The sequence below is a fragment of the Polaromonas sp. genome (genome assembly GCF_035638815.1).
Taxonomy (GTDB): domain Bacteria; phylum Pseudomonadota; class Gammaproteobacteria; order Burkholderiales; family Burkholderiaceae_C; genus Polaromonas.
In genome coordinates this window covers 1-45,707 of the sequence record NZ_DASQZG010000022.1, presented here as the reverse complement: position 1 = coordinate 45,707, position 45,707 = coordinate 1, and the positions used below count along the sequence as shown (strand labels likewise).

The 45,707-nt window shown below is 59.7% G+C and carries 41 protein-coding genes and 1 other RNA gene; 14 read left to right on the top strand and 28 right to left on the bottom strand.

Features of this window, described 5'->3' with window-relative positions:
• Together VE934_RS14965 and rodA are read right to left on the bottom strand one after the other, a co-directional pair.
• Positions 1 to 186, bottom strand: a 186-nt coding sequence (locus VE934_RS14965; RefSeq protein WP_324888892.1) for an NAD(P)-binding domain-containing protein, incomplete at its 3' end; no start/stop codon positions are given.
• Positions 187 to 190: 4 nt separating this feature from the next.
• Positions 191 to 1,345, bottom strand: coding sequence for a rod shape-determining protein RodA (gene rodA / locus VE934_RS14960; protein ID WP_324888890.1), 1,155 nt, complete (start codon positions 1,343 to 1,345; stop codon positions 191 to 193).
• A gap of 151 nt (positions 1,346 to 1,496) precedes the next feature.
• Between rodA and VE934_RS14955 the strand changes: the two genes are divergently transcribed.
• The 8 genes from VE934_RS14955 to ruvC are packed head-to-tail and all read left to right on the top strand — an operon-like array spanning position 1,497 to position 8,910.
• Positions 1,497 to 2,081, top strand: a complete 585-nt coding sequence (locus tag VE934_RS14955; RefSeq protein ID WP_324888888.1) for a YqiA/YcfP family alpha/beta fold hydrolase — start codon at positions 1,497 to 1,499, stop codon at positions 2,079 to 2,081.
• A gap of 56 nt (positions 2,082 to 2,137) precedes the next feature.
• Entirely contained in the window at positions 2,138 to 4,207 is a 2,070-nt protein-coding gene (locus VE934_RS14950) for a ribonuclease catalytic domain-containing protein (RefSeq protein WP_324888885.1), read from the top strand.
• A 34-nt stretch (positions 4,208 to 4,241) separates the two neighbouring features.
• Positions 4,242 to 5,090: an energy transducer TonB gene (locus VE934_RS14945; protein ID WP_324888883.1), complete on the top strand. Its 849-nt coding sequence runs from the start codon at positions 4,242 to 4,244 to the stop codon at positions 5,088 to 5,090.
• Between the two features lie 11 nt (positions 5,091 to 5,101).
• Complete coding sequence (gene aroE, locus VE934_RS14940) at positions 5,102 to 5,941, top strand: shikimate dehydrogenase (protein ID WP_324888881.1); 840 nt, start codon at positions 5,102 to 5,104, stop codon at positions 5,939 to 5,941.
• Positions 5,938 to 6,687, top strand: coding sequence for a transglycosylase domain-containing protein (locus VE934_RS14935; protein WP_324888879.1), 750 nt, complete (start codon positions 5,938 to 5,940; stop codon positions 6,685 to 6,687). Before aroE ends, VE934_RS14935 begins: the two co-directional genes overlap by 4 nt.
• Before the next feature lie 40 nt (positions 6,688 to 6,727).
• A complete protein-coding gene (locus VE934_RS14930) occupies positions 6,728 to 7,339 on the top strand; it encodes a lysophospholipid acyltransferase family protein (protein ID WP_324888878.1) in 612 nt (203 codons plus the stop codon).
• Positions 7,339 to 8,319, top strand: a complete 981-nt coding sequence (locus VE934_RS14925; RefSeq protein ID WP_324888876.1) for a phosphatidate cytidylyltransferase — start codon at positions 7,339 to 7,341, stop codon at positions 8,317 to 8,319. The genes VE934_RS14930 and VE934_RS14925 overlap by 1 nt, the downstream gene beginning before the upstream one ends.
• A 42-nt stretch (positions 8,320 to 8,361) precedes the next feature.
• The gene (gene ruvC / locus VE934_RS14920; RefSeq protein ID WP_324888874.1) at positions 8,362 to 8,910 is read left to right on the top strand and encodes a crossover junction endodeoxyribonuclease RuvC; all 549 of its coding nucleotides are present in this window, start codon (positions 8,362 to 8,364) and stop codon (positions 8,908 to 8,910) included.
• A 27-nt stretch (positions 8,911 to 8,937) separates the two neighbouring features.
• On the opposite strand, the gene VE934_RS14915 is transcribed toward ruvC, so the two are convergent.
• From VE934_RS14915 to VE934_RS14810, 21 genes are all read right to left on the bottom strand, one after another.
• Positions 8,938 to 9,111 (bottom strand): hypothetical protein, encoded by a 174-nt coding sequence (locus VE934_RS14915; RefSeq protein ID WP_324888872.1) that lies wholly within the window; start codon positions 9,109 to 9,111, stop codon positions 8,938 to 8,940.
• A gap of 15 nt (positions 9,112 to 9,126) precedes the next feature.
• Positions 9,127 to 10,050 carry a UDP-3-O-acyl-N-acetylglucosamine deacetylase gene (gene lpxC / locus VE934_RS14910; RefSeq protein WP_324888870.1) on the bottom strand — a complete coding sequence of 308 codons (924 nt, stop codon included), beginning with the start codon at positions 10,048 to 10,050 and terminating at the stop codon, positions 9,127 to 9,129.
• A gap of 579 nt (positions 10,051 to 10,629) precedes the next feature.
• A complete protein-coding gene (gene ftsZ, locus VE934_RS14905) occupies positions 10,630 to 11,862 on the bottom strand; it encodes a cell division protein FtsZ (RefSeq protein WP_324888868.1) in 1,233 nt (410 codons plus the stop codon).
• 141 nt (positions 11,863 to 12,003) lie between these two features.
• The gene (ftsA, locus tag VE934_RS14900; RefSeq protein WP_324888866.1) at positions 12,004 to 13,233 is read right to left on the bottom strand and encodes a cell division protein FtsA; all 1,230 of its coding nucleotides are present in this window, start codon (positions 13,231 to 13,233) and stop codon (positions 12,004 to 12,006) included.
• Positions 13,234 to 13,237: 4 nt separating this feature from the next.
• On the bottom strand, positions 13,238 to 14,029 hold the full coding sequence (locus tag VE934_RS14895; protein ID WP_324888864.1) for a cell division protein FtsQ/DivIB: 792 nt from the start codon (positions 14,027 to 14,029) through the stop codon (positions 13,238 to 13,240).
• Complete coding sequence (locus VE934_RS14890; protein ID WP_324888862.1) at positions 14,026 to 15,003, bottom strand: D-alanine--D-alanine ligase; 978 nt, start codon at positions 15,001 to 15,003, stop codon at positions 14,026 to 14,028. The genes VE934_RS14895 and VE934_RS14890 overlap by 4 nt, the downstream gene beginning before the upstream one ends.
• A complete protein-coding gene (gene murC, locus VE934_RS14885) occupies positions 15,000 to 16,433 on the bottom strand; it encodes a UDP-N-acetylmuramate--L-alanine ligase (protein WP_324888860.1) in 1,434 nt (477 codons plus the stop codon). Before murC ends, VE934_RS14890 begins: the two co-directional genes overlap by 4 nt.
• Entirely contained in the window at positions 16,430 to 17,485 is a 1,056-nt protein-coding gene (murG, locus tag VE934_RS14880) for an undecaprenyldiphospho-muramoylpentapeptide beta-N-acetylglucosaminyltransferase (RefSeq protein ID WP_324888899.1), read from the bottom strand. The genes murC and murG overlap by 4 nt, the downstream gene beginning before the upstream one ends.
• A 17-nt stretch (positions 17,486 to 17,502) precedes the next feature.
• Positions 17,503 to 18,759, bottom strand: coding sequence for a putative lipid II flippase FtsW (gene ftsW / locus VE934_RS14875; protein WP_324888857.1), 1,257 nt, complete (start codon positions 18,757 to 18,759; stop codon positions 17,503 to 17,505).
• The gene (murD, locus tag VE934_RS14870) at positions 18,756 to 20,687 is read right to left on the bottom strand and encodes a UDP-N-acetylmuramoyl-L-alanine--D-glutamate ligase (RefSeq protein WP_324888855.1); all 1,932 of its coding nucleotides are present in this window, start codon (positions 20,685 to 20,687) and stop codon (positions 18,756 to 18,758) included. The genes ftsW and murD overlap by 4 nt, the downstream gene beginning before the upstream one ends.
• Complete coding sequence (gene mraY / locus VE934_RS14865) at positions 20,684 to 21,862, bottom strand: phospho-N-acetylmuramoyl-pentapeptide-transferase (RefSeq protein ID WP_324888853.1); 1,179 nt, start codon at positions 21,860 to 21,862, stop codon at positions 20,684 to 20,686. The genes murD and mraY overlap by 4 nt, the downstream gene beginning before the upstream one ends.
• 60 nt (positions 21,863 to 21,922) lie before the next feature.
• On the bottom strand, positions 21,923 to 23,308 hold the full coding sequence (locus VE934_RS14860) for a UDP-N-acetylmuramoyl-tripeptide--D-alanyl-D-alanine ligase (RefSeq protein WP_324888851.1): 1,386 nt from the start codon (positions 23,306 to 23,308) through the stop codon (positions 21,923 to 21,925).
• Positions 23,305 to 24,801, bottom strand: coding sequence for a UDP-N-acetylmuramoyl-L-alanyl-D-glutamate--2,6-diaminopimelate ligase (locus VE934_RS14855; protein ID WP_324888850.1), 1,497 nt, complete (start codon positions 24,799 to 24,801; stop codon positions 23,305 to 23,307). The genes VE934_RS14860 and VE934_RS14855 overlap by 4 nt, the downstream gene beginning before the upstream one ends.
• Complete coding sequence (locus VE934_RS14850; protein ID WP_324888848.1) at positions 24,801 to 26,534, bottom strand: penicillin-binding protein 2; 1,734 nt, start codon at positions 26,532 to 26,534, stop codon at positions 24,801 to 24,803. Before VE934_RS14850 ends, VE934_RS14855 begins: the two co-directional genes overlap by 1 nt.
• A complete protein-coding gene (gene ftsL / locus VE934_RS14845; RefSeq protein ID WP_324888846.1) occupies positions 26,527 to 26,820 on the bottom strand; it encodes a cell division protein FtsL in 294 nt (97 codons plus the stop codon). Before ftsL ends, VE934_RS14850 begins: the two co-directional genes overlap by 8 nt.
• Entirely contained in the window at positions 26,817 to 27,770 is a 954-nt protein-coding gene (gene rsmH / locus VE934_RS14840; protein ID WP_414693856.1) for a 16S rRNA (cytosine(1402)-N(4))-methyltransferase RsmH, read from the bottom strand. Before rsmH ends, ftsL begins: the two co-directional genes overlap by 4 nt.
• Before the next feature lie 9 nt (positions 27,771 to 27,779).
• The gene (mraZ, locus tag VE934_RS14835; protein ID WP_324888897.1) at positions 27,780 to 28,208 is read right to left on the bottom strand and encodes a division/cell wall cluster transcriptional repressor MraZ; all 429 of its coding nucleotides are present in this window, start codon (positions 28,206 to 28,208) and stop codon (positions 27,780 to 27,782) included.
• 379 nt (positions 28,209 to 28,587) lie between these two features.
• Positions 28,588 to 30,453 (bottom strand): STAS domain-containing protein, encoded by a 1,866-nt coding sequence (locus VE934_RS14830; RefSeq protein WP_324888842.1) that lies wholly within the window; start codon positions 30,451 to 30,453, stop codon positions 28,588 to 28,590.
• 34 nt (positions 30,454 to 30,487) lie between these two features.
• Positions 30,488 to 31,585 (bottom strand): RNA polymerase-binding protein DksA, encoded by a 1,098-nt coding sequence (dksA, locus tag VE934_RS18185; protein WP_414693855.1) that lies wholly within the window; start codon positions 31,583 to 31,585, stop codon positions 30,488 to 30,490.
• A gap of 306 nt (positions 31,586 to 31,891) precedes the next feature.
• Entirely contained in the window at positions 31,892 to 32,947 is a 1,056-nt protein-coding gene (locus tag VE934_RS14815; protein WP_324888840.1) for a GTP-binding protein, read from the bottom strand.
• A 193-nt stretch (positions 32,948 to 33,140) separates the two neighbouring features.
• Positions 33,141 to 34,322: a class I SAM-dependent rRNA methyltransferase gene (locus VE934_RS14810; protein ID WP_324888838.1), complete on the bottom strand. Its 1,182-nt coding sequence runs from the start codon at positions 34,320 to 34,322 to the stop codon at positions 33,141 to 33,143.
• A 98-nt stretch (positions 34,323 to 34,420) separates the two neighbouring features.
• Here VE934_RS14810 and VE934_RS14805 point away from each other — a divergent pair, with 98 nt between their 5' ends.
• Positions 34,421 to 36,160: a sensor domain-containing diguanylate cyclase gene (locus tag VE934_RS14805; protein ID WP_324888836.1), complete on the top strand. Its 1,740-nt coding sequence runs from the start codon at positions 34,421 to 34,423 to the stop codon at positions 36,158 to 36,160.
• A 12-nt stretch (positions 36,161 to 36,172) separates the two neighbouring features.
• On the opposite strand, the gene VE934_RS14800 is transcribed toward VE934_RS14805, so the two are convergent.
• From VE934_RS14800 to dapF, 3 genes are read right to left on the bottom strand one after another with little or no spacing between them, the layout of a single operon-like run.
• Positions 36,173 to 37,141, bottom strand: coding sequence for a tyrosine recombinase XerC (locus VE934_RS14800; RefSeq protein WP_324888834.1), 969 nt, complete (start codon positions 37,139 to 37,141; stop codon positions 36,173 to 36,175).
• The gene (locus VE934_RS14795; RefSeq protein WP_324888832.1) at positions 37,141 to 37,842 is read right to left on the bottom strand and encodes a DUF484 family protein; all 702 of its coding nucleotides are present in this window, start codon (positions 37,840 to 37,842) and stop codon (positions 37,141 to 37,143) included. Before VE934_RS14795 ends, VE934_RS14800 begins: the two co-directional genes overlap by 1 nt.
• A gap of 49 nt (positions 37,843 to 37,891) precedes the next feature.
• Complete coding sequence (dapF, locus tag VE934_RS14790) at positions 37,892 to 38,779, bottom strand: diaminopimelate epimerase (protein ID WP_324888830.1); 888 nt, start codon at positions 38,777 to 38,779, stop codon at positions 37,892 to 37,894.
• A gap of 238 nt (positions 38,780 to 39,017) precedes the next feature.
• On the opposite strand from dapF, the gene VE934_RS14785 reads away from it, so the two are divergent.
• Positions 39,018 to 40,307 carry a lytic murein transglycosylase gene (locus tag VE934_RS14785; protein ID WP_324888828.1) on the top strand — a complete coding sequence of 430 codons (1,290 nt, stop codon included), beginning with the start codon at positions 39,018 to 39,020 and terminating at the stop codon, positions 40,305 to 40,307.
• A 37-nt stretch (positions 40,308 to 40,344) separates the two neighbouring features.
• Here VE934_RS14785 and VE934_RS14780 read toward each other — a convergent pair whose 3' ends face one another.
• Positions 40,345 to 40,896 (bottom strand): YdeI/OmpD-associated family protein, encoded by a 552-nt coding sequence (locus tag VE934_RS14780; RefSeq protein WP_324888826.1) that lies wholly within the window; start codon positions 40,894 to 40,896, stop codon positions 40,345 to 40,347.
• Between the two features lie 106 nt (positions 40,897 to 41,002).
• Between VE934_RS14780 and VE934_RS14775 the strand changes: the two genes are divergently transcribed.
• From VE934_RS14775 to VE934_RS14760, 4 genes are all read left to right on the top strand, one after another.
• Positions 41,003 to 42,682: an MBL fold metallo-hydrolase gene (locus VE934_RS14775; protein WP_324888824.1), complete on the top strand. Its 1,680-nt coding sequence runs from the start codon at positions 41,003 to 41,005 to the stop codon at positions 42,680 to 42,682.
• Between the two features lie 72 nt (positions 42,683 to 42,754).
• Positions 42,755 to 43,561: a hypothetical protein gene (locus tag VE934_RS14770; protein ID WP_324888822.1), complete on the top strand. Its 807-nt coding sequence runs from the start codon at positions 42,755 to 42,757 to the stop codon at positions 43,559 to 43,561.
• Between the two features lie 151 nt (positions 43,562 to 43,712).
• A complete protein-coding gene (locus VE934_RS14765) occupies positions 43,713 to 44,561 on the top strand; it encodes a basic amino acid ABC transporter substrate-binding protein (protein WP_324888820.1) in 849 nt (282 codons plus the stop codon).
• Between the two features lie 21 nt (positions 44,562 to 44,582).
• Positions 44,583 to 45,335 (top strand): amino acid ABC transporter permease, encoded by a 753-nt coding sequence (locus VE934_RS14760; RefSeq protein ID WP_324888818.1) that lies wholly within the window; start codon positions 44,583 to 44,585, stop codon positions 45,333 to 45,335.
• Between the two features lie 20 nt (positions 45,336 to 45,355).
• On the opposite strand, the gene rnpB is transcribed toward VE934_RS14760, so the two are convergent.
• Positions 45,356 to 45,683: RNase P RNA component class A (gene rnpB, locus VE934_RS14755), an RNA gene on the bottom strand.
• Between the last annotated feature and the right edge of the window lie 24 nt (positions 45,684 to 45,707).

Sequence of the window (45,707 nt, the reverse complement as noted above, 5' to 3'; positions counted from 1 at the left end):
GACTGCTACTGAATTGATAGCTAGCTGCGCAGGTGTTTGCTGGGCTACAGCCCCAAAAGGCTCAAGGAGCTGGATGCGGGCGGGATCTGTATCGCAAACATGCACGGGCCAGCCACAGTCCCGCAGACGCATTGCCATGGCGCCGCCCATGTTGCCGACGCCGATGATGCCGACCGGGTATGTCATCGCTTCAGGTTTGGACCAGCCGCTTGGCTTTGGAAATAGACATGAGAATGCCGACCGCTAGGCCCAGCGTCACCATGGCCGTTCCGCCATAGCTGATGAACGGCAAGGGCACGCCCACCACCGGCAAAATGCCGCTGACCATGCCCATGTTGACAAAGGCATAGGTGAAGAAAATCATGGTGATGGCGCCTGCCAGCAGGCGCGAAAACAGAGTGGGCGCATCCAGGGCAATGGCCAGCCCGCGCAAAATCAGGAAGACGAAGGCGGCAATCAGAACCAAGTTACCCACCAGTCCAAACTCTTCTGAATACGCTGCAAAAATGAAGTCGGTGGTGCGCTCGGGAATAAATTCGAGATGGGTTTGGGTGCCCTGCATGAAGCCCTTGCCAGTCAAGCCGCCGGAGCCGATGGCGATCATGCCCTGAATGATGTGAAATCCCTTGCCCAGCGGGTCCCGCGTTGGGTCCAGCAGCGTGCAAATGCGCTGCTGCTGATATGCGTGCAAAACCGGCCAGCGCACGCCGTCCGCACACAGCTGCGGTTCAAACCAGATCAGCAGAAAAATGCCCACCAAGCCCAGGACAACCGGCGGCACGATGAGTTTCCAGCTCAGCCCCGCAAAAAATATCACAGCCAGACCCGCCGCCAGCACCAGCAGCGAGGTGCCCAGGTCAGGCTGGCGCATGATCAAACCCACCGGCGCAATCAGCAGCATGCCGGCCACCAGAAAATCCAGAGGACGCAACTGGCCTTCGCGCTTTTGAAACCACCAGGCGAGCATCAAGGGCATCGCAATTTTCAGAATCTCGCTGGGCTGGATGACGATGCCGACGTTGACCCAGCGCCTCGCACCTTTTTTGGTGATGCCAAAGATCGCCACCGCCACCAGCAGACCTACGCCCACGATATACATGGGCACCGCAAAGGCCATCAGCCGCTGCGGGGGAATCTGCGCCACCACAAACATGATGGCGCCCGCAATCAGCATGTTGCGACCATGGTCGGCAAAACGGCTGCCGTGGTCGAATCCGGAGGAATACATGATGAGCAGGCCTGCACAGGCGAGCAGAAAAACAGCAAACGCAAGTGGGCCGTCAAATCCCTGAAACATCGGGGCAGCGCGCTGAAAAATGGAAGGTTTGTCGAAAACGGCAGACATGGCAAGGATTATCGGCCAGCGGTGAAGCCCCCGTGGTCGAAAACGTTTGCTACTTAATTAATAGCAAACTTTTACCGCCATTAAAGGGGCAGGGCCCGATTTAGTCAGAATATTCGTCATGCATGCGTCACACAGCGCTTAGGATAGCCCCATGCCCACCACCCACCTCCTTTACCTCCACGGTTTTCGCTCGTCGCCCCAATCCGCCAAAGCCCAGAAAATGGCCGCCGAAGTGGCCTTGAAACATCCTGAAGTGACTTGGTGGTGCCCACAGCTGCCGCCCTCTCCCCAAGCTGCCATGCAGATGGTGATGGGCGGCATCGCAAGCTGGCCGCGCGACACGATGGCGGTTGTGGGTTCGTCGCTGGGGGGTTTTTACGCGACACATGTAGCCGAAACCTTCGCCTGCAAAGCCGTGCTGCTGAACCCCGCCGTGCACCCGGCCCGCGATCTCGCCAAATACATTGGCGAACAAACCTCGTGGCATGACCCCGGTGACCGCTTTTTCTTCGAAGCGCGTTTTGTGGACGAGTTTCGTGCACTGGAGCACGGACCTGTGGTCCGGCCGGCTGACTACTTTTCAATCATCGCCAAAGGTGATGAAGTGCTGGACTGGCGCGAAATGACAGGCCGCTACCCCGGCACACGCATCAAACTGCTGGAAGGTGGAGACCACGCGATCAGCGATTTTGATGCGCACCTGCCGGACATCATGGAATTTCTGGCTCTGGTTTGACACCGGCGCACAAGGCCGGCTGATTACACTAGTCCCAGTAATCAAAGGACGTCATTTTGTTTGTATTGTTTGAAGAAGCCGGCAAGTTTTTGGCGGGACGTATTTTGTCGGAGGCGGACAGCTCGCTGCAGGTGGAGCTGGACTCGGGCAAACGCGTCAAGCTCAAGGCCGCCAACGCCTTGCTGAAGTTTGAAAAGCCGGCGCCAGCTGCCCTCATCAGCGCCGGCCAGAAGTTGAGCGAAGAGATCGAACTGGACCTGGCATGGGAATTTGCCAGCGAGGAAGAATTCAGTTTTGCCGACCTGGCGCGCGACTATTTCAGCGCCGACCCGAGCAAGGCCGCCTCTACGGAGCAGCAGGCTGCAGCGCTGTTCAGGCTGTTTGAAGCACCGCACTATTTCAGGCGCGCGGGTAAAGGCCGATTTAAAAAGGCACCTGCCGAGATTCTTCAGCAGGCGCTGGTGGCCATCGAGAAAAAGAAGCAGGTCATTGCGCAGATCAGCGCCTGGGCCGAGGAGCTGGGGCGCGGTGAATGCCCGGCGGCGATACGCGAGCAGCTTTACAAAATCCTGTTCAAGCCCGACAAAAACAGCCCTGAGTACAAAGCTGTGGTGGAAGCCTCACGCGCCACCCACAAGGCACCGCTTGATCTGCTGCAACAAGCTGGCGCCATTGCCTCGCCATACCAGTTTCACTGGAAACGTTTTCTGTTTGAAAACTTTCCCAAAGGCACGGGCTTCCCGGCCGTGCAGGCGCCCGCCGCCAAGGACGAGCTGCCTCTGGCCGAGGCGCAGGCGTTTTCAATCGACGACTCCAGCACCACGGAAATTGATGATGCGCTGTCGGTACAAGGCCTGGGCAGCGGCCAGATCATCCTGGGCATTCACATCGCGGCGCCTGGTCTGGCTGTGCTGCCGGGCAGTCCGATAGACCTCTTGGGTCGCGCACGCCTGTCCACCGTTTACATGCCGGGCTACAAGCTGACCATGCTGCCCGACGAGGTGGTGCAAACCTACACCCTGCAGGAGGGACGCAACTGCCCTGCCCTGTCGCTTTACGTCACGCTTGACGAAGCCACACTGGCCATCACAGCAACCAACACACGGCTGGAGCTGGTGCCGATTGTCAGCAACCTGCGCCACGACAAACTCGATAGCGTTTTTACTGAAGAGTTCTTTGATGCGGCGCACGCTACACCGCCAGCCGCTGTTCAATGGGGGCTGGAGTTAAGCTTCTTACACCGCTTGGCGCGGCACCTGAAGGCCCAGCGCGAAGTGGTGCGCGGCAAACCGGAAAATTTCAACCGACCGGACTACAACTTCAGCCTGGACAACCCCTCCGGCAAAGAACCCGAAGGCAACGAGAGGGTGAGCATCACCATCCGCAAACGCGGCTCGCCGCTGGATTTGATCGTCGCCGAAGCCATGATTCTCGCCAACAGCACCTGGGGCGAGTGGCTGGCAGAACACAGCGTGCCTGGCATCTACCGCAGCCAGGCCAGCCTGGCGCCGGGCGTGAAGGTGCGCATGGGCACCAAGGCCTTACCGCATGCGGGCATTGGCGTCAAAAGTTATGCGTGGAGCACCTCCCCCCTGCGTCGCTATACCGATCTGGTTAACCAGTGGCAGATCATTGCCTGCGTGAAAAACGGCCGCACGGCGGCGTTGGTAGCACCCTTCAAACCCAAAGACACGGAGCTGTTTTCCATCATCTCCAGCTTTGACGGGGCCTACAGTGCCTACAACGGGTTTCAGGCCGGGATTGAGCGCTACTGGACGCTCAAATACATTCAGCAAAACGCGCTGACCGAACTGACCGCAACCGCTTTTAAAGACAACCTGGTGCGGGCTGATGACCTGCCGCTGGTGCTGCCGGCTGCGGGGGCGCAGGGCCTGCCACGCGGCGCACGGGTGCGCATCAAGCTGGGGGCGATTGACGAGATCACGCTCGATGTATCGGGCACGGTAATCGAACGGCTGGACGCTGTGGTCGATGAAGCCGCCGCAGAACAGGTGGACGAAGAAGACAACGAATCCGAAATGGCCGCTGGGCCGATTTCAATCGCTGTTGATATGAGCATGGATGAGCCCGCTGCCGATGCGGTTGTTACTGCGCCACAAAGTTAGCTTTCCGCGCAGCCACCCGCGATAATCCTGTTCTGTGAAGTCCCCCAGCACTCTGCAAATCGCCCTTGGCTTTTCCGTCGCCCTGCACGCGGTCCTGCTGACCGTGCGTTTTGTCGATCCGGAGCGCTTCAACCGCGTTTTTCAGGACACGCCGCTGGAAGTGATTCTGGTCAATGCCAAGTCCAAAGAACGTCCGGACGTTGCCAAAGCCATTGCCCAGACATCCCTGGCCGGTGGCGGTGAAGCCGAGAAAGGCCGAGCTACCAGTCCCTTGCCTCCCTCCGCCCTCACCGAACTCGGCGACGCAGCTGAGGACGCGCAGCGCCAGGTGGATGCCATGCAGCAGCAGCAAACCATGCTGCTGGCGCAAATCAGCAAGCAACTGGCGGCCATGCCGCCGCCCGACCCCACACTGCCTGCCAATGACGCGGCCCAGGCTGACCGGGAAGAAAAGCGCAAGCAACTGATCAAAATTCTGGCGGAGATTGAGCGGCGCATCAACGAAGAAAACGCGCGGCCGAAAAAGCGCTACATCAGCCCTGCAACCCGCGAAGAAGTTTATGCGGTGTATTACGACACCCTGCGCCGCAAAATCGAGGACAGAGGCACTGTCAATTTTCCGGAGATGGCGGGCAAAAAACTCTACGGTGAACTCACCATGGTGCTGACCATCAACTTTGACGGCCGCGTGCTGGACACCGAGGTAGCCGAAACCTCAGGCAACCTCGCGCTGGACCGGCGTGCCCAGCTCATCGTGCGCAGCACAGGCCCCTTCGGCACCTTCAACGAAGCGATGCGGCGCAAGGCCGACCAGATTGTGGTGGTCTCGCGTTTCAAGTTCACACGCGACGATACGCTGGAAACCAAACTCACCGGCCGCTGAGCAAGCAAGATATGGATCACTACTGCGTCCTCGGTAACCCGGTGCAGCACAGCAAATCGCCGGGCATCCATGCGCGATTTGCCGAACTCACCGGCCAGCGCATCGCCTACAGCAAGCAGTTGGTCCCGCTGGACGGCTTTTCCAGCGCGTTGCAACAGTGGATGGCCAGCGGTGGCCGCGGCTGCAATGTCACCGTGCCATTCAAGTTTGAAGCTTTTCAGATGGCCAATAGCGCCACCGAGCGCGCCGAGCTGGCGCAGGCCGCCAACACGCTCAAGCTCAAAGGCAAACACATTGAGGCTGACAACACGGACGGCGTCGGCCTGGTCAACGATATTCAGGTCAATGCAGGCATCAGCCTGGCCGGACGAGACCTGCTGCTCATAGGCGCCGGTGGGGCGGCGGCCGGGGTGCTGGGGCCGTTGCTTGCGGCCGCGCCGCGCCGCCTGGTCGTGGCCAACCGGACGCTGGAAAAAGCCGGGTCGCTGGTAGCGCGGCACGTTGCGCATCCAGCCCTGCAGGAGTTGCTACAAAAAACAGAGCTGGTAGCCCATGATTTAAAAGGGCTGGACGCCGATTTTGATGTCATCATCAATGGCACCGCCAGCAGTCTGGAAGGTGCTGCCATTCCCGTCGATGCACGGGTCCTCAAGCCGGGCGCACTGGCTTACGACATGATGTACGGCGCCGCAGCCAAAGGTTTTGCCGACTGGGCGCTGGCCCATGGCGCGGTGCCGCGGGATGGCCTTGGCATGCTGGTGGAGCAGGCGGCCGAGTCCTTTTTCTTCTGGCGCGGTGTGCGCCCACCTGCTGCCCAGGTTCTGCAGGAATTGCGCAAGGCCCTGTCATGAAGGGGCTGCTCCGCTGGCTCGTGCTCGTGGTTTTTGCAGTTGTGGCCATGCAGCTGTACTTTGTCGGGCGCATCGCCATGATGGCCGTGATCGATCCGCAATCCACCGCCTTCCAGCGCTCGGAAGCCTGGCGCCTGGTTGCCGAAAAGGGCGAGCTGAAGTGGCGGCAGCAGTGGGTTCCCTATGCCGAGGTGTCAAACCACCTCAAGCGGGCCGTCATCGCGTCAGAGGACGCAACCTTCAGCGAACACGAAGGTGTTGATCTGGAGGCGCTTGAGAAAGCCTGGGAGAAAAACACCAAGGCCGAACAGCGTGCGGAGAAGCTGGCCAACCGCGCAACACCCGCCGCAACGGGCAAAGCCGCCGCCAAGCCTCCCAAAATAGTTGGCGGCTCCACCATCACCCAGCAGCTGGCCAAAAACCTTTTTCTGTCAGGCGAAAGAACCCTGATGCGCAAAGGGCAGGAGCTGGTTCTCACGCTGCTGCTCGAAGCCCTGCTGAGCAAGCAACGCATTCTGGAGATTTACCTCAACAGCGTGGAGTGGGGCGAAGGCATCTTCGGCGCAGAGGCTGCGGCCCAGCACTACTTCCGAAAATCTGCCTCGCAGCTCAGCGCTTACGAAGCCGCGCGTCTGGCTGTCATGCTGCCGCGTCCCAAATACTTTGAGACGCGGCCGGGTTCAGGTTATCTGGCATCGCGCGCTGGCACCATTGCTGCCCGCATGGGCGGCATTGAGTTGCCATGAGAAGAACATTCGACCACTGTCGCATTGGGGGTGGCGTCTGATGCTGGCGAAGTTGATGAGCCTTTTCTTGCTCGGCCTGATCCGCGCTTTGACGGGTGCCCAGGCGCGCTGGCAGGGCTGTCCGCCCAAGGCCGAACAGCGCATTTATTTTGCCAATCATCAAAGCCATGCCGATCTCGTATTGATATGGGCTGCGCTGCCAGCCGAGCTGCGCAGCATCACACGACCCATTGCAGCCAAAGACTACTGGACCAAAACACCTTTCAAGCAGTGGATCACCACGGCGGTGTTCAACGCCATTTATGTAGATCGGGTCAAGACCAGTGAGCAGGATCCGCTGGAGCCGCTGATCGAGGCCTTGCAAAGCGGTGACTCGATCATCCTGTTTCCCGAGGGCACACGCGGCAACCAGGAAGAGCCGCAACCCTTCAAGTCCGGCCTGTACAACCTCGCCTTGAAATTTCCCAATGTAGTGCTTGTGCCGGCGTGGATCAACAACGTTCAACGCGTGATGCCCAAAGGCGAAGTGGTGCCTGTCCCTATCTTGTGTTCAGTCACTTTTGGTACCCCCATCGCCGTTGCAGAGTCGGAAGAGCGTGGAAGCTTTCTGACCCGGGCGCGAGAAGCGGTGATCGCCTTGAAGGACACCTGATGAGCAGTTTTCTGCGTAACCTCAGCCCCTCGCATCAGGTCGGCCTGCTCTTTGTTATCGTTTTTGGCCTGCTGATTGCAGCCAGCGTGGTGGCTTTTGCCATGAGCTTGCGCGATGACGGCGAAAACGAAATCCGCACACAGGACATTCGTGAGCTCACCGGTCTGCTGAATACTTCGTGGATCATGTCCACTGTGTTCTGGGTGGGCTGGGCCCTGGGCGACACAGTGGCAACCCTGCTGTTTGCAATCGTTGCGTTTTTTGCCCTGCGCGAGTTCATCACACTGTCGCCCACCCGCCACGGCGACCATCGCAGCTTGGTGCTGGCCTTCTTTGTCGTGCTGCCGGTTCAGTTCTGGCTGGTTATCACCGAACACTTTGATCTGATCACTGTCTTTATCCCTGTGTATGTTTTTCTGGCAATTCCGGTGGTCAGCGCACTGGCCAACGATCCGCAGCGTTTTCTGGAGCGCAATGCCAAATTGCAGTGGGGCATCATGGTGTGCGTGTACGGCATCAGCCACGTGCCCGCCCTCCTGCTGCTGGATTTCCCCCGTTATGTCGGGAAAAACGCCTTCCTCGTTTTCTTTCTGGTTTTTGTTGTGCAGACCGGCATGCTGGTGCAGCACCTGGCCGCGCGGAGGTGGCCACGCCCGCCAACAGCACCGCAGGTCAGCGCGACCTTTAACTGGGCAAGCTGGCTGATCGGTCTGGCGGTCGGTGGTTTTGTCGGCGGATTGATGTCGGGCCTCACCCCCTTCAAACCCGGACAAGCCGTTGCCATGGCCCTGATCGCCTGCGTGGCGGGCTCACTGGGCCACCTGGTGATGAAAGCCCTCAAACGGGACCGCGGCATCACCAACTGGGGGAGCGAGGGAAAGTCAGTCACCGGCGCAAGCGGCCTGCTCGACCGCGTGGATGCGCTGTGTTTTGCTGCACCGGTATTTTTCCACTCGGTTCGGTGGTATTTTGGCCTCTAGCCCAATATCCGCGGGCGAGGATAGCTACATAAAACATAGCAGATGAGAATCCTTGGCATCGATCCTGGTTTGCAAATTACCGGCTTCGGCGTGATCGATGTGGATGGCCACGCACTGAGCTATGTCGCCAGCGGCACCATCAAAACCACACACCTGGACCGGGGCAATCTGCCGGCACGGCTCAAGGTCCTGTTCGATGGCATTTGTGAAATCACCGCTCGCTACACGCCCGACTGCTCAGCTTGCGAGATCGTGTTTGTCAACGTCAACCCGCAAGCCACACTCATGCTGGGTCAAGCGCGCGGAGCCTGCGTGACTGCGCTGGTGAGTTGCAACATCGAGGTGGCTGAGTACACGCCCCTTCAGATGAAAAAGGCCGTTGCGGGTTACGGCAAGGCCGGCAAGCCTGAGGTTCAGGAGATGGTCAAGCGCTTGCTCAAGCTGCCTGGTCTGCCCGGCAAAGATGCAGCCGATGCGCTGGCACTGGCCATCACGCACGCGCATGTGGGCGGGTCAGCCGCTGTGCTGGCGCGCGCTGCGACCTTGAGTCGCAAATCGACGGCATCTTTCAAGGATGGGCGGCACCACTGAGCGGCCTTCTGGCGGGCGCCCAGCCCCTCAGGCCTGTTCGAAAGCCAGGACGGCAAAAAACACGAACGCGGCGCCCAGTGTCCAGCGCAGCACCGTCAAGCCGAACACTTTGAATCGCGCTTGACCGGTCGTCATGAACAGCACAAACGAGACCGCCGAGGTCAGTAGCATCAACAGGACAATCCAGCGCAGGAAAAGCACAGTTGTTCTCCGGCCCTACCAGGCGCGTGCAAGCTGCGCAAAACCTTGGGGCGCAGCTTTTTCATCTTCAAACGTCACCACTTCATACGCGTCCGCGTGCGCCAACAGCTCCCGCAGCAGCTTGTTGTTCAGCGCATGGCCAGAGCGGAAAGCGCTGTAGGCAGCCAACAGTGGTTTGCCAAGCAGGTACAAATCGCCCATGGCGTCAAGAATCTTGTGTTTGACGAACTCGTCGTTGTAGCGCAAGCCCTCGGAGTTGAGCACCTTGTAGTCGTCCATGACGATGGCATTGTCCAGACCGCCGCCCAGCGCCAGGCCATTGGCCCGCATCATTTCAACATCTTTCGTAAAACCGAAAGTACGGGCGCGGGCAATGTCGCGGGAATACGAGCCGGTGCCCATGTCAAACTCCACGCGCTGTCCCGTGGAGTCCACGGCCGGGTGGTCAAAGTCGATTTCGAATCCGAGTTTGTAGCCGTTATAGGGCGTTAGCCGCGCCCACTTCTCGGACGCGCCCTGCCCCTCGCGGACTTCGACCGGCTTGATCACGCGGATAAACCGCTTGGGTGCAGCCTGAACCACGATGCCGGCGGACTGCAGCAAGAACACAAACGACGAAGCGGAGCCGTCAAGAATGGGGACTTCTTCGGCAGTGATGTCGACGTACAGGTTGTCAATGCCCAGGCCAGAGCAGGCCGACATCAGATGCTCGACCGTGTGAACTTTTGCCCCCCCGCTGGAAATGGTCGAGGCCAACCGGGTATCGCTGACCGCCTCGGCGGAGATCGCAATGTCCACCGGCTGCGGAAGGTCCACGCGGCGAAACACAATGCCGGTGTCTGGAGCCGCCGGCCGCAAGGTCAGCTCTACCCGCTGACCGCTGTGCAGGCCGACGCCTACGGCCTTGGTCAGGGATTTGAGAGTGCGTTGCTGGAGCATGGGATTATTTTAGGTCGCGGGGGTTAAGTTGGGGTAAAGCGCGGTTATTGGGGTTGTGAACCTTTTGGGGTACCTGCGTCGTGTCTCGGTCTGCCTGCTTGCCGGGGGTAGCCCGGCGGCTACTCACTTTCTTTTGCTTCGCCAAAAGAAAGTAAGCAAAGAAAAGGCGTCCCTGCTGTCTGCGTCCCTCCGCTTCGCTGCGGGCAACCTGCGGTGCTCGGTCCAGCCGGGGGCTGACACAAACTCGCCTTCGGCTCAAACAAGTGTCAGCCCTCATCCGTCTGAACCTGCGCTCCTCGGCGCATACAGGAGGGGGTGGGGGAACGGGAGTGGAGTCGGAATCGATGCGGATTCGGGGATGGATTCCGGCCTTCACCGGAATGACAAGCCTTTGCGCGCTTGGCGCGCAAAGGCTTGCACGGGACCGTCATTCATGCACGCGGCAGTGATCAAACGCGGCCAAATGAGGTCCCCCGCCATCGCCCAGCGGGGCGAGGGAGGGGCTAGGGGTGGGAGTGGGGAGTTAGTCCCTACTGCCCAGCGCAGACTTCAGCCGTAGCGTGACGCCAACAACCCGAATCAATCCGCCTGCTTGCGCAAAAACGCCGGAATCTCAAAGTCGTCCATACCGCCAGAAGCCAGCGCATCCACCTTGGCCGCAGCCTGCGTACGATTCGTACGCCACACACTCGGAACCGACATGTTGCCGTAGTCAGGCTGTGCCGACCCCATGCTGTTGCCGCCTGCCATCGCATTGCCGGACAGGGCGCCGCCCAGGGTTGTGTTGAGCACGGGCATGTTGTCAGTGCCGGTCCGCAGCACCTGCAGAGGTGGCGCATGGCGGCGTACGCCCTGGCGGCTCAGACCGGTTGCAACCACTGTGACGCGGATGTCCTCGCCCAATTCGTCGTCGTAAGCCGTACCGTAGATCACGTGGGCATCGGGCGAAGCGTAGGCACGAATCGTGTTCATGGCGAGCTTGGACTCATTCAGTTTGAGCGAGCCCTTGGCAGCGCTGATCAAGACCAACACACCTTTGGCGCCCGACAGATCGATGCCTTCAAGCAATGGGCAGGCCACAGCCTGCTCAGCTGCAATGCGGGCACGGTCAGGACCGTTGGCGCGGGCCGTGCCCATCATCGCCTTGCCAGGTTCACCCATCACGGTGCGCACGTCTTCAAAGTCGACGTTGACGTGGCCAGGCACATTGATGATCTCTGCAATACCGCCGACGGCGTTTTTCAACACATCGTTGGCGTGGGCAAATGCCTCATCCTGCGTGATGTCGTCACCCAGTACTTCCAGCAACTTCTCGTTCAGCACCACGATCAGGGAGTCGACGTTGGCCTCCAGCTCCGCCAGCCCCAGGTCCGCGTTGGTCATGCGGCGACCGCCCTCAAATTCGAAGGGCTTGGTCACCACACCCACAGTCAAAATGCCCATCTCCTTGGCGATGCGGGCGATCACGGGCGCAGCGCCGGTACCGGTACCGCCGCCCATGCCAGCCGTGATGAACAGCATGTGCGCACCGGCAATGGCGGCGCGGATGTCGTCCACAGCCATCTCGGCTGCGTCGCGACCTTTCTCAGGCTTGCTGCCCGCACCCAGACCGCTCACGCCAAGCTGAATTTGCTTGTGCGCGGCGCCGCGGCCGAGCGCCTGCGCGTCGGTATTGGCACAGATGAACTCAACGCCCTGGACGTTGCGGTCAATCATGTGTTCAACAGCGTTGCCGCCGCCGCCACCCACGCCAATCACCTTGATTTGCGTGCCCTGGTTGAACTCTTCCATTTCAATCATTTCGATGCTCATGTGAGCCTCCTGTCAGTAAATTTGCAGTTGCCAAAAAATTTTTATGTGAAATCAAAAATACAAAAAGTCATGAAGGAGGATCCGCGCCTCCGGAATGTCTGCACCTTGGAACCCGCCAGATAAAAGCAGTGAATTTTTTCATCAGAAGTTCCCCACCAGCCAGTCTTTGACACGACCAAAAGCGTTGTGGACGCTGCCCGCCTTTTGCGCCACACGGTGTCCCCGCATGCGTGCCAGCCGCGCCTCTTCCAGCAAGCCCATCACAGTAGCGGCCCGGGGCTGCGCCACCATGTCAGACAAGGCGCTGGAGTAACGCGGGATGCCGCGGCGGACGGGCTTGAGAAAGATGTCCTCGCCGAGCTCGACCATGCCGGGCATCACTGCACTGCCGCCGGTAATCACAATCCCCGAGGACAGCACCTCTTCGTAACCTGACTCACGGATGACTTGCTGCACCAGCGAAAAAATCTCTTCAATTCGCGGCTCAATCACGCCCGCAAGCGCCTGCTTGGACAACATGCGCGGCCCCCTGTCACCCAGCCCGGGAACCTCTACCTGGGTGTCCGGATCGGCGAGCAACTGCTTGGCAAAACCACTTTCCACCTTGATGTCTTCAGCGTCCTTGGTCGGAGTGCGCAGCGCCATCGCAATATCGCTGGTGATCAGGTCTCCGGCAATCGGAATTACCGCCGTGTGCCGAATCGCGCCGCCCGTGAAGATGGCCACATCCGTTGTCCCTGCGCCAATGTCCACCAACGCCACACCGAGCTCCTGTTCGTCACGGCTGAGCACCGAAAGACTTGATGCCAGCGGATTCAGCATCAGCTGGTCCACTTCCAGGCCACAACGCCGGACACACTTGATGATGTTTTCCGCAGCGCTTTGGGCGCCGGTCACGATATGCACTTTGGCTTCGAGTCGGATGCCGCTCATGCCAATCGGCTCGCGCACATCCTGCCCGTCAATCACAAACTCTTGCGGTTCAACCAGAAGCAAGCGTTGATCTGTGGAGATATTGATAGCCTTGGCGGTTTCAATCACACGGGCCACATCCGCCTGCGTAACTTCGCGGTCTTTGACGGCTACCATGCCACTGGAATTGATGCCGCGGATATGGCTGCCGGTGATGCCGGTATAGACGCGGGCAATCTTGCAGTCGGCCATCAGCTCCGCCTCTTTGAGGGCCTGCTGGATACTTTGCACCGTCGCATCGATGTTGACCACGACACCGCGCTTGAGGCCGTTGCTGTAGGCAATCCCAAGGCCAGCCAGCTTGAGTTCGCCACCGGGCAATACCTCCGCCACCACGGCCATGACCTTGCTGGTTCCAATGTCCAGTCCCACCACCAGATCTTTATATTCTTTGGCCATTTCTTTACCTCTTTACCTGCTTGTTTTCTTTGTCTTCCAGCGCCGTGGTTGTGATGCCGCGCAACTTGAGTGCATAACCATTGCCGTAGCGCAAATCCGCTGATTCCAGCTTTCTGCCGAACTTGCCCGAAACCTGGGTGAGCGTGGCCACAAAACGCTGAGCCCGCGCATCAATCTCATCCAGCGCGCCCGGCCCCAGTTCGATGACAGCGCCATCGTCCAGCTGGGCACGCCAGCTGCCACGTCCCGTCAGTTCCAGCTGCGTCAGCCTGGCATCCAGCGTCGCGAAAACCGGGAACAGTCGGCGGTAGGCCTCTACAACCAGTGCAGCCTGCTCATGGGGCCCGCTCAACAGGGGCAAGTCGTCAGACTCCACATCACCCTGGTTGGCCTCGAACACCTCGCCGTAACTGTTGACAAGACGTGTATCGCCCTCCACACCCCACAGGGCAATGGGCTGGTGCTCCTGCAACGCCACTCTGAGCCGGTTGGGAAACTCACGCTGAACCAGAGCCCGGCGTATCCATGGCACGGTCTCGAAAGCGGCCTGAGTCTGGTTCAGATCCACCGTAAAGAAATTTCCGGCCAGCTTGGGAATCACGTTGGCGCGCAAAGTGACCGCGTTGTTATGCGTCAGATCCCCCGACACCTTGATAGCCGTAAGGCGGAACAGGTTTTGATGCAGCAGCCACGACGACAGGAAGGCCAGCAACATGCCAACAAATGCAAGCCCAAGCACCATAGATGTGGTGTTCATGAGCTTGACGTCCATCGGCACGTGCAGGGCCTGGTTCATGCAGTGCCTCCCGCCTGTGCGGCGTTATCCAGGCTGGCGCCACGCAACACGTCGAGGCATAAGTCTTCATAAGTGATGCCCGCTGCGCGCGCTGACATCGGCACGAGGGAATGACTGGTCATGCCTGGCGAGGTGTTGATTTCCAGCAGGTAGGGCTTGCGGGTTTTACCGTCGATCATCACGTCAATCCGGCCCCACCCCCTGCAGCCCAGCACCCGGTAAGCCTTCAGTACCAGCGCCTGGATGGCGGCCTCTTCCCCTGCGGGCAGACCACAAGGCACCAGGTATTGCGTGGTGTCTGTGAAGTATTTGTTTTCGTAGTCGTAGTTGCCTTCAGGCGCAACGATGCGTATCACCGGCAAGGCACGGGCGGCGTCACCCGTACCCAGGACCGGGCAGGTCACCTCGTCACCACTGATGAATTGCTCGCACAGAACGTCAGCATCCAGCTGCGCGGCCTGGTCCACTGCCGCTGTCATGCCGGAGTAACCGGCCACTTTGACCACACCAATTGAGGAGCCTTCGCGCGCTGGCTTCACGATCAGCGGCAAACCCAAATCGTCAGGCGCGGCGATCACTTGTTTGCGATCAAACTCACCGCGTCTCAGGAGAATGTATTTCGGAGTCGGCACGCCTTCGGCCAGCCACAGACGCTTGGTGGTGACCTTGTCAATGGAGATACTCGACGCCATGACGCCGGAGCCGGTGTAGGGTATACCCATCAGTTCCAGCGCACCCTGAACCGTGCCGTCTTCACCAAAGCGACCATGCAGGGCAATGAAGCAACGATCAAATTGCTCGCGCTTGAGGTCTCCCAGATCGCGTTGCGACGGATCAAAGGCATGCGCATCAACGCCGCGCGAGCGCAGGGCAGCCAGCACGCCCTGCCCTGACATCAGCGATATTTCGCGCTCTGCCGACTGGCCGCCCATCAACACGGCGACCTTGCCAAAATTGAATTCTTTCCCGCTCACAGCGCCTTCCCTTTCTGAACTTCTTCCGCCGGTCTTGGCAAGAGATCCACCAGCTTGCCGGGGACCAGGCCAATCGTTCCGGCGCCCATACACATGACCACGTCGCCGTCCAGCGCGTTGTCGGCAATGGCCTGCGGCATGCCTTCGATGTCATCAACAAACACCGGCTCAACCTTGCCCGCGACACGCAACGCCCGCGCCAGCGACCGGCCATCAGCCGCAACAATCGAGGCTTCGCCCGCCGCATAAACTTCAGACAGCAACACGCTGTCAGCCTGGCCAATCACCTTGACGAAGTCCTCGAAACAATCCCGTGTGCGCGTAAAGCGGTGAGGCTGAAAGGCCAGCACCAGACGCCGCCCCGGGTATGCACCCCGTGCCGCTGCCAGCGTGGCCGCCATCTCGACTGGATGATGGCCATAGTCATCAATCACTGTGAAGCTGCCGCCCGCAGGAGCGGCAAGGTCACCGTAGTGCTGGAAGCGCCTTCCCACGCCCTTGAATTCCGCGAGGGCCTTCTGGACAGCAGCGTCGGCAATGTTCAGCTCAGCCGCAATGGCGATGGCCGACAGCGCATTGAGAACGTTGTGCTCGCCAGGCAGGTTCAGCACCACCGGCAGATCAGGCAAGGTGACGCCATTGCGCCGCTGCACCGTAAAGTGCATCTGCCCGCCCATGGCTTTGACGTCAACGGCGCGCACCTGTGCGTCTTCTCCAAATCCGTAGCTCGTGACTGGGCAGGACACCTGCGTCAGGATCTCGCGAACGGCAGCATCATCGGTGCACAAAATGGCGGTGCCATAAAACGGCATGCGGTGCAGAAAATCGACAAAGGCTTTTTTCAAATTGCCAAAGTCATGTCCGTAGGTTTCCATATGGTCGGCGTCGATGTTCGTCACGACCGCCATCACGGGCAGCAAATTGAGGAAAGAGGCGTCTGACTCGTCTGCCTCGACGACGATGTAGTCGCCCGATCCCAGCTTGGCATTGGCGCCTGCACTGTTGAGCCGGCCACCAATCACAAACGTGGGGTCCAGACCGCCTTCGGCCAGCACGCTGGCGACCAGGCTGGTGGTGGTGGTTTTGCCGTGGGTTCCGGCAATGGCAATGCCCTGCTTGAGCCGCATCAACTCGGCCAGCATCAGCGCGCGCGGCACCACGGGAATCCGCTTCTCACGCGCTGCCAGTACTTCGGGGTTGTCCGCCTGCACTGCGGTGGAGGTCACCACGGCGTCAACAGTTGCCAGATTCTCAGCGGCGTGCCCGACAAAGGTTTTGATCCCAAGGCTGCCAAGGCGCCGCAGAGTCGCGCTGTCCGACAGATCGGAGCCGGAGATCACGTAGCCCAGGTTGTGCAGCACCTCGGCAATGCCGGACATGCCGGAACCACCGAGACCTATGAAGTGAATATTTTTGATTGCGTGTTTCATCGCGCCAGTTCCTCGCAAGCGGCCACCACTTCAGCGGTGGCATTTATTTTTTGCATCTTTTTAGCCTGTAGCCCACGTTCCATGAGCGCAGAGCGCTCTGTTTTTTGTAGCATCTGGGCCAGGTACTCCGGCGTCAGGTCTTTTTGCCGGACCAGCCATCCGCCGCCTTGCTCTGTCAAAAAAGCCGCGTTGCTGCTTTGGTGGTCATCGACGGCTGCAGGGAAAGGCACAAACAGGGCGGCAGCACCGACGGCCGCGATCTCGGTGACCGTGCTGGCGCCGGCGCGGCAAACAATCAGGTCCGCTTCAGCAAATGCGCGGGCAGTGTCGTCAATAAAGGGCGTCAGTTCAGCCAGCACGCCTGCGGCGGTGTAGTTGCCGCGCAATTCATCAATCTGCCGGGCGCCGCTCTGGTGGACCACGTTGGGCCGCTGTGCTGTTGGAATTAGCGCCAGCGCTTGCGGGACGATGCGGTTGAGCGCCTGCGCTCCCAGACTGCCGCCCACCACCAGCAACTTCAATGGTCCGCTGCGGCCGGCAAAGCGGGCCGAAGGCCCAGGTTGCTGTGTAAATGCAGGACGCAAGGGGTTGCCCACCCACTGCGCGTTTTTCAGCACATTGGGAAACGCGGTGAAAACACGGTCCGCAACGCCAGCCAACACTTTGTTGACCATGCCCGCCACCGAATTCTGCTCGTGCAACACCAACGGTTTGCCCAGCAGTACACTCATCATGCCGGCCGGAAAAGCAATGTAGCCACCCAAGCCGAGCACTACATCAGGCTTGACGCGGCGTATGACCTGAATACTTTGCCAAAAGGCTTTGAGCAGGCGCAGTGGCAGCAGAGCCAGCGTGACGGGACCTTTGCCGCGCACGCCGGAGAAATCAATGGTTTCAAAAGCGAACCCACGCGGCGGCACGAGCTGGCTTTCCATGCTGGGGTGCTCGAGCGTCCCCTTGCCGCCCAGCCAGTGAACACGCCAACCGCGCTCGCGCAAAGCCTCTGCAACTGCAAGTCCAGGAAAGATGTGGCCACCCGTGCCGCCGGCCATGATGAGGGCGGTATGCGTCACGCCCGCCCTCCGCGCATCAAAAGCCTGTTTTCATAATCAATCCGCAACACAACAGCCAGGGAGATCAGATTCATCAGGATCGCCGACCCGCCGTAACTCATCAGGGGCAAAGTCAGGCCCTTGGTCGGCAGCGCCCCCAGGTTCACACCCATATTGATGAAGGCCTGAAAACCAATCCAGATGCCAACACCCTGCGCAACAAGACCTGCAAACAGGCGATCCAGCGCGATGGACTGGCGACCAATATGCATGATTCGGCGTGTCATCCACATGAAAGCACCGATGACCGTCAGCACGCCCAGCAGACCAAACTCCTCGCCGATGACAGCCAGCAGAAAATCGGTATGGGCTTCAGGAAGCCAGTGCAGCTTTTCAATACTGCCGCCCAGGCCGACGCCAAAAATTTCGCCACGCCCAAACGCAATCAGCGAGTGCGACAACTGATAGCCCTTGCCCATTGAATACTTGTCACTCCACGGATCCAGGTAGGCAAAGATCCGCTCGCGTCGCCAGTCGCTGAGCATGACCATGATTGCAAAGGCGATGACCACCACGGTCGCAATGACAAAAAACATCCGGGCATTGACGCCACCCAGAAAAAGGATGCCCATGGCAATCACTGAAATCACCATGAAGGCGCCCATGTCAGGCTCGGCAAGCAGCAGCAGACCCACAATGCCAATAGCCACCGCCATCGGCAAGACGGCACGGAAGAAGCGTTCCTTGACTTCCATCTTGCGGACCATGTAGTCGGCGGCGTAGAGCAGCACGGCAAATTTGGCCAGCTCCGAGGGCTGGAAATTCATGAAGCCAAGCGATATCCAGCGCCGGGCACCGTTGACCCCTTTTCCAATAAAGGGAATCAGCACCAGTATCAGCAACACCAGCGAGACTACAAATAGCCAGGGAGCCATCTTCTCCCAGGTGGCAATGGGTACCTGAAATGCCAGCAAGGCCACGGTGAACGCGACCCCCAACGACAGGGCGTGCCGCAAAAGGAAGTGGGTATGTGCATAACGCGCAAACTTGGGGTTGTCTGGCATCGCCACCGAGGCGGAATAGACCATGACCAGACCCCAAACCAGCAAGGCGACGGTCACCCAGATCAGTGACTGGTCCACACCTGACAGACGCACCGGCGTGGATGCAGAGCGCGAAACACCCCCGCCGCCTAGTCGCACCGGAAGTCCGCCGGAGGCGGCGCCGCCCCACCCGGAAAACCAGCCAGCGACGCGCGCAGCCATGGTTGTCATGTAATGCTCCCCGCATCCTGCTCCAGTGCGTGGACCGCCTCACAGAAAACCTGTGCGCGGTGTTCGTAGTTGTCAAACATGTCAAAACTGGCGCAGGCCGGTGACATGAGGACGGCATCGCCGGTTTGCGCATGCCTGGCGGCGATTTCGACGGCGGTCTGCATCGAGTCCGCTTCCAGCAGGGCAACGCCTGATTCTTCCAATGCTGCGCGGATGAGGTTTGCGTCGCGACCGATGAGGACGACCGCTCGGGCATGCCGTTGCACCGGCGACGCAAGCGGCGCAAAGTCCTGCCCTTTGCCTTCACCACCCGCAATCAGGACCAGCTTGCGTTCAGATCCAAGCCCGGTCAGCGCGGCCACTGTGGCACCAACGTTGGTACCCTTGCTGTCGTCAAAATATTCCACATCGCGGATGACCGCGACGGACGCTACGCGGTGTGGCTCACCTGTGTATTCACGCAAGCCATGCAACAGGGCCGCCATGGTGCCGCCCACAGTGCCGGCCAGCGCGAGTGCAGCCAGCGCGTTGGTCGCGTTATGACGACCACGTATGCGCAATGCTTCCACAGGCATCAGGCGCTGGATATGCAATGGTTCTTCGTCATCCTTGCGTCGCTTGATCGTCTCGTCGGCCTCGGCCGCGCGAACCAGCCAGGCCATGCCGTTGACGGTTTCGATCCCGTAGTCACCGGGGCGCTGCGGCAAATCCACACCAAAGCTGGTGTGGGGGCGTAGCTTGGCCTTGTGCTGCTTGCCGCGCGCCGTTGGATTTTTCTGGCCATCAGATGCACCCGCCACGTTTGCCGCGGCTGTCAACATGTCCATCACGGCGGGATCATCACGATTAAGAACCAACAAGCCGCTACTTCCAAAGACACGCGCCTTGGCTGCGCCGTAGGCTTGCATGTCGCCATGCCAGTCCAGGTGGTCTTGCGTCAGGTTAAGCAGTGTGGCCGCAGTGGGCTCAAATCCCCGCACACCGTCGAGCTGGAAGCTGGAAAGCTCCAACACCCAGACCTCCGGCAAAGTCTCCGCATCGATGTGAGCACCCAGCGTGTCGAGCAAACTCAAACCAATGTTGCCTGCCACGGCAACGGTTTTTCCTGATTGGGAAAGCAGCTGGCCGGTAAGAGACGTTGTAGTGGTCTTGCCATTTGTCCCCGTGATGGCGAGCACCTTGGGGGCATAGCCGCGCTGCGCTTGCAAATCGCTCAGCGCACGGGCGAACAGGTCGAGCTCACCGCCCACCCACAAGCCGATGGCCTCCGCTGCCTGACAGACTGGCGCGACTTCTGCGGGTGAAAGCCCCGGGCTTTTGAAAACAGCGCGGATCTCTGTGCCTTCGACGAGCGATGCTTCGAATGCACCAGCGCGAAATTCCACTTGTGGCAACTCCGCCTGCAACTGCGCAAGCTGGGGCGGCGTCTCACGGGTATCCGCCACCGTCACATGAGCACCCTGACGCACGCACCAGCGCACCATGGCCATGCCCGATGTACCCAGGCCCAGAACAAGAACCCGCTGTCCAAGCAAGTCGGATGCTCCCTCATCATCCGTTGATGCCGCGACTGCGGGGTCGTTTGCGTCAACACCATCCTGCATCGCTTCATCAACGGATTGCGGCGCAGCTTCGGCTGCTGCCGCCTGTTCTGGCGCACTCACTTCGGCGAACAATTGCGTCACGAAAGCAAGCGCGTCTCGCGCAGCCGTCAGGCTCTCGGGCAGGGGTCGCACCGATTTGCCAGTGACGGTCAGTTGCGCCACGGCTCCGTCGGTAGACGATTGTGGCACTGGCTCCGTCGGCGCCATCTCCTCGGTCGACGAACCGGACACGGCATCCTGCGCGGACACCTGCGCGAGCTCCCGCCCATCCGCTGAAGGCTGGATCGGACCGTGGTCGGGAATGTCGGGCGCGTTCGGGTTCATCGCAGTTTCAGAGTTGACAGACCCACCAGACACAGCAGCATGGTGATGATCCAAAAACGGACCACAACCTGCGTTTCCTTCCAGCCATTTTTTTCAAAGTGATGGTGTAGAGGCGCCATGCTGAACAGCCGGCGGCCGGCACCGTAGCGGCGGCGGGTGTATTTGAAATACATCACCTGCAGCATCACCGAAAGTGCCTCAACAACAAAAATGCCGCCCATGATGGCAAGCACGATTTCCTGACGCACGATGACGGCGATCGTGCCCAATGCTGCACCCAGGGCGAGAGCACCAACGTCGCCCATGAATACCTGCGCCGGATGGGTGTTGAACCACAAGAAGGCCAATCCTGCACCAGCCATCGCGGAGCAGAAAATCAACAATTCACCAGCGCCTGGAATGTGCGGGAAAAACAGGTACTTGGAATAAACCGCGCTTCCGGTCACATAGGCAAACACGCCGAGGGCCGAGCCCACCATCACCACAGGCATGATCGCCAGCCCGTCCAGGCCATCGGTGAGATTGACCGCATTGCTCGAACCCACGATGACCAGATAAGTCAGCAGCACAAAACCGAAAACGCCCAGGGGGTAAGAAACTTCCTTGAAAAACGGCAACAACAAACCGGCTTTGGGCGGCAGGTTTACATCAAAGCCCGATTGCACCCAAGTAAAAAACAACTCCAGCACCCGGAGGTTGGAGCTTTCAGAAATGCTGAACACCAGGTATAGCGCAGCGAGCAAGCCGATCAGTGACTGCCAAAGATATTTCTCCCGCGAGCGCATGCCTTCAGGGTCTTTGTGCACCACCTTGCGCCAGTCATCGGCCCAGCCGATGGCGCCGAATCCCAAAGTAACGATCAGGACAATCCAGACAAAACGGTTGCTCAGGTCAAACCACAGCAAGGTGGAGATGCCAATGGCGAGCAAAATCAAAACACCACCCATGGTTGGCGTCCCGCTTTTGCTCAGATGCGTCTGCATCGCATAGTCACGGATCGGCTGGCCAATCTTGAGATGGGTGAGACGACGAATCACAAACGGTCCCGCGATCAGCCCAATGAGCAGGGCTGTCAGCGCCGCCATCACCGCGCGGAATGTCAGGTACTGAAAGACCCTGAAATAGCCGAATTCAGGTGACATGGCCTGCAGCCACTGGGCCAGACTAAGCAGCATGAGGCGCTCCCTGCTGCAAGTTGGCATCAAAAGTCAGTGATTGCATTTGAACGCGGGGGCTCATGTCTTCTCCACAATTTCTTGTTGTTGTCCACACTGGGTGACGGCCTGAACCACCCGCTCCATCTTCATGAAACGCGAGCCCTTGACCAGCACGCTGCGCAAGTCCGGTAGTGCGCTGACGACTGCGGCCTGCAGGACTTCAATGTCATCACCAAAATGATGCCCGGCGCCAAAAAGGCGAGACGTATCGGCCGACTGCTGTCCCAGAGTAAAGACCTGCTCAATGCCACGCTCACGCGCATAGAGTCCGACCTCCGCATGGAAGGCAGGACCCCGGTCACCGACCTCACCCATGTCACCAAGGACCAGCAGGCGCGGTCCTGGCAGCTCAGCCAGCACATCAATGGCCGCGCGGACCGAATCAGGATTCGCGTTGTAGCTGTCATCAATCATGGTGATCAACCGACCAGCAATATCCAGTTGCACGGCGCGTGAGCGGCCTTTGACCGGCATAAAAGCACAAAGCCCCGCAGAAATTGCCGCCAGGGGAACACCTGCAGCCGACGCACACGCAGTTGCCGCCAGCGCATTTTTGACGTTATGACGGCCAGCCACCTGCAGCGAAAAATCGAAAGTTCCGTGCGGAGTGGTGGCCTTCACCTGCCACCCACCGCCGGTCCATCGGGCATCGCCGGTTACGTCGGCTGAGCCAGATTCGGCAAAAGTCAGCGTTGCACGAGATTCGGCCAGTGTTTTCCAGATCGACGTGTAAGCGTCATCGGCCGGGAACACCGCCACACCCGAGGCGGGCAATGCAGAAATGACGACACCGTTTTCGTGAGCCACCGCTTCGACGGTGGCCATGAACTCCAGGTGCTCACGCTGCGCGTTGTTGACAAGCGCCACATTGGCTTGGGTCATCCCCGCCAGATAGGCGATTTCGCCGGGGTGGTTCATGCCCAGTTCAACGACACCGATCTGGTGGCTGTCGCGCAAACGCAGCAAGGTCAGGGGCACGCCGATGTCGTTGTTGAAGTTACCCTCGGTGGCAAAAGCGCCGTCGTGCTTCCACGCGCGCAAGATCGAGGCAATCATCTGCGTCACTGTGGTTTTGCCATTGCTGCCGGTAACCGCAATCAAAGGCAAACTGAACCTCGAGCGCCAGCCGGCTGCCAACTGACCGAGCGCCAGTTTGGAATCGTCCACCAGTAACCCGGGCAAGTCGTCTGTAAGCCCCTGTTGCGCTAGAGCGGCTACAGCGCCCTGCACCTTGGCCTGAGCGAGAAAATCATGCGCATCAAAGCGCTCGCCCTTCAGCGCCACAAAAAGATCACCCGGCTTCAGGCTGCGCGTATCTGTGTGAACGCGCTGAAACTGCAAGGCGCCATCACCGACAAGCTCCGCTGACGGCAAGTACTGCAGGGCTTGGGTCAAGGTCATCATGCTGAGGCCCCCGCAGCAGCAGCTTGCGCGGACGCCAGCTTCAGCGCTGCCTCTGCCTGGACTTTGTCGGAGAAAGGAGCTTTGACACCTGCAATCTCTTGATAGTTTTCATGACCCTTGCCCGCAATGAGCACAACGTCACCGGCCTGCGCCAGACCAATCGCATGTGCAATAGCGCGCGCGCGGTCTACCTCGACATGCACACCGGCCATGTCGTTGAAGCCTGCCAATATCTGGTCAATGATGCTCAGGGGCGATTCGCTACGCGGGTTATCGCTGGTCACCACAAGCCGGTCCGCGTGTTTTTCAGCGGCGGCGGCCATCAACGGGCGCTTGCGAGAGTCACGGTCTCCGCCGCAGCCAAACACACACCAGAGTTTTCCGCCCCGGTCAGATGCGACGGGCTTCAGCGCGTCCAGCACCTTGTCGAGCGCGTCGGGGGTATGCGCATAGTCAACGACCACCAGGGGCCGGCCCGGCAGAGCAATGGTTTCCATGCGGCCTGGCACAGGTTGCAGTTGCATACAGGCGTCAACCCCAGCCTTCAGAGAGAAGCCTGACGCGCGAAGCGCTGCAATCACCCCCAGCAAATTGGACACGTTGTACTGGCCCACAAGTCCGGTGGAAATGCGTTCGCGGGCATTGCCCTCCACCACATCAAAACTCAGGGCACCTCGCCCATGAACAATGGCCTGAGCCTGCAAACGCGCCGGTCCGGCGCAGGACACCGTCCAAAGGTCCAGCTTTGAATCGCGCAGAGCGGTTGCAAGCTCAGCCCCCTTCTCATCGTCGATATTGAGCACCGCTGCCCTGAGCCCGGGCCATGCGAACAGGCTGGCCTTTGCATCCCAGTAGGCCTGCATGTTCTGGTGGTAGTCGAGATGATCCTGTGTGAAATTGGTAAATATCGCGACGCGTATTTGGGTTGCGTCAAGGCGATGCTCAGCGATACCGATCGAGGACGCCTCCAGCGCGCAAGCGGCATAGCCGTCGTCAACCCAGCGCCTGAGCTGTTGCTGAAGCAAGACCGGATCAGGTGTGGTCATGCCATTGAAGACCATAGCCCCCGGCTGGCCGACACCGAGGGTGCCGACTACACCGCAGCGTCGTCCCAGTTTTTCCAGCGCCTGCGCCAGCCACCATGCTGTTGACGTCTTGCCGTTGGTGCCGGTCACCGCGAGCACGTCCAGTTTTTTGCTGGGTTGCTCGAAGTAAGCGTCAGCGATAAGCGCGGTTGCCCCTTTGAGGCCGGCGTAGGTCGCTACACGACCGTCGGTGAAGCCATAGGCCTCGACGCCCTCCTGCTCCACAAGGCAGGCTCCCGCGCCTGTGGCGAGGACGTCGCCCACATACCTGCGTCCGTCAGTAGCAGCACCCGGCCAGGCAATAAAGCCATCGCCGGTTTTGGTTTGCCGACTGTCTGTCGACAACTTTCCGTTAACGCGTTGACGCAACCAGGCCGCAGCTTGCTCGGGTGTGTGGAGGCGGTCCATCAAAAGGATTCCTCAACCCGCGTGGTAACAATCTGCGGCTTGACGGCCATATCCGGCGGCAAGCCCATCATTCGCAAGGTCTGTTGTACCGTTTCGCTGAACACCGGAGCCGCCACGTCGCCACCAAAATATTTACCATTGCTGGGCTCGTCAATCATCACGGCAACCACGATGCGCGGCTTTTCGGTCGGGGCAATGCCAACGAAGAAGCCGCGGTATTTTTTATCGGCGTAGCCTTTGCCTTCCTGCTTGTGCGCGGTTCCGGTTTTTCCGCCGACCGAGTAACCCATGGTCTGGGCCTTCGGTGCAGTGCCTCCCGGCCCTGAGGCCATGTGCAGCATGTTGCGCACCGCGATGGCGTTTTTCTCACTGACAACCCGAACACCAACCGCTGGCTCGGCGTTTTTGATCATGCTCACCGGCACCAGATCGCCGTCGCGCGCAAAGACACTGTAGGCATGAGCCAGTTGAAACAATGAGGTAGACAAACCGTAGCCATAACTCATGGTGGCCTGCTCGATGGGTCGCCAGGTCTTGTAGGCACGCAGACGGCCACTGACAGCCCCCGGAAACGGAACCTGCGGCTTCTGGCCAAACCCAACCTGGGTATACATCTCCCACATTTCGCGTGGTTGCATTTGCATGGCCAGCTTGACCGTGCCAACATTGCTCGATTTCTGGATGACCTGGTTCACAGTCAGCATGCCCTGTGGGTGCGCGTCGGTGATGGTTGAGCCGCCTATCGTCAGCCGACCGGGTGCTGTCTGGATATTTGTCTCCGGCTTGACCATGCCTTTTTGCAGCGCGAGCGCAGCGATGAAAGGTTTCATCGTCGACCCGGGTTCAAAAGTGTCGGTCAACGCCCGGTTGCGCAGTTGAGCGCCGCTCAAGCCCTGGCGTTTTTCGGGAGAAAAGCTGGGGTAGTTTGCCAGTGCGAGTACCTCACCCGAGACACTGTCGAGAACCACGACGCTGCCCGCCTTGGCTTTATGAGTGAGCACCGCATCGCGCAGTTTTTGATAAGCGAAGAACTGGATCTTGCTGTCAATGGACAGTTGCAAGTCTTTGCCGTCGATTGGCGGCACCTGCTCACGCACGTCTTCGACCACGCGGCCCAGCCTGTCCTTGATCACACGGCGTGAACCGGCTTTGCCAGCAAGGTCCTTGTTGAATGCCAGCTCCATGCCCTCCTGGCCGCTGTCTTCCACACTGGTAAAACCCACCACATGGGCGGCTGCCTCACCTTCGGGGTACTGCCTCTTGTACTCTTTACGCTGGTAAATGCCCTTGATGCCCAAAGCCTGGATTTTCTGAGCCACAGACTCATCGACCTGGCGCTTGATCCAGACAAAATTTTTGTCTTCATCAGCCAGTTTTTTGGTCAGCTCGGCCGCCGGCATTTGCAACAATTTGGCGAGCTCCGCGAGTTGCGCTTTGCTGCCATCGATGTCTTCAGGAATGGCCCAGATACTGGGCGCTACCACGCTGGACGCGAGGATCAATCCGTTGCGATCCAGAATACGCCCACGATTGGCGGGCAGCTCCAGAGTCCGGGCAAAACGCACTTCGCCCTGCCGCTGGAAAAAATCGTTGGCAAACACCTGGACATGCGCGGCGCGCACTGCCAGGCCCGCAAATGCAAGGGCGATGGCCGCCACAATCAGCCTGCTCCGCCACACTGGTGTTTTGCTGGCCAGCAGGGGACTCGAGGTGTAAAGGACGCTTCTACTCACGTGCCACCCCGGCTGCGGCGGCAGGTTTATAGGTAACGTACTCTGTGATGGCCGGCGTCGCTGTACGCATCTTCAGACGCTCCTTGGAAATCTGCTCCACACGCAGCGGCGTTGCCTGGGCGCGTTTTTCAACCTGCAAACGGTCGCTGTCGGACTCCAGCTGGCGGCTGAGTGCGGTGGTTTTTTCAAGCTCGACATACAGACGGCGGGACTCATACTGCGTGCGAACCAGGTAGAGCGCACTGAACAGGACGGCAAGAAGCAGCACGAGGTTAAGGCGAGTCATGCCAAAGCTCCCGGATAACGCTGCGTCGGTGCCTGCACGGGCACATCAGTGCGCTCGGCAACACGCATCACAGCGCTGCGCGAGCGCGGGTTGCCAGCGACCTCTTCCTCGCCGGGCTTAACCCGACCCAGCGCCTGGAGTCGCATCGCCTTGGGGGCTGCAAACGGCGCGCGGCGATCAAACACCTCGCGCGAATGTTCGGCAATGAATTGTTTGACGATGCGGTCTTCCAGCGAATGGAAACTGATCACGACCAAACGTCCTCCAGGTTGCAGCACTTTGAGTGAGGCCTCTAGCGCCTGTTGCAACTCTTCAAGCTCGGCGTTGATGAAAATCCGAAAAGCCTGAAATGTACGCGTTGCAGGGTCCTTGCCCGGCTCGCGGGTTTTGACCGCGCCAGCCACGACTTCGGCCAGCTCAGCGGTGGTTCCAAGAGGGCCCCGCTCCTGTCGGCGACGATCAATCGCCTTTGCAATCTGCCCAGCAAACCGTTCTTCGCCATATTCACGAATGACCTCCGTTATGGTGTCTGTATCTGCTTCCGCCAGCCAGTCGGCCACGCTTTGACCGCGCGTAGTGTCCATACGCATGTCGAGCGGTCCGTCGGACCGAAATGAAAAACCGCGCGCAGGGTTGTCGATTTGCGGCGAGCTGATGCCCAAGTCCATCAGGACGCCGGCTGCGCTGCCGTCGGGAAGCGCGCCCAAGTGGCGAAATCCTTCGTGCCGGATCGCCATGCGGGGATCGGCCAGCGCTTGTGCAGCAGCAATGGCCTCGGGGTCTTTGTCGAACACGGTGAGACGGCCCCGGGGTGACAACGCCGAAAGAATGAGGCGCGAATGTCCACCACGACCGTAGGTGGTGTCGATGTAGTGTCCGTCGGGTTGGATGTGAAGCGCTGCAACTGCTTCGTTCAACAAGACGGTGCGATGTGTCCATGTATCTTGCACCGCCATCTTTCAGAATGAAAAGTCCCGGAAGACATCCGGCATCTCACCCTTCATCTGCTCGGCCTCGTGGGCGGCGTAGGTCGCTGCGTCCCACAGCTCGAAGTAGCTTCCCATGCCAAGAAGCACCGTTTCCTTGCTGATGCCCGCTGCAGCACGCAGCTCTGGCGAGACCAGAACCCGGCCCGTGGCATCCATGTCGACGTCCATGGCATTGCCAAGAAAAATCCGCTTCCACCACTGGGCTTGCATCGGCAATGAGGCGATGCGTTCACGGAATTTTTCCCACTCGTTGCGGGGGAAAATCATCAAACATCCGTGCGGGTGCTTGGTGATGGTGAGCTGGCTCGCGGCGGTGGCGCTCAGGACGTCACGATGCCGGGTTGGCACGGAGAGCCTACCCTTGGTATCGAGAACGACAGAAGAAGCACCTTGAAACACCGTTGCAAACCTTTGAAAAGCACTTTTCACCACTAAATTGCACTTCTTCCCACTTTAGCAGGAAAGTTTTCGCATGCAAGTGGTTTGGTACAAATTATTTCAATGAAATCAAGCACTTAGCTTGATTTTGCGAAGTGAGTACAGACAAAAGCCGTTCTAAATTAAGCACTTAGCGCGCTCAATGAAAGTGTTGTCTCAAGGGATTGATGGTTAAGGTGTCAACGACAGCTGCGGACATTGATCAACAGCCGTCGGCTGAAAAATAACGATGGCGAGCAGAGGGGAGAACGTCAGTGTGCTGTTTGCACACAAGTCTGGCCAAGGTGATGACCGGGGGCCGGGCGCGCGAACGAAATCCGCGACCTAAGACGATGTGAGGCTACTCAATCCTCGGAAGGACGCGGGCATGCTCGGTGATGCCGATAACGTTGAAAAACGCACCTACCAGCCGATTGACATCGGTAAATTGCACAGCGCGGTTTTCAGCTTCTCGGGCGGACACCCAGTTGAGCAGAGTGCCTGCCGCAGAAAAATCAACACGAATCAGTTTCAGGCAGGAAATCACCATGATGTCAGCACCAAGGAGTTTGGCCTCAAGCTGATCCAGCATCTCGATGGCGTCACCCTGAATTTGGCCGGAGAGCTCCACCGCAAACATGTTGGGCATTTGGGAGTTGCCGCCCATTTCAGTGTCGCCGTCCATGGCGCTGACACTGGAGGGAGCCGAATCGCGATAAACATCACCAATGATGGCTTGCCCCGCGACAGCAGCCCCTTTGGCATCCAATTGCTTGTATTCGCAGCGCGCGCTGTCCCAGGCAGGCGGAGAGACTTCGTACGTTACGCAAAAGTCAAGCGCTGTCAACTCAAACTCATCAGGCTGATGGGTAACGCGAAGGGCTTCCAGACGCAGTTGCCACCATCCCTGGGGGGTATCCCGGTCGCCGGAGGGTGTCGCGTCCTGCAGCACGCGCTGCAACTGTGCGTCATCAATGAAGCGCAGTTGAACCGGTTGGGTTGCCCAGCCGCTGAACACCTTGCACAGCGGTTCGACCGCGTTGACATCAATGGTTTTGAGGTTATGCCAGTCAAGCCGCCAGGGCATGGGCGACCGCGCGAGCGCAGCATTCAGCGCCGCAACCGTCTGGATGCCAAGTGACGAAGGGCAAATCCAGTCCGCGACTGGTCCGGCGTTTGTGGTCGGTGCCGCGGGCTTTGAGAGCTGCTTGACCATGTCAGGCATGGAAAACCACTGTGGCGCAGACCGGTTGAAACGGCCAACAAATTCAATGGCCACGTTCTCAAATTTTTCCTGTTGTCCGGTGGCGCGGTACAGGTCGAACAATGCCAGCCAGGTATCCGCATGCTGCGCGCGGCTGCCCTGCGGGCCCAGAGTTTCGAGCAGGCCCGCCTCGGCGCCAGCATCATCGCCGTTGGCAAAGCGGATCGAGGCCTCTTCCAGCTCTGGATCGTGTGCGAGCTCTGCCGCATCCACAACTGAAAATTTGGACGCCGAGAAACCCGAGGACATGCCATCCAGCGAAAGGCCGGACATCCCGCGCGAGATCGGCGCAGTTGGCTTGGCAGCGGCCGGGGGCAGCGTAGGAGGCGGGGGTGCAGGCGGCTGGGGCGCTGGATGTGTGGGCTGCGGCTCGACGGCACCCATGGCCCTGGTCGGAGTCATCAAAGGCGGGGCCTGCACGGGAGGTGAAGCAGCGGCGGCCTTGGCCGCGGCACTTTGCAGCGGACTCGGCGCTGTGGCCGCATAACTCGCCGGGAGTGCATTGTCCAGGAGGGGAGCCTGGGCGCTCAGGTTACCGGGCGCCGCACCTGTTGGTGGCGAAAAGCCTGAGGCATTGACCGAACTCATTGCGGAATTTGTGCCATGCTTGGTTTTCCACCATTGCATTGACATCTGCGCTTCGATTTCGTCAATCTTCTTGAGCGTTACCGCACGATCGTCCGGCTTGGAGGGCATGCTGCTTTGAAAGAACGAGGGTCTGGCGCCCGGGTCCTGCCCTGTCATGGCTTCCCGTTTGCGCATTTTCCGCAACATGTCGAACTCGCGCTTTCGCACAAAGTCGTTACGCCGTTTGCGCTCAATCATCTCCTTGAGCAATTGCTTGCTCAGGGCCTCTTCCTTGCCCGCATCTTTCGAGTCCAGGTCCGACCAGTTCGTCGCCGGATTGCGGACGAACTTCACCACCTTGGAGAGCAAGCCCGGTAAAGTATCTTCGTCGGCCATGGGAGAGATTCAGGAAGTGGAGAGCTGAAAAATATCAGTCCCCAAACATCTTTTGCTTGAGCTCGCGACGCTGTTGCGCCTCAAGAGAGAGGTTAGCGGTGGGCCGGGCGATCAGACGCCCCACCCCGATTGCCTCACCTGTTTCATCGCAGTAACCATAGTCACCAGAATCAATGCGGGCAATGGATTGCTCGATTTTCTTGAGCAGTTTGCGTTCCCGGTCCCGGGTACGAAGCTCCAGCGCATGCTCTTCTTCAATGGTGGCGCGGTCAGCAGGATCGGGAACCACAACCGTGTCTTCGCGAAGGTGTTCGGTTGTCTCACCGGCACTGTTATGAATGTCCTGCTTGAGAACCGACAACTTGAAACGGAAAAACGCCAGCTGCTTGTCGTTCATGTACTCGGAATCAGGCATGGCCTTCACTTCGTCGTCCGTCAGTTCATCAGCGTTTTTGGTTTTCCAGTTGTTGGCAAGCTTGGGGTCTTTTTTGGCCGCCACATGCGGTGGCGGGGCAATGACCCGCTCGGCAATAGCGGAGTAGCTGGCCTTGGCCGCATCTGGCGAGTGCGTTGGCACCATGGGTGATGGCGCCGGGGCGTAAGACGAGCTTCTCAGGGAGGCACGACGGCCGGGCTTCAGGGCGGGAGTTGGAAGCGTGGTCGGGGCGGGAGCAACGGGGGCGGGGCGGGGAGCAGCAGCCGGGCTAGGGGCGGCTTGGGTAATCGATTTAATGATGGCTTTTTCTTCAGGTTTGGCGGTGGCCTTGCCTGTCGCGGGAACTTTGGAAGCAGTTCCCTTTGCAACAGGTTTTGCGGCTTTGACCGCGGGTTTAGCGAGAGGCTTGGCCGGGGCGGCCTTCGCGGAAGTCGGCTTTTTGGCCGCTGGCGCCGGTTTTTTTGCAGGGGCTTTTTTGGCTGCAACCGGTTTGGCGACTATTTTAGTCTTGGCTTTCACGGCAGGTTTGCTTGCTTTGACTGGAGACGCAGGTTTCACGGCTTTTTTCAGGGGCTTTTTGACAGCAACGGGCTTGACGCTCCGGGGCACCGTCTTGGCCACAGCTTTGGCTTTTCCGGCAGGTTTGACAACAGCTTTTTTGGCTGGTGGCTTGGACTTTTTCGCTTGAGCTTTCACGTTGTGTCTCCTCGGGGATGCAGCCTGGGAAGTCCCTGACGCTGAATCCGGGCTGGGCCCACTTTCGCAGACCGCAACCTGTCTTTTACCTGATTGTCTGGTTTGTCTGCGGCCACCCCTGCAGCTTTACGGCCAGTACTTACCCTCACTTTTGCCCGAAACCGCCTGATAAGGGCGTCCCGGTATTGGCGTCGGCGCGCGATTGTAGCGGCTACCCGGGCACCGCGCCTTGCCTAAATTCAAACGTTGGAGATTGGAGACAAACAGAAACTCCTTCCGCCCTCCCTAACGCAGAGACAGACTACCTCAAACCAGACATTGCTCCAGTCCCTGGAGAAAAATATCTTTAGGTAAATCGATGCCGATAAAAACCATCTTGCTGTTCTTTAGTTCGCCCTCACGCCAGGCGGGGCCCAGATCGCTTCCCATCAACTGGTGCACGCCCTGGAAGATGACCTTGCGGTCGGTACCCTGCATGTTCAGCACGCCCTTGTAGCGAAGCATGCGCGGGCCGTAGATATTGACGATGGCGCCCAGAAAATCCTCCAGCTTGGCGGAGTCAAAGGCGCGGTCCGATCGGTACACAAAACTTTTGACGTCGTCATCATGGTGGTGGTGATGGCCGCCCCCGTGGTCATGATCGTGTGCATGAGAGGGGTGGTCACAATGCTCGCCGGGCGCATGATCGTGGTGCTCGTGCTCGTCGGCCTTGAGGAAATCGGGGTCGATATCCAGTTTGGCGTTGAGGTTGAAGCCGCGCAGATCAAACACTTCTGCAATGGACACCTCGCCAAAATGAACGGGGCGCTGCGGCGCGCGCGGATTCATGTGGCTTAGCCGGTGCATCAGGGCCTTGACCTCGTCGGCGGCCACCAGATCAGCCTTGCTGATGAATATCTGGTCAGCAAAACCTACTTGCCGGCGCGCCTCCTGACGATCATTGAGCTGGCCTTCGGCATGTTTGGCGTCGACCAGCGTGAGGATCGAGTCCAGCAGGTATTGCTCGGCGATTTCCTCGTCCATGAAAAATGTCTGCGCGACCGGGCCTGGGTCGGCAAGGCCGGTCGTCTCGATCACCACACGGTCAAAGTCGAGTTCGCCCTTGCGCTTTTTGGTGGCCAGCACCTGCAGGGTCTCGCGCAGATCTTCCCGGATGGAGCAGCAAATGCAGCCGTTGTTCATCTGGATGATGTTTTCCTGGGTGTCATTGACCAGAATTTCGTTGTCGATGTTTTCCTCGCCAAACTCGTTTTCAATCACGGCAATCTTCTGCCCATGGGCCTCGGTGAGGATGCGCTTGAGCAGCGTGGTTTTGCCGGAGCCCAGAAAACCGGTCAGGATGGTCACAGGAATCAAACTCATGGTGCGCCTAAAAAGAGATCAGATGGGAAGAGAAGGTGGAGGTGTAGCCAAGGTGGGGAGTTTAGCGATCAAGTCAAGAGCAGGAGGCCTGATGCCGGCAAGCCTCGCTGGTCTGACCGCTACCGGTCTACTACTATTTTTATAGCAAACTTTGCCCGTATTGAATGGGCAAAGTGCCAATTTGATGCAAGACTCACTTTTTGAGGAGCACCAGACCCTTCAGATATTCACCCTCCGGGAAATTCACGGTCATGGGATGGTCTGGCGCGCCTCCCAGCCGTTCAGTGATAAAGGCATCTACGCCAGCATCGATGCCAGCCGACGCCACGATTTTGTGAAACAGCTCCGCACTGATGCCGCCTGAGCAGGAATACGTAAACAGCACACCCCCCGGCGCCAGAACCGACAGGGCGATGCGGTTGATGTCCTTGTACGCACGGGCGGCCCTCTCAGCGTGGGTTACGGTGGGCGCAAACTTGGGTGGATCCAGCACGATCGCGTCAAACGTCCTGCCTTCCTTGAGGAACTGGCGCATGGATGTATTGACGTCGGCGTCCAGCATGGTGGTGCGCTGCGCATCAAACCCGTTCAGCGCCACATTGGCTTTGGCCATTTCGATCGCAGGCCCTGAAGAATCGATGGAGGTCACATGCGCGGCGCCACCCGCCAGCGCTGCCACGGTAAACCCGCCTGTGTAGCAATAACAATTGAGCACACGCTGAAACTGCAGGCGACGCGTGTAGTCGGCAAATTTGCGGCGGCTGTCACGCTGGTCCAGATAAAACCCGGTTTTGTGGCCCTCGGCCACGTCCAGGTTCAGCTTCCAGTCGTGTTCGGTGATGGTGATGGCCGTTTGACCAGAGCCAGCAAGCCAGCCCGTCGCTTCAGGCAAACCTTCCAGCGATCGCACGCTGGCGTCGGAGCGTTCGTAGAGCCGGGTCAGCCCGGTCAGCGACAACAACGCCTCCACGATCGTACTTTTCCAGCGCTCCGAGCCACAGCTTGAAAACTGGGCGACCAGTGTGTCGTCATAGCGGTCCACCACCAGGCCCGGCAACCCGTCGGATTCACCATGAATCAAACGGCGGCCGTTACTATTTATTTCAAAGAAGGTTCTGGCCGTGAGCGCCTGCTCTATGCGAGTGCGAAAAAAAGCCGCGTCGATACGCTGACTCTCATCAAAACTCCAGGCCCTGGCGCGGATGCGGGACGTGGGACTGAAAGCCGCCCAAGCCAGAAACTGACCTTCGCTGCTTTCGACACGCACGGTCTCCCCGGAATCCGCGCTTCCCCGGGCAATGGCGCCATCAAACACCCAGGGATGACGCCGTAAAAGGGAACGCTCTTTACCTTCTCTCAGCCGTATTGATTTCATGCGCCTATTGTCGCGGCTGCCGACGGCTGCAGTAAGGCTGGGGAATTTTGCGACAATGCTCGATGGCCTTTTGCTCCCTCAGCAGGTATCTTTTAACCTTGGTCGCAAAGATTTTGTCGATCAGGTTGCTGTGCCTGAGCGCAGTTATGGGCCTTGCGCTGGGCCTGGCGAGCGTTCCGGTGCTCGCGCGCACGATCCTCGATCTCGACGCGAAAACCCAGCCCGTCTCGCTGCAGGATTGGGGCGATTACTGGATTGATGAGCAGGCCCTTCTCACGCCTCAGCAACTGGCCACAGACAGCCGAATCCGCTGGCAACCCACATTGGTCCGGGGCATTTACCCTCTCAAAGCGGGCCAAGCCTTGTGGATCAGATTCACCGTCCCGCCCGCGCCCGATTCAGAGCGCTGGCTGATTGAAATACCGTACGCCGCTCTGGATCGGGCCTCGCTCTACACCATGGATCTGGCGGGCGCCTGGCTCGAGCAGCGCGTCGGTGACCTCACGCCGGTCAACCAATGGCCTACGCCTCACAGGCACCCGCTGCTCACGGTGAACTTCAATGCCGAAGAGCCTACCCACTATCTGCTGCGCATTGAAAACGCTCAGGGCTTCAGCGCCCCCATCCGTTTCATCGACACGGGCCACCTGCTACGCGGCGAGCAGCGTGTATCGCTTTTTCTCGGGTTTTATCTGGGTTTGGCAATACTGGGCTGTGTAGGGGGCCTGGCCGGCGCCTGGTGGTTGCGGGACCGCGCCTACCTTTATTTCGGTGTCTGTTCAGCCTTGATCGGGCTGACCCAGGCAGCCATCACCGGGGTGGGTGGCCTGCACCTGTGGCCCAACGCCCCGCGATGGACGGATTGCTCGCTGGCTCTGCTGGCTACCTGGATGTTGATGGCGCTCCTGCTGCTCAATGCCACGGTGGTCTCCCTGGCCGAGCGCTCGCGCGTGCTTAACGCGCTACTGTGGACGGTCCTTGCGGCTGGTGCGGGGGTGTCCGTCCTGCTGATGTTGACCGACAGCCGGCTCCGTTTGCCGCTGCTCATTCCCTACCTGGCGGTGGTCCCTTTGCTGATGCTGATGATCAACCTCTGGGCCTGGCGCCGTGGCGACCGCTTTGGCGGCTGGCTGTTGCTGAGCGCCACACCGTTTGCCTTCAGCCTTTCGCTGGCCATCGGGCGAGTGCTTGAATGGTTGCCGTTGAGTTTTGCCACCGAGCAAGGCGTGCTTGCCAGCATGGCCCTGCAAATGCCCGCCATGCTTGCGGTACTGGTACTGCGCAGCCAGCACAAGCGCGAGAACAAGCGCCGAATCCGCGGCCTGGACAGGGTCGATCCCGCCACCGGATTGATCATTGAGCCCGTGTTTGTGGAACGCATGGCGCGCATGATCGCGCGATCCGGGCGTTTTAAACACCAGGGCGCGGTACTGATGATCGATCTGCTCAACACCGAGCAGATTCAGCGGGACTTTGACCGCAAGACGGCTCAGGAACTGCCCTTGCGGGTGGCTGAACGCCTGCTGTCCACCGCACGGGAAATTGACAGTGCGGCGCGGCTGTCGGAGCATCGTTTTGGCATGCTGGTGGAAGGTCCGTTTTCTGATGAAGATGCTGCGACGCTGGGTCCCCGCATCATTGCCAGATGCCTCATGCCCTACAAAGGCTTGCCGTCCGCCTGTGTGGCCCAGGTCCGCGTGGCGTATGCACTGGTGCCCCGGCATGGCGACAGTGCAGAAGCCGTACTGACCCGGCTGGCCCAGAAATTGGCCAGCGCTTCACCGACGAGCAAGCGCGCCGTGTTTGCGCTGCACGACCTGCCCCCGCAAACGGCCTAGTTCCTGTTGCGCCTACTTTTTCCCCGCAGCTTTGCCAGGGCTCAGTGTGGCGCGCGGATGGGCAGCGTCGTAGACCTTTGCCAGGTGCTGAAAATCAAGTCGCGTATAGACCTGCGTGGTCGTGATGTTGGCGTGGCCCAGCAGCTCCTGCACGGCACGCAAATCTCCACTGGACTGCAGCACATGGCTTGCAAATGAATGCCGCAGCATGTGCGGATGCACCGGTGTGGCCAAACCAGCCTGCTGGGACCGCTGCTTGAGCCGTACGCGAATGTGCTGTGGGCTCAGTCGACCGCCGCGCTGATTGATAAAAAGGGCGGGGTCTTCTTTTGCGAAGTCGCCGCGCACCGCAAGCCACTCCCGCAGTGCGTCAAGCGCCTTGCTGCCCACGGGCACGCTGCGCCGCTTGGATCCCTTGCCGAGTACATGCGCCTCGCCGGACTGCAAATCAACCCAGCCTCTCGCCTGGGCGCTGGCGGCCACGTCAAGCCCGGTCAGCTCGCCAATACGCAATCCGCAGCCATACAGCAGTTCGGTGATACAGCGGTCTCTCGCCTGCAGCGCAGCGCCACCGGCAGAATCGTCGCCGCGATACGCCGCAAGTTGTACGGCCTCTTCAACGCTCAAGGCCTTGGGCAGGGGTTTGGCCGATTTGGGTGAGCGGACATCCTGCACCGGATTGGCAGGCACCAGACCCTCCCGGCCCAGCCAGGTGTAAAAACCGCGCCAGCCGGACAAAATAAGCGCAATGCCGCGGCCACTTCGGCCTGCGCTGTGCATCTGCGCCACCCAACGCCGCATGTGTGTGTTGTGCACAGCAGTCAGGGCCACGCCGGCCTGGGCGCAATGCGCCTGCAATTTCTGCAAATCCAGTGCGTAAAGCTCCACCGTGCGCTGGGCCAGGCGTTTTTCGACCCGCACATGCTCCAGATAACGCTCGACCAGCGGGTCTGCTTCTAGAAGCGGCCCGGGCTCCGTCATCAGGCGCCAGCGGCAGGCCGCAAACGCGACAGGGCAGCGCCGGCCAGCTCGCCGATGCGCTCGAGAAAATCAGTGCCCATGCCGCTGTGAAAGCGCTCGGGGTCCGGCGAAGCCAGCACCAGCATGCCAAAGGCTTGCGCACCTTTACCGGTACGCAGGGGGATCAAAGCTACAGACAAAGCCAAAGCCGCATCGGGCAGCCAACTGGCGGCTTCGAAGCCGGAGTTAACGCCGCAGTAAGGCGATGTGAGCGATGAAGCAAAGGTCTTCGCGTCATCGCTGATACCAGTCGAAAAGTCTTCAGCAGAGAAAATGCCGTTGACGTGCCAGACCTTGATGGCCGCCTGCGGGACCAAAAACTGCGTCTTGATCTCGTTCACGATTGTGTCCGGCAGATCACGCGCATGCGCTGTCAACAACAGGTTAAGGGTGCACTGCTGCAGCTTGTCGGCAATGCCCACGTTTTCCTGGCCATGGCGAATCATGTCCACCATTTTTCCCTCCAGCGACTTGATCTTGTCGCGCAGCATGCCGGCTTGCCGCTCTTGCAGGCTCACCGCACGCCCACCGTGTCCGCTGGACAACTGGACAGTGGCCAGCAACTCGGCATGGCGCTCAAAAAAGTCCGGCGTGTTGGCCAGAAAATTGGCAATGTCGTCTTCGGTGATCGGGTTCTGGATGGAGCGTTCGCTTGGATTCATGTTGTTGTGGTTTCCGGTGATTGGAATGTCGAATTGAATGTGGACAAGTCTACAAGTGGTCCGGGACGTTGATCTCGGCCTCAAACACGGTGGTTGCAGGGCCGGTCATCAGCACCGGTGCATCGCAGGCATTCACGCCGCCCTGCCACTCGATCGTCAGCGTACCGCCATGGGTGACGACATCCACCCGCGCGTCCAGCAGGCCCAAGCGTATGCCAGCCACCACCGCCGCGCAAGCCCCGGTGCCGCATGCCAGCGTTTCGCCAGCGCCGCGCTCATACACCCGAAGGCGGACCTGGTTGCGCGATACAACCTGCATGAACCCTGCATTGACCCGACGCGGGAAACACGCATGGTTTTCGATCAGCGGCCCGTCCTGCAGAACCGGTGCCGCGTCTACATCAGCAACAAGCTGCACGGCATGCGGATTGCCCATGGACAAGACTGCTACCAAAACAGGAGCTGTCGGCGCCCGTCCTTCAAGGGCCAGAGGCCATTTTTGCCATGAACCGTCTATCACAGGCGTCAAACCGGCGGGATCGAACGGTATGCGCGGCAAATCAAACACTGGCATGCCCATGTCCACCGTGACACGGCCATCAGCCTGCAGACGCGGCTCAATCACGCCGCTCATGGTCTTGACCCGGACCGTGTCTTTGTCAGTCAGCCCCTGCTCCCGCACAAACCGCACGAAGCAGCGCGCACCATTGCCGCATTGCTCAACCTCGCCACCGTCGGCGTTGTGAATCACATACTCAAAATCAACGCCCTTTTCGGGCGACGGCCGCACCGACAGAATCTGGTCGGCCCCCACGCCGAAGTGGCGATCTGCAAGATAACGGTACTGCCCCGGCGTGAGGTTCAGGCGTGAGCCGGTCTCGTTGAGCATGACAAAATCGTTGCCTGCACCCTGCATTTTTGTAAATCGGACTAGCATCCGGGCATTATCCGCTGAGGGCGCGGCCTCCCCATCCCTTCTCATTTCCCCACGCCCGGTTAGACACAACCGATCAGGTCGAGCCGACCGGGAGATCGCGACCTACAACACGGTGGCGCGCTTTCTGGTGGTGCTGAGGGCGTCACCCGAAGAACATGACTGATCAAGCGCGCAAGGTTGGACACTGATATTGAATGTCTGGCTTCATCGTGCGGTCACCAGGACAAGAATGAAATTCATGCACAAACTCCTCCGTTCACCTTTAGCCGCTGGCTTGCCATGTATCCCGGCACTGCTGGTCGCCGCTGCACTCACGGCTTGCGCCACCGCACCTGCCAGCGACCCTGCTGCGCCATCACCATCGCCCGTCGTGATCAGCCCGGCCCAAACCGTTTCCGTCGAACTGGACCAAAACCAGCGCTTTGCACGCTGGATCTCCGACTTCAGCACCACGGCACGCGCAGCGGGCATCAGCGATGAAACCCTTCGCCTGGCCTTCGAGGGTGTTCGTTTCATCCCGCGCGTCACCGAACTGGACGGCGCCCAGCCCGAATCGGTTCGTGCGGTCTGGGACTACCTCGACAGCGCGGTATCGGCGCAGCGAGTGGTTCGTGGCCAGGACAAGCTGCTGCAAGCGCGGCTGGTGGTCGATGCCGCTGCTGCACGATACGGCGTGCCCGCAGAAATTCTGGCGGCGATCTGGGGAATGGAAAGCAACTACGGCGGCAACACCGGTGACATCCCGACGATTGACGCCCTCGCCACCCTGGGCTTCGAAGGCCGGCGCGAGGCGTGGGCGCGGGGCCAGTTGCTTGCGGCCCTGAAAATTCTGCAGAACGGAGACATCCCTCGCGCGCAGATGATCGGCTCTTGGGCGGGCGCCATGGGCCAGACGCAATTTTTGCCTTCCAACTTTCTCGCCTACGCCGTTGATGCCGATGGCGACGGCCGGCGCGACATCTGGGGTAGCCTGCCCGATGTGATGGCCTCCACCGCCAACTTTTTGGCCCGATCCGGCTGGCAGGCCGGCCAGCCTTGGGGCATGGAAGTGTATTTGCCGCAGGGCTTCGACCACGCCCAAGCCGATGCGGCCACCCGGCAGCCAGCTTCGGCCTGGGCGGCGCTGGGCGTGCGCTCGGTTAACGGTGCACCGCTGCCCGCATTGCCCGACAGCGCCATCCTGCTGCCGGCCGGCGCACGCGGGCCAGCCTTCATGGTCGGCCCCAACTTCCGCACCATCCTGCGCTACAACAACTCGACCAGTTACGCGCTCGCCGTCAGCCTGCTGTCCCAGGCACTGGCCGGTGGCCCCGCGGTGCAGGCTGCCTGGCCGCGTGATCTGCAACCGCTGTCACGCAGCCAGTTGCTGGCGCTGCAGACAGCGCTCAATACACGCGGCTTCGACACCGGGACACCCGACGGCATGATGGGGCCGGCCACGCAAGCCGGCATTCGGCGGTACCAGCGCAGTGCGGGCTTGGCGGCGGATGGGTATCCGACTTTGGAGTTGTTGCAGAGCTTGCAGTGATTGCGACTGCGGGCGCAGCCCCAAACACCGCGAATTCCTACTCTGCTGCCTTTGGCGCACTGAGACTTTTGCTGTAGAACCCGGATTGATCGAAGCAGCAAACTCGCTCCTTTCCAGAAGCGAGCATGTCGCACGCATTTTCTACGCGGCTCTTGCGGGTCTTTGATTGTTTGGCGGACTCGATCCAATGTATCCAGTCAACACGAGCAATGGTTGTCGTGGCATTCCACACCGCCTTGGCTTCCGGGGATGCGTCAAGGGCATCACGCAAGTCAGGCGGCAGCTTCGGTTCTGGTTCTTTCGGCACGGACGCAAGCTCCAGTGTGACGGTGTCTCCTGCCTTTACGCCAGACGCCTCACAGACTTCCTTGCTTACCTTCAACCAGTGACTCAGTTGGCCGTCCGGCTCCAGCGTGGCGCGAAACGGGTGGGCGTTGATCGTGCCGTCCACGCTCGTTCTACCCCGCCTTGGGAGTTTTTCGCTCACTGGTTTTGGCAAAAGCAGAAACGCCCACGAGTCCTCCTCGCCGGACTTGACCGGGCGAAGCAACTTTGCCTTAAAGCTAAACCTTTGTGGATCCTGGCTCATTGATGCTCCCAATTGACACAAGATGGTCCATCCGCCGCAGTCTACCTCTGATACATCCAGCGAAGTGCAGCCAGCGGCCAACGCCTGTTTCGCGCAAAATCGCCCCATGGTCAGACCCACCCAACTCCTCTACCCGCAGCGCGAACCCGCGCCCACCCGCCCTGCTGCCACCGTGCTGCTGATGCGTGACAGCGCGCAGGGCATCGAAATCCTGATGACGCGGCGCTCCACGACGGCAAGCTTTGCGCCGGGCGCCTATGTCTTCCCCGGCGGTGGCATTGATGCCGCCGATGCGGCCGCGCATGCGCACTCCACCCGCCGTGCGACGCAAACCGACCTGCACCTGACTCAGGCTATCGCCGCCATCCGTGAGAGTTTTGAAGAACTGGGTGTGTTGCTGGCGCGCCATGCCGATGGCAGCCATGCCACCACGGCCGACATCGCCGCGCTGGACCGCAAGGCGACGCTTGCGGCGCCGGATCAGACCTCGCCGTTTGCCGCGCAATGCCGCGAACGCGGCCTGACGCTGGCTGGCGACCAGGTTTTTGTGCTGGCGCACTGGGTCACCGACCGCGATCTGCCGCGGCGTTTTGATGTGCCTTTTCTTGTCGCGCGCATGCCCGAGGGCCAGGAGCCGGTGGCTGATGAAAGTGAACAGTTTGAACCCTGCTGGGTGCGGCCTGCCGATGCGCTGGCTCGGCATGAAGCAGGCGGCTTTTTCATGATCTTCCCGACGATACGCACGCTGCAGCGATTGCAACAGTTCAAAACCGCCGAAGCCGTGTTACAGGCCTGTGCCGCTTCGGAGCAACCGCTCTGGACGTCCTGCCCGCGCGCCGGTTTGTTGGCTGGCGCCGAGGCCCGCTACATGGAGCATGAAGCCCCCTATGGCGAGCTAGCGCTGACCAGCCCCGACGGGCAGATGGTGCATGCACTGGACTGGCAGAGCGCGCAACCGGTAGCCCTGCTGAAAAACCTGATGCGCCTGACCGCGCCCAACCCCGGCGTGATGACCGGCCCCGGCACCAACAGCTACCTGGTCGGCGACCCCAACACGGGCTACATCGCGATTGACCCGGGGCCGGCCGACATGGATCATTTGCAGCGGCTGTGGCGGGCAGCAGGCGGCAATATCCGCATGATTGTGTGCACCCACTCACACGCGGACCACTCGCCGGGCGCAAAACCGCTGCAGGCCATGTGCAGCGTGCCGCCGCCCATCCTGGGCCTGCCGTCGGCCCCGACCGCGCGTGCGGCCAGCCAGTTCACGCCAGACCGTTCGCTATCAAATCAGGAGCTGCTTGCGCTCACAGGGAATGGGCCGGAGGGCGAAATCACTCACTCCCTCAAGGTGATCCACACCCCCGGCCACGCTGCCAACCACCTGTGTCTGGTGCTGGTGGAAGACGGAGTTTTGTTCAGCGGCGACCATATCCTCAACGGCAGTACCACCGTGGTGGATCCGCCCGACGGCAACATGAATGCCTACCTCGATTCGCTGGACTTGCTGAGCGCGGCGTGCGACGAGCATCACATTGAATTCATCGCACCGGCGCACGGCTATGTGCTCGGCGAGGCGAAAACTGTCATCGCCCAACTGAAGGCTCATCGCCTCAAGCGCGAGGCCAAGATCATCGGCGTGATGCAGGCGCAGCCGCAGGGCTCTATCGACGAGTGGGTGGCCTCTGCCTATGACGACGTGGACCCGCGCATCTGGCCGGTGGCCAAGAGGTCCCTGCTGGCACATGTGGAGCGTATCCAAGCGCAGGATGTTTTTAACTTCTAGGAAAACTTTTCTGGTGAGACACCAAGCCGTAGTTTTCGCCCGTATATTGACTTGAAACTGAGACGGTACAGCTTGATCAACAACCCAGAGAAGTTAGAAAACCACACCATGCACCTTTGGTTGTCTGAAAGAATATTTTCTTGGGCGCACGACTCGGACGGTGGACAACTTTCTGATCAACAGCGAATGAAACGCCCGCACATAATTCTCGCGCACGCCGAGAGCTTGCTTACATCAGGTTCATCCGAGCTCTCAGCCTCAGACGCTGTCCTGAATCTAAAACGTGCGATCAATAGTCGGTTGCAGCACCTTGAAGATCTCTACCGCTTCAGCACCCTTTTTCCACAAATTAAGGGGTCTCTGGAGAGACTCGAACAAGTTGGCTTAGCCCGTCCATTTGTGGTCAAACGGCTCTTCAACATCCGGAACGACATTGAGCACCGCGATGCACAGCCGCCAACTCGAGCTCAGATAAGAGAACTCGTGGATGCTACGTGGTACTTCCTCCGCACAACAGACTACGCTTGCAAGAGGGTCGCACGCGGCCTGACTCTTCGCTCAGGCGATGAGGGCTCATTTCCTCCAGTACAGTGGATATCGCTGCGATGCTCACGCGAGAAGGTCGACCAATTTGATGTTGCGGGATGGGTGACACTCGATTTTCTGTCCGAAACTGCTCAGCCGGGGTTTTTCGAGTGTGACCTGATTCGGGTGAACGCCAAACCTGTCATCGCCCCCAGCTCGGATGATTTCATGGACCGCATGGGCTACATGCACAATTTGGCGCGGGCGGGCGACGAAAGATTTATAGACGGTAAAGCCGCCTTGTCTCCTGACAGTCAACGAGAGTTTTGGCGTTTGGCTCTCGATGCGCTTTAACCAAGCGCTCGAGTCTGGTGCAAACACTTATGAGTACGCCGCATTCACGCGCACTTTGCAGCAGCCCGGCACTTATAATTTTTCTACCGTATGCTGGATCGTGGTCTTTCCGGCACCCCCCTTTTTTTCCATTCACCTCCGTGAGGTTTCCATGTCTTCAATTACAACGCGTCGTTTCCTTCAAACCGCTGCAACCCTGGTCGGCGGCCTTGTTCTGGCTGCCTGCAGCAAACAGGAGCCAGCCCAGACAGCCAGCCCCGCTCCCGCTGCGCCGGCCGCTGCGCCAGCGGCAAAAGTTTATGTGGTGGGCACCGATGCTGCATATGCTCCTTTTGAATCACAAAATGAAAAAGGCGAGATTGTTGGCTTTGATATTGATGTGGTGAAGGCCGTGGCTCTCAAAGCGGGCATTGAGGTCAAATTTGTCAACACACCCTGGGAAGGCATTTTTAATGCGCTGACCCAGGGTGACCGCGACTTGCTGGTCTCGTCCATCACCATCACCGATGAACGCAAGCAGACTCTTGATTTTTCAAGCCCCTACTTTGACGCGAAGCAGCTGATCGCCGTTAAAGGCGACTCCAAAATTGCGAAGTTTGCAGATCTTGCCAAACTCAAAGTGGGCGTACAAACCGGCACGACTGGTGACGAGGTTGTCACCAAGCTGCAAGGCAAAGAGAGCGCCAACGTCAAGCGTTTTGAATCCACCCCCCTCGCCCTAAAGGAACTGGAAGCCGGCGGCGTGGACGCCGTGGTGGCCGACAACGGCGTTGTGATTCACTACGTCGCCAACAACACAGGCTCCAAGTTTAAGACCGTTAGCGACACCAGCTTTGCGGCCGAACAATACGGTATTGCTGTCAAAAAAGGCAACGCTGATCTGCTCGCCAAAATTAACAAGGGTCTGGCCGACATCAAGGCCGACGGCACCTACGACAAGATTTTTGCAAGCTACTTTGGCGCCACAGCAGCGGCCCCTGCTGCTGCAGCCTCCAAGTAATCACACCCCTCGGGCCTGACAGTGGATTTGCGCTGGGAGATTCTGTCGGGCTATATGCCGCTGTTCATCAGCGGCTTGTGGACCACCATCAAGATCACGCTGGTAGCCATGAGCGCCGGCATGGTGCTGGGCGTGCTCCTGGGGCTGGTCAGTAGTTCGCAAGATGCGCCTCAGCCTCGCTCGCTTCCACTCGCCTGGGGTTTGAAGGCTTTGCGGGGCATCACGCTCGCCTACGTCACCTTCTTCCGTGGCACGCCCCTGTTTGTGCAAATTTTGCTGGTGCACTTTGCGCTGCTGCCTATGTTGATTCATCCGGATGGCGGATTGCTGATCAGCGGCGACATGGCCCGGGAATTTCGCCAAAACCATGGCGCCTTTTTCTCTGGTGCTCTGGCGCTGACCCTGAATGCCGGCGCCTACATTTCCGAGATTTTCCGCGGCGGCATTCAAAGCATCCACGTTGGGCAGACCCAGGCCGCTTACAGCATGGGTTTGACGCATCCCCAGGCCATGCGTCACGTGGTGCTGCCCCAGGCTTTTCGCCGGATGATCCCCGCGCTGGTCAACGAAGGCGTGACGTTGATCAAGGACTCGTCGCTTGTATCGGCCATCGGTCTGGCTGAGCTGGCTCTGGCCGCCCGCACGGTGGCCGGGGCCTATTCACGCTACTGGGAGCCCTACCTGGCGATATCGGTCGTGTACCTGGTGTTGACACTGACCTTGTCCGTCCTTGCCAAAAGGCTGGAAGCGCCGCGCCATCTGCGGGGACGCTGAGCTGCGCCCAGTCAAAAAAAGTGTGAAGCCCGCCGATAGGCCGGATTTTGTGCAGGGCGGCGTCCTTGCGGTTACCGCCCCGTGACTGCCATTAATCTGGGCCGTTTGTCGCCAAACGGCTCGGTGCTACCTACCCGCACACTCCGGGGGCCCCGTCAACGTGTGCCTACTTGGTATTGCTGCGCGTAGAGATTGCTCGTTTCACCCGGACTTAACCGGCTCGTCTCTGTAGCTCTAATCCTCACCTCACGATGGACAGCGGTTAGCTGCTACGCCGCCCTATGCAGTCCGGACCTTCCTCCAGTGCGGTGTTTCCACCCTTGCACCAGCGGCAGTCTGGCGTGCTTCACGGGGCCTATTATCCCGGCAATT

Coding starts and splice junctions, on each gene's coding strand:
- rodA (WP_324888890.1), bottom strand. CDS start 1,345: ATGTCTGCCGTTTTCGACAAACCTTCCATTTTTCAGCGCGCTGCCCCG.
- VE934_RS14955 (WP_324888888.1), top strand. CDS start 1,497: ATGCCCACCACCCACCTCCTTTACCTCCACGGTTTTCGCTCGTCGCCC.
- aroE (WP_324888881.1), top strand. CDS start 5,102: ATGGATCACTACTGCGTCCTCGGTAACCCGGTGCAGCACAGCAAATCG.
- VE934_RS14935 (WP_324888879.1), top strand. CDS start 5,938: ATGAAGGGGCTGCTCCGCTGGCTCGTGCTCGTGGTTTTTGCAGTTGTG.
- VE934_RS14930 (WP_324888878.1), top strand. CDS start 6,728: ATGCTGGCGAAGTTGATGAGCCTTTTCTTGCTCGGCCTGATCCGCGCT.
- VE934_RS14925 (WP_324888876.1), top strand. CDS start 7,339: ATGAGCAGTTTTCTGCGTAACCTCAGCCCCTCGCATCAGGTCGGCCTG.
- ruvC (WP_324888874.1), top strand. CDS start 8,362: ATGAGAATCCTTGGCATCGATCCTGGTTTGCAAATTACCGGCTTCGGC.
- lpxC (WP_324888870.1), bottom strand. CDS start 10,050: ATGCTCCAGCAACGCACTCTCAAATCCCTGACCAAGGCCGTAGGCGTC.
- ftsZ (WP_324888868.1), bottom strand. CDS start 11,862: ATGAGCATCGAAATGATTGAAATGGAAGAGTTCAACCAGGGCACGCAA.
- ftsA (WP_324888866.1), bottom strand. CDS start 13,233: ATGGCCAAAGAATATAAAGATCTGGTGGTGGGACTGGACATTGGAACC.
- VE934_RS14895 (WP_324888864.1), bottom strand. CDS start 14,029: ATGAACCAGGCCCTGCACGTGCCGATGGACGTCAAGCTCATGAACACC.
- murC (WP_324888860.1), bottom strand. CDS start 16,433: ATGAAACACGCAATCAAAAATATTCACTTCATAGGTCTCGGTGGTTCC.
- murG (WP_324888899.1), bottom strand. CDS start 17,485: ATGGCCGGCGGCACGGGTGGCCACATCTTTCCTGGACTTGCAGTTGCA.
- ftsW (WP_324888857.1), bottom strand. CDS start 18,759: ATGACAACCATGGCTGCGCGCGTCGCTGGCTGGTTTTCCGGGTGGGGC.
- murD (WP_324888855.1), bottom strand. CDS start 20,687: ATGAACCCGAACGCGCCCGACATTCCCGACCACGGTCCGATCCAGCCT.
- mraY (WP_324888853.1), bottom strand. CDS start 21,862: ATGCTGCTTAGTCTGGCCCAGTGGCTGCAGGCCATGTCACCTGAATTC.
- VE934_RS14860 (WP_324888851.1), bottom strand. CDS start 23,308: ATGATGACCTTGACCCAAGCCCTGCAGTACTTGCCGTCAGCGGAGCTT.
- VE934_RS14855 (WP_324888850.1), bottom strand. CDS start 24,801: ATGGACCGCCTCCACACACCCGAGCAAGCTGCGGCCTGGTTGCGTCAA.
- ftsL (WP_324888846.1), bottom strand. CDS start 26,820: ATGACTCGCCTTAACCTCGTGCTGCTTCTTGCCGTCCTGTTCAGTGCG.
- VE934_RS14830 (WP_324888842.1), bottom strand. CDS start 30,453: ATGGCCGACGAAGATACTTTACCGGGCTTGCTCTCCAAGGTGGTGAAG.
- VE934_RS14815 (WP_324888840.1), bottom strand. CDS start 32,947: ATGAGTTTGATTCCTGTGACCATCCTGACCGGTTTTCTGGGCTCCGGC.
- VE934_RS14810 (WP_324888838.1), bottom strand. CDS start 34,322: ATGAAATCAATACGGCTGAGAGAAGGTAAAGAGCGTTCCCTTTTACGG.
- VE934_RS14800 (WP_324888834.1), bottom strand. CDS start 37,141: ATGACGGAGCCCGGGCCGCTTCTAGAAGCAGACCCGCTGGTCGAGCGT.
- VE934_RS14795 (WP_324888832.1), bottom strand. CDS start 37,842: ATGAATCCAAGCGAACGCTCCATCCAGAACCCGATCACCGAAGACGAC.
- dapF (WP_324888830.1), bottom strand. CDS start 38,779: ATGCTAGTCCGATTTACAAAAATGCAGGGTGCAGGCAACGATTTTGTC.
- VE934_RS14785 (WP_324888828.1), top strand. CDS start 39,018: ATGCACAAACTCCTCCGTTCACCTTTAGCCGCTGGCTTGCCATGTATC.
- VE934_RS14780 (WP_324888826.1), bottom strand. CDS start 40,896: ATGAGCCAGGATCCACAAAGGTTTAGCTTTAAGGCAAAGTTGCTTCGC.
- VE934_RS14775 (WP_324888824.1), top strand. CDS start 41,003: ATGGTCAGACCCACCCAACTCCTCTACCCGCAGCGCGAACCCGCGCCC.
- VE934_RS14765 (WP_324888820.1), top strand. CDS start 43,713: ATGTCTTCAATTACAACGCGTCGTTTCCTTCAAACCGCTGCAACCCTG.